This is a genomic window from Streptomyces spororaveus (genome assembly GCF_016755875.1).
GTDB classification, from domain to species: domain Bacteria; phylum Actinomycetota; class Actinomycetes; order Streptomycetales; family Streptomycetaceae; genus Streptomyces; species Streptomyces spororaveus.
On record NZ_BNED01000005.1, the window covers coordinates 2,273,512 to 2,331,182 of the forward strand.

Sequence of the window (57,671 nt, forward strand, 5' to 3'; positions counted from 1 at the left end):
TGACGGAGGTGTCCGGATCCATCGTGCCGAGCAGCGCCAGGCCCCCCGCGGAGAAGACGCTGCCGAGGATCGGGAAGGCCTTGTAGCGGCCGAACTTGGACACGATGATCCCGGAACCGATCGCCGAGATCATGAAACCGACGGTCATCGGCAGCATCCGGCTGCCCGCCTGGGTCGGGGTGTACCCGTAGACGACCTGGAGGTACATGGAGACGTGGACGATCGAGCCGATGAGCGCGAATCCGACCAGGAAGAGGATCGGGATCGAGAGGGCGACCGTGCGGTCCTTGAACAGGCGCAGCGGGATCAGCGGATCGGCGGCCCGGCGCTGGCGCCGGACGAAGGCCACCGACAGGAGGACGGCCGCGACGGACATCGTGATGATCGTCGGGGAGGACCAGGCGTACGTGTCCCCGCCCCACTCGGTGACCAGCAGGACGGAGCAGGCGGCGGCGACGATGAGGGCCGCGCCGATGAAGTCGATCTGCTGGTTCGTGCGGCGCACCGGGATGCGCAGCAGCAGGACGACGACACCGAGGGCGAGGGCGCCGAGCGGCAGGTTGACGTAGAACAGCCAGCGCCAGTTGGTGGTGATGCCGAGGATGTCGTGGCTCTCGGTGAAGTAGCCGCCGATCAGCGGGCCGACGACGGTGGACAGTCCGATCACCGCTCCACCGACACCCTGGAACTTCGCCCGCTGCTGAGGGGTCGTCATCAGGCCGATGACCACGAGGGCCACGCTGTAGAGGCCGCCGGCGCCGACGCCCTGGAGGGCGCGGAAGGCGATGAGCTCGCCCATGTTCTGTGCCGCGCCGCAGAGCGCGGAGCCGACGAGGAAGAGGACGACCGCGGTGACGTAGACCTTCTTGGCGCCCAGCAGGTCGGCGAGTTTGCCGTAGATCGGCTGGGTCGCCGTCGAGGCGAGCATGTAGGAGACGACGATCCAGGACATGCCGTCGAGGCCGCCGGCCGGGTCGAGGTCCCGCACGATCGGCCAGGCGGCGGTGGTCACCACGGTCTGGTCGAGGGCCCCCATGAGCATCGTCAGCAGTACACCGACGAAGACCACGACGATGCCGCCGCCGCTCATGGCCGTGCGCTCGTCCCGGGCCGTCACAGGAGCACCCCGTTCTTTCATGACAAACCCCTCCATAGGTATTGGTCACTGTTCAACTTGAACAGTGACCAAGTTAGCGGCCGGGCCGATCCGCCGCAAGCGGTTCCCGGCCCCTCACCCAGCATCGAAGGCGCCGCTCGACTGACGCTCGACCGTCGCTCGGCTGCGGGCAGCCCGAAGACCGCCGACGCCCTCGGGCCCCGGCGGTCTTGGGAACGTGCAGGTCAGGCGACCAGCGGCTGGAGGCCGCGGTGAGCCCGGGTCAGGCGCCGGCCACCGGCCTCGACCACCGGAGCCAGCTCCTCCATCAGGCGCTCGAAGTCCTGCGGCAGGATGGCCTGCGCCCCGTCGCAGCGCGCCGACGCGGGATCCGCGTGCACGTCCACGATGACTCCGTCGGCGCCCGCGGCGGCCGCGGCCACCGTCATCGGCGCCACCAGGAAAGGGGAACCGGTCGAGTGACTGGGGTCGACGATCACGGGCAGGTGGGTGAGCTTCTTGACCACCGGGATGATGCTGAGATCGAGCGTGAAGCGGGTCTCCTGGCCGTACGCCCTGATACCGCGCTCACAGAGCACCACGTCCGGGTTGCCCTCGCTGAGGACGTACTCGGCCGCGCACAGCCACTCCTCCACGGTGGCCGCCATACCGCGCTTGAGCAGGACCGGCCGGCCGCACCGCCCCACCTCCTTCAGGAGGGCGAAGTTCTGCATGTTGCGGGTGCCGATCTGCACCATGTCCGCGTACTCCGCGACGAGTTGGACCTCGGCCGGCTGGGTCGCCTCCGTGACCACGCCGAGTCCGCCACGCTCCCGCTGCCGCGCCAGCAGCCGCAGGCCCTCCTCGCCGAGGCCCTGGAAGGCGTACGGGGACGTCCGCGGCTTGTACGCGCCGCCGCGCAGCAGCGCCGCACCGGCGGACGCGACCGCCGAGGCCGAACGGGCGAGCTGTTCCTCGGTCTCCACCGCGCACGGCCCGGCCACCACGGTGAAGCCCGGGCCGCCGATGTCCACACCGGAGACGGACACCACCGAGCCCGCCGGACGCAGCGCCCGCTCGGCCAGGTGGAAGGGTCCCGCTGTCGGGACCACCCGGTCCACCCCGGGCAGACCCGCGACCTCGGCGGCCGCGGCGCCGCCCGCACCGGGCAGCACCAGCAGCCAGTTGGCGCCGAGAAGAACCGGATGGACCCTCCCGTACCTCGCCGTCAGGGAGGCGGCGAGGGTGTCGGCATCACGCGAGGTGGCCGTCGAAGAGAGTTCGATGATCACCTCGTCACGCTCCGAGCGGGACGATGTAGGTGGCGACGCTGGCCATCTTCTCGCAGGTCTCGGTGAGTTCACGCTCCGGCCGGGACTGCTCCACGATGCCCGCGCCCGCCCGCAGCCAGGTCCTGCCGTCCTGCTGGAAGACGGTCCGCAGCACCAGCGCCGCGTCGAGGCCGCCCCCCGAGTCGAAGGTGAGGACCGCGCCGCTGTAGAGCCCGCGCTCGCTGCTCTCCAGCTCGCGGATGACCCGGTACGCCGCGGGCTTGGGCACCCCGGAGGCCGTGACCGCCGGGAAGAGCGCCGCGAAGGCGTCCCAGGCTCCGTCCCCGCCGACCAGTTGGCCGCGTACCGACGAGGCCAGGTGCTGTACGGTGCCGCGCTCGCGGACCACCATGAACTCCGGTACCTCGACGGAGGCTTCGCCGCACAGCTCGACCAGCTCGTCGTAGGCGACCTTCACCGAGATGGCGTGCTCGAAGATCTCCTTGCTGTCGGCGAGGAGCTCCGCCTTCAGCGCGGTGTCGACGGCCCCGTCACCGGTGCGGGCCCGGGTACCGGCCAGCGGCTGGGTGGTGACCAGGCCGTCCGAGGTGACCTCGACCACCGTTTCCGGGCTGAAGCCGGTGGCCTTGACGCCACCGAGCGACAGCAGGAAGGAGCGGGCGGGCGTGTTGGCCCGCCGGCCCACGCCGTACGTGCCGATCAGATCGACCGGGTGCTCCACCGGCACCACGCGCGACAGGATGACCTTCTGGAGCCGGCCTTCCCTGATCGCCTCCACGGCGCGCCCGACGGACCGCTTGTACGGCTCGGCGTCGGTTTCGCTCACGTCGACGGGAACGGCCCGGAACTCGGCCTGCGTACCGGCTTCGAGCCGGGCCTCCAGGGTGTCCAGGTCGTCCGCGTCCAGGGCGCGCAGCAGCGTGCCCGTGCTGTGCAGCCGCACCTCGGTGGCGGGCACCATCAGGTGCAGGAAGGGGTCGTCTCCGACCAGGTCGAACATGCCTTCCTTGGCCGCGGCGATGTCGAAGCCGGCCCACCCGTAGACACGCCAGTCCTCCACCGGAACGGTGTCGAGCAGCGCGGGTATCTGCCGCAGCGGCCGCCCGGTCCAGCCGACCGACCGCTCGCCGGCCTCGCTGGTGAGCACCAGGCCGTCCCGGTCGGCGCGCAGTTCGGCGACGGGGCCGGCCGCGAAGGACCAGCCCTCGGGTCCTTCGTAGACGACGTGGTCGGGCTCACCCTGGGTCTGTGCGAGGCGGATCACCGCGCCCAGCGGGTCGAGGACGGGGGCGAGCAGGCGCTCGTGGTACTTACGACGTTCAACCATGGTTTGTCTCCTGTGTTCGGGCTGTGGCAGCAGACCGGTCGACGGAACGTGCCGTGAGTGTCCGAAGGACTCCTCAAGCCCTTCTGGACCGGTGATCGAAGGCGTGTCGGCCTGAGGAGGAGCAGCGGCGTGCGCGGGGCCGCGGGTCAGCGCACGGCGACGGCGGGGCGCAGGCCCAGCTCGCCCAGCGCGTCCAGGACCGGGCCGGGTCCGGTGGCGGCGACATAGCCGTCCGGCCTGATCAGCGACCAGACGCCCGTCTCCAGGCCCAGCCCGGCGCGCAGCCGTCCGCCCGGGTCCGCCAGCGGACCGGGCACCGCGGCCGCCGGGTCGTCCACCGCGGTGCGCACGGTGATCCACGGGTACGCGGCGGCCGTTTCCCGGCCGGGTCCCGGGTCGCGGCTCAGCAGGATCCAGCCGGGCTCCCGCAGCTGGGCCAGGAGTTCGCGCCAGCCTTCGGAGTGCTCGAAGCCGTGGTGCGACACCTGGGAGATCCGGGCACCGGGGCCGGGCGGACCGGCGGCGGCCGCCGCGGCGGGGGCGTGCAGCGCGCCCCGCTCGTAGACGAGCCCGAGGGCCGACATCCCGCCCATGATCTTGCGCTGCATCCGGCTCTTGACCGCCGGGAGGGAGCGGATGACCGTGAAGCCGGCGCGCAGCAGTGCGGCGACCGTCCTGCTCTTCAACTGCACGAGTGCGGTGGCGAACTTCGTGGAGCGCAGGAGTTCCTCGCCGACCGGCACCCGCTCGGTGCTGTAGCTGTCCAGGAGGGCCTCGTCCGATTCGCCCCGCAGGACGGACGCGAGCTTCCACGCGAGGTTGAAGGCGTCCTGCACCCCGGTGTTCATGCCCTGGCCGGACGCGGGGCTGTGTACGTGGGCCGCGTCCCCGGCGACGAAGCAGCGGCCCGACCGCATGCGCCGGATCATGCGCTGCTGGATGGTGAAGACGGAGATCCAGGTGGGCTCCTCGACCCGGACCGACCGCCCGATGCCCCGATGGATCTTGTCGGCGAACCGTCGTGCGATGCGGGCGCCGTCGCCGGGCACGTCCGCGTCGTAGTCGACGTCCGCCGTATCGAGCAACCGCCATTTGCCGGGCTCGGGGAACGGCACCATCATCACCGTCCCCGCGGGGGTGCGCATCCAGTGGATGCTGTCGCGCGGCAGGTCGCACTCGACCACGGCGTCCGCGATCAGCCAGGTCTCCGAGGATTCTCCGATCAGCTGGAGGCCGAGCTGCTTGCGGACCGTGCTGTGGCCGCCGTCGGTGCCGACCAGCCAGTCCGCCGCCACCTCCTCCCGCGTGCCGTCGGCGTGTTCGAGGGCGGCCAGCACACCGTCGCCCCGGTCCTCGAAGGAGGTCAGGCGCACCCCCCACTCGACGTCGACGCCGCGCTTGCCCGCGGCGGTGCGCAGCACCTCCTCGGTGATCACCTGATCGACCATGAGCGTGTAGGGGAAGCGGGTGGGCAGCCGGCTGTAGTCCGTGTCGAAGCGGATGAGGCGGCGCCCGTTCTGGTGCAGGGTGAAGTGCTCGACGCGCTGACCGCGGGGTATCAGCTCGTCCACCACGCCCATGTGCTCGTACGTCTCCAGGGTCCGGGCGTGGGTGGCCAGGGCGCGGCTGGTGACGGCGGGCCCGGCGGCCGCGTCGACGAGTCGTACGCGTACGCCGTGCCGCGCGAGTTCGTGCGCCGCGGTGAGGCCCACCGGGCCCGCCCCGACGACGAGGACCTCGGGGTTCCGGGGCGGCTGGATACCGTCCATCACGCTGCCTTTCCATTCGGGCCGGCGGCCGCGGCGGGTGCGGTCGGCCACCGGTCGGGGTGTCGGCGGTACCAGGCGACGGTCTGCGCGAGCCCTTCGTCGAAGCCGATGCGCGGGGCGTACCCGAGCTCGTCGGCGATCTTCGACTCGTCGAGGGAGTAGCGCAGGTCGTGGCCCTTGCGGTCGGGGACGCGGCGGACCAGGGAGCGGTCGGCGCCGGTCAGTGCGAGGAGCCGGTCCGTGATCTCCGCGTTGGTGCGCTCGTTGCCGCCGCCCACGTTGTAGATCTCGCCCGCCCGTCCCTTGTCCAGGACGAGTTGGACGGCCCGGCAGTGGTCGTCCACGTGGAGCCACTCGCGGATGTTGCGCCCGTCGCCGTAGAGGGGGACGGGCAGACCGCGCAGCAGGTTGGTGGTGAAGAGCGGAATGAGCTTCTCGGGGTGCTGGTAGGGGCCGTAGTTGTTGGAGCAGCGGGTGACCGACACGTCGAGGCCGTGGGTGCGCCAGTAGGACCGGGCCACCAGGTCGGAGCCCGCCTTGGAGGCCGCGTACGGGGAGTTGGGCAGCAGCGGCCACTCCTCGGTCCACGATCCCTCGGCGAGCGAGCCGTACACCTCGTCCGTGGAGACGTGGACGACCTTGTGGACGCCGGTGCGCAGGCACGCCTCCAGCAGGGTCTGGGTGCCGAGGACGTTCGTACGGAAGAAGTCGCCCGCGCTCCGCAGGGAGCGGTCGACGTGCGACTCGGCGGCGAAGTGCACCACCGCGTCGTGCCCGGGCAGCAGGTCCAGCAGGAGCGGGAGGTCGCAGATGTCGCCCTGGACGAACCGCAGCCGGGGGTGCGCGGCCGGCAGGTTGCCGGGGTTGCCGGCGTAGGTGAGCGCGTCCAGGACGGTGACCTGCGAGAACTCATGCCCCGCGTACCCGCCGTCGAGCAGCGTGCGGACGTAGTGCGAGCCGATGAACCCGGCACCGCCGGTGACCAGGATCTTCACCGGAAGTCACCGCTCCGGGCGGCGGCCGCGGCCAGGACGCGGTCCGGGCCCGCCGCTGCGGCGAAGTCCTCCGGCAGCACGCGGTCGGGTGCGATCTCCACGCGCGAGTGGTCCCCGATGACGATGCCGTGCAGGCCGGACGGGTGCTCCGACGTCGTCACGGTGGCCGAGCGGCCGATGACCGAGGCGTGCAGGCCCTTGACCCCGATGACGGACGCGCCGTCGAGGGCGATCGAATAGCCGAGGCGGGCCTCGCGGATCACGCACGAGCGGCCGATGGAGGTGTGCGCACCGATGTGGCTGTCCGCGACGACGCTGCCCGCGCCGATGACGACGGGCCCTTCGATGTACGAGCCGGTGATGCGGGCCCCGGCCTCCACGACCACCTCGCCGACGAGCCTGCTGGCGTCGTCGACCTGTCCGCGGACGTCGCGGGTGCGGGCGTCCAGGAGCTCGCGGTTGCATGCGAGTACGTCCGCGACGCGCCCGGCGTCGCACCAGTACCCGGTGTACGTGCCGGCGCGGACCGGGAGCCCCTGGGTGACCAGCCACTGGATGGCGTCGGTGATCTCCAGCTCGCCCCGGGCGCTCGGCTCGATGGCCCGCACCGCCTCGTGGATCGCGGGGGTGAAGAAGTAGACGCCGATCATGGCGAGGTCGGAGCGGGGGTGCTCGGGCTTCTCGACCAGGCGGGTCACCGTGCCGTCCGGCTCGGTCTCGGCGACGCCGAAAGCCCGCGGGTCGGCGACCTTGTGGACCACGATCTGCGCGGCCGGCCGGTGGGTGCGGAAGTCCTCGGCCACCTGGGCGACACCGCCCGGCAGCACGTTGTCGCCCAGGTACATCACGAAGTCCTCGTCACCGAGGAAGTCGCGGGCGATCTCGACGCAGTGGGCGAGGCCCAGCGGAGCCGTCTGGGGGATGTAGGTGATGCGCACCCCGAGCCGCGAGCCGTCACCGAGGGCCTCCTCGATGGCGGGTGCGCGCTCGCCGACGACCACACCGACCTCGGTCACGCCGAGGTCGCGGACATCGGCGAGGACGTGCTCCAGCACCGGGAGGTTCGCGATGGGCATGAGCTGCTTGGGCAGGGAGTGGCTGAACGGGCGCAGGCGCGTACCCGTCCCGCCCGACAGGATCAGGGCTTTCATGGGAACACCTCTTTGAACCGATGAGGGACCTGGCTGGAACGGCTGGAGCATGGCGGCGGCCGGTCGTGGACTCCTTGAACGGGAGTGCAGTCCCGCCCGGCGGTCCGCTCGCACACGCGGAAGGCCCGAGCCCCTCGAACGCGGGGGAATCGGGCCTTCCGTCGGATGTTCCGGGGGCTGCGCGGTCAGGCTGCCGTCACGTGCGCGGCCTCGTCGGCCTGTCCCGGCGCCGGCGCCGGCACGGCGGCGCGGGCCGTGCGGTACGCCTGGCCCTCCGTCCACCAGCTGGCGAAGGTGTACGCGCCGGGCCTGACCAGGGAGCGGCTCAGCTCCGCGTGCCGGAAGCCGTCCTGTGCGGCGAGCTCGTCGAGGTACCCGGACCAGGCCTTCTCGAAGGTCTCCGGCTCGTCGGAGGTCTCGACCGACTCCACGACCACGACCGGGGTGGACGCGGCCTTGTCGCCGGACCGCAGCACGTTCAGGGAAGGGGCCGCGACGACGTCCACCAGCTGGTGGAACTCCTTCGCGTGCTCCTGGAAGACCTGGCTGCCGAGCACCTGCTTGAAGTCCTGCGGGGAGCGCCAGCGCCCGATGTTGACGTAGACCTCGGGGCGCTCGGTGAGGCGTACCGCCTGGTGCGAGTCGAAGCCGTCCTGCGCGCGCATCCACTCGACGTGGGACAGGAAGCGGGCCTCGAACTCCTCGGCCCGCGCCGGGTCCTTGAGGGTGAAGGTGTTGATCACGGTGAAGAGCTCGGCCATCACTGCCGCCTTTCGCGTACGGGTTCGAAGGATGGGGCGAGCGTCCCCCGGCCCCCTCGTGACGCTCTGGAGGGCCGGTGGACACCCGGGAAACGGGGAACTAGTCGGTGAGCAGGTGCTCGGCGATCCGGATGGACCGGTTGCCGTACGCGATGGTGTCGAGGACCTTGCGGTAGAGCGGGGTGCGGCGCATCGCGCCGGCGAGCCTGGGACGCACCCGGGTGGCGAAGGTGCCCGTCGAGAGCATCGCGCCGCTCTGCACGGCCTGAAGCCGCGCCACGCGCCGGATGTCGGGCGCCCGCCGCCGCTCGAACTCCTCCAGAACGGCCGAGCTCGCGTCCTGCCCGCGCACCGCGCCGACGAGGATCGGGTGGGCGAGTACCGCGTCCTGCACCGCGAGGTTGATGCCCTGCGCGCCGATCGGGCTGTGCGTGTGGGCGGCGTCGCCGATCAGCAGCAGTCCGTCGGCGGCCCAGCGCTCGGCCCGGCCGGAGAACACGTCGAGCAGGCTCACGTCCTTCAGGGAGGTGATCTGCTCGTGGATCAGCTCGGCGTACGGGGGTACGGCGCGGGCGAGTTCGGACCGGACGTGGTCGAAGCCGCGCGCGACCACCTGCTGGTAGCCCTTGTGGGGCAGGGTCCAGCCGACCTGGATGCGGTCCGGGAACGAGTCGTAGGCGAGGACGGGGTTGCCGCCGGCCCGGAACACCCGCACGTCCCGCGGCTCACCCGGCTGCGGGGACCGGTCGCGGCGGAGCTTGAACCACAGGACGTCGAGGTCGAAGGCCTCGGTGCGGCCGGCGTCGATGCCGGCGAGCCGGCGCGTCTTCGAGAACCGGCCGTCGGCGCCGACCACGGCCCGCGCGCGGACCACGACGGGGCCGCCCGCGCCCTCCGCGCACACCCCGCGCACCACCCCGTCCTCGCGCACCAGGTCGCAGACGCGGCGCCGGTCGAGGTAGGTGAAGTCCTCGTACTTCCCCAGGTGCAGCAGCAGTTCGTCGAGCACATGGGCCTGCGGAATGCTCAGCAGGTGGTCGTAGGGGGCCGGCAGCACCCGGTAGTCGATGTCGAGCAGCACGCGCTCGTGTTCCACCAGCCGGAACCGGGCGTGCTCGTGGGCTCCGCGGGCGCGGGCCCCCGAGAGGACTCCGAGCCGGTCGAGGAGCTCCATGGCGCCCGGCTGGAGGATCTCCCCGCGGAACTCCCGCTGGCCCGCGCCGTTCTTCTCGACCACGGCCACCCGTACGCCGGACCGTACGAGCAGCAGCGCGAGCACCAGGCCCGCCGGACCCGCGCCCACGACACAGACGTCGGTGGTGACTTCGTCCTCGGCTGTCATCGTCCTCTCTCTCCTTGCTTCTCCCCGGAGCGGTCCGCCCCGGGTCCGGCGGGGCGCTCAGAGCAGCCCGAGGCCGCCGTCCGCGGTGATGACCTGGCCGTGGATCCAGCGGGCCTCGTCGGTGCACAGCAGTGCGACGACGTCCGCGATGTCCTGCGGGGTGGTCAGCCGGCCCGCCGGTGTGCGGGCCGCGAGGGCGGCGGCCGCCTGGGGGTTGGGCGTGGCCGCCCCTTTGTCGATCTTGGCGGTGGCGACCGCGTTCACCGTGATGCCCCGGCCCGCGAGCTCCACGGCCAGGTACCGCACCAGGTTTTCCAGCGCGGCCTTGGCCAGGCCCTGGCCGACGTACTGCGGGACCACCGAACGGGCCCCGCTGCTGGAGACGGCCACGATGCGGCCCCCGCGGGCCTCCATCGCGCGGGCGAGGACGGGCGCGGCGATCAGCAGCGGGTCGATGCCCGCGGCGATGTCCGCGCGGACCAGGGCGGGGTCCGCGCCGACGGCCGGCGAGGGGTGCCAGGAGGCCGCGTTGTGCACGAACAGGTCGATCCCGCCGTACTCGGCCCCGACCCGGTCCAGGAGCCCGGTCAGTTCCTGCGCCCGGGTGACGTCGGCCCGTACCGCGACGGCCTCGCCCTTGAGACCGGACAGCTCCCGGAGCGCGCGCTCGGCGTCGGCCTCGCTGTGCGCCCAGTTGACGATCACCCGGGCGCCGGCGGCGCAGAGCGTCCGGGCGACCGCGAGGCCGACGCCACGGGTCGCCCCGGTGACGACGGCGGCCTTGCCGGCGAAGGCCCCTTCCAGTGTGGTCATGACGCGACCGCCTCCTCGGGCGTGCGGGCGGCGGCGAGCCGGGCCAGGAGGGCGTCCCGGAGCAGCCGGCGCTGGATCTTGCCGTTCCCGGAGCGCTCGACGGCGTCGACCAGCTCCACGTGGTGCACGTGCTGGTAGTAGGGGACGCGTTCGGCCACGTACGAGACGAGCGCGCGGGCCGCCTCCCCGGCGTGCCGCCGGCCCTCTTCGGTGAGGACCACGAAGGCGGCGGCGACCGCGCCGTGGCGCTCGTCGGGCAGCCCGACGACGACCGTCTCGCGCACCCACGGATGCCGGGCGGCGACCTGCTCGATCTCCGAGGGCGCGACGAGGAAGTTGTCGCACTTGAAGGTGTCCCGCAGCCGGTCGACCACGAACAGGCGGCCGCTCTCGTCGAGCCGGCCGACGTCGCCGGTGGTGAGCCAGCCGTCGGCGTCGACCTCGGAGCCGTCGGCGCGTCCGATGTAGCCCTTCATCACCTGGGGGCCCCGCAACTGCACCTCGCCCGAGGCCCCTTGGGGCAGTACCTCACCGGTCCCGGTGTCGACGATCCGGCACTCGGTGTCCCGTACCGTGCGGCCCACCGAGCCGTGGGCGGGCTGCTCGGGGTCGTCGCTGTGGGTGAGCGGGGAGGTCTCGGCGAGCCCGTAGCCCTGGAAGACCGGGACCCCGAAGCGCTCGGTGAGGGCCCGCGCGGCCTGCGGCGCGAGCGCCGAACCGCCCGAGGCGACGTACCGCACGCTGGTCAGCGCCAGTCCGTCGGGGAGGGGCGCGGTGGCCAGCCGGGCCAGGCGTACGGGCAGGCTGTAGAGGTGGGTGGCACCAGCGCGGTTGGCCGCGTGGACGGCGTCGACGGGGTCGGGGGCCGTGCACAGGACCTGGGTCGCGCCCGCGCGGAGCGCGGAGTTGAGGTGCATCGGGTGGTAGGTCGGCAGGTGGTTGACCGTCACCGACCGGCTGTCGAGCAGGTGTGCCTCGGCCACCTGTGCCGCGTTGGCGGTGAGGTTGCGGTGGGTCAGCCGGACCCCTTTGGGCAACCCGGTGGTGCCGCTGGTGAACTGCACGCAGGCCACGTCGTCGGCGCCGGGCCCGGGGCCCGGGACGGTGCCGCCGTGGGCGCCCCCGGCCAGTTCGGCCAAGGTCGGTACGCCCACCGGGGCGTCCGCGGTCACGGGGCCGATCAGCACGATGTGGCGCAGGTGGGGCAGCTTCCCGCGCAGGGGCAGCAGGCGCTCGTAGAGGCCGGCGTCGACGAGTGCGACGCGCGCCTCGCACAGGGCGAGCACGTGCAGCAGCCCCTCCTCGCGCAGCAGCGGGTTCACCACGGCCGTGACCAGGCCCGCGCGGACGGCGGCGTAGTAGGCGACGGCGAAGTCGGGATCGAGGACGGAGGAGACGGCGACCGCCGCGCCCGGCTCGGGCAGCAGCCCGCGCAGGGCGCCCGCGGCAGCCTCGACCTGCTCCTCCAGGGTGGCGAAGTCCAGGCTCCGCTCCCCTGCCGTGATCGCGGTACGGTCCGGGTGGGCCCGGGCCGCCTCGGCGACGAGGCCGTCGAGGCGGGCGGCGGCGTCAGCCACGGCGGCCCTCCGCGAAGTCCTTGGCGTGGCCGAGCGTGGCACGGGAGTTGGTGCTCAGGGCGGTCCGTACGAAGTCCCGGGCCTGCTCGACACCGGCCTCGGGGCCGAGGATCTTCGTGATGTTCCCGGTGTTGAGGGTGCACGTGTGCTGGGAGGTGGCGAGCACGTCGTCACCGTCCTCGACGAGGGTCCACCGGCCGGTGTGCAGCAGCAGCAGGGCGGGAAGCGTGATCTGCTTGTACACGATGGCCTCGTGCGGGAAGCAGACCCGGACGGACTTGGTGGTGTGGGCGGAACCGTCCTTGGCGACGGTGTCCATCTCGAGGGTCTGCAGACCCGGGCTCTCCTCGGTCAGCTCGACGCGCCGGACGTGCGGGAGGCGGTCGGTCCACAGGTCGGCGGCGTTCAGGAACTCGTAGACGTCCTTGGCGGACCCGGCGATGCGGACGGTGTCCTCGAAGGAGAAGGTGAGCTCGGCCTCGTGGGTGGCCCGTTCGACGTTGGCCTTGAGGGCCTCCAGCTCGGAGCGGCTGTTGCGGTCGACGGCCTCGTCGATCCACCGCAGCGATCCGGGGTCGTCGCCGACGGCCCGGTAGTCGTGCAGCAGCCGCACCCTGGCGCTGTCCGCGCCGAGGGGCTCGATGATCCAGGTGCCGCCCATGGCGGCGACCGGGGGTGCGGAGACCTCCTGGCGGAAGGTGATGCGCAGGGCCTGCGGGTCCAGGGTGCGGCGCGAGGTCCAGTTCTTGGCGGTGCCGTTGGCGGTCGCCCAGATGCGTATGCGCTCCTCGCGCTCACCGCGCTCCACGTGGTCGACGTAGACGCTCGGCGGGAAGATCAGCGGCCAGTTGGTCACCTCGGCGATCAGGCGGTAGACCTCGGCGGCCGGGGCCTGCACCGTGATCTCGTGCTCGACCTCGCGAACGGTCATCGTGGGACTCTCCTTGTGAACGGGTGCGGGGGCAGGGGCGTGGGCGTGGACACGGGCGGGTGACGGGGAACGCATCAGAAGTTGCCGAGGCCGCCGCAGACGTTCAGTGCCTGTGCGGTGATGGAGGCGGCGGTGTCGGTGGCGAGGTAGCCGACCAGGCCGGCGACCTCCTCGGGCGTGGAGTAGCGACCGAGCGGGATCTTGGCCTGGAACTTCTGCAGGATGGCGTCCTCGGAGGTGTCGTAGGCGGCCGCGTAGCCCTCGCGGACCCGCTGCGCCATGGGCGTCTCCACGTAACCGGGGCAGACCGCGTTCACGGTGATGCCGGTGGGGGCCAGCTCGTTGCCCAGCGCCTTGGTGAAGCCGACCACGCCGTGCTTGGAGGCCGAGTAGGGGGCGCCGAGGACGACACCCTGCTTGCCCGCCGTCGAGGCGATGTTGATGACGCGGCCCCAGCCGCGCTCCCGTACGCCGCCCCGGCGCAGCACCGCGCGGGTCAGGAGGAAGACCGAGGTCAGGTTGGTGGCCAGGACGTCGTCCCACAGCTCGTCGTCGATGTCCGCGGTGACCCCGCCGCCGGACCGGCCCGCGTTGTTGACCAGGACGTCGACCCGTCCGAAGCGTGCGACGGCCGCGTCCACCAGGGCCTCGACGCTCTCGGCGCTGCGTACGTCGGCGCTCGTCCCGTCCGCCTCGAGGCCTTCCTCCCGCAGCTGCTTGACGGTCAGCTCCACGCTCTCGGCGCTGCGCGCGCAGATGAAGACGCTCAGCCCGGCGCCGCCCAGTGCGCGGGCGGACGCGAGACCGATGCCGCTGGTCGCCCCGGTGATCAGCGCGACCTTCTGCTCCTTGCCCGTCATGTCCGGCGCTCCTTTCGAAGTTCTTCTCGTTGACAACCCGTTGGGAGCATCCGCGTCCGGTCTCGAACGCCGATCGAGGGCCGCTGGACGGGGCGGGCGCACCCAGGGGTCGACCGGCGGTCGAGAGGAGCGCGAGGGGCGGGGGCCACGATCCGTGGGAGACAAGTGAGCCCGGCAACGGCGCCGGCTCCGCAGATCACCGGGCAGAAGGGACCACCATGACCGTGACGGACGAGGCGAGCGCCGCCGCCGGCCTCGGGGCGCTCCACCTTGAGGTCCAGCAGTTCTACGCGCGGCAGATGCAGCTGCTCGACGACGGCCGGGTGGAGGAGTGGGCACTGACCTTCACCGATGACGGGGTGTTCGCGGCCAACGCCCACCCCGAGCCGGCCGCGGGCCGGGCCGCCATCACCGCGGCGGCCGCCAGGGCCACCGAGGAGTTCGCGGCGAAGGGCGTCAAGCGCCGGCACTGGCTCGGCATGCTCGCCGTCGACCCCACGGGACCGGCGACCGCCGTGGCCCGCTGCTACGCCCTGGTCATCGAGACGCCGCGGGGCGGACAGTCCGCGATCCGCGTGAGCACGCTGTGCGAGGACCGGCTGGTGCGCGAAGGGGACCGGTGGCTCGTCGAGTACCGCTACGTGACCAGGGACGACCTGGTCTGACCGCCCCCTGACCGACTGCTCCCGTCCCGCATCCCCCGGCGGACGGGGGCAGTCGCACGTCCGGGCCCGGGTACGCGGATCCCACCGGAACGGCGAGCACAGGAACCGCGAACAGGACGGACGACGCCGGCCGTGACACCCAGGGGTGTCACGGCCGGCGTGGTCCGTGGCCCGTCCGGGCCCGCCCGGCCTCAGACCGCGGCCGCCGGCACGCCGGCCAGTGCCTCGTTGACGAAGGCCAGCAGCAGCCGCGGCGTCCCCGCCTCGGCGGCCGTGTCGTCGGACAGGTATATGCCGTACTCGCGCTCGATGCGGCCCGTGGTCTGCAGCACGGCGAGCGAGTCGTACCCGAGGTCGTCGAAGGGGATGTCCAGGACGTCTCCCGACAGGTCGACCGACTCGTCCTCGCCCGCGCACTCGCGCAGCAGCCCGGTCAGCTCTTCCAGGGTCATCTCAGCCATGGTCGTTCCTCTCTCCTGCTTCTTCCGGCACCCGGCCTGCGCTCTGCCGCCGGGGTTCCGCTGATGTGGGGGGTGGTGGTCTCCGGGTGGGGTCCGGGGGTGGGGGTCCGGGTGGGGGTCCGGAGGCGCGAATGCGCCTCGGCTACGGCGCCGCGACCACCGCCGCGGCGTTGAACCCGCCCGCCCCCCGCGCGAGCACGAGAGCCGTGCGCACCTCGCGCCGCTCCCGGGCCGCGCCGGTGACCAGGTCGAGTTCGATGCCGGCGGCCGGCCGGTGGACGTGGACGGTGGGCGGCAGGACGGAGTCCCTGATCGACAGCAGTGCCGCGGCCAGGTCCAGCGAGGCGCCGCCCGCGGCGAGCCGGCCCGTCATGGTCTTCGGCGCCGTGACCGGGACGCCCCGCGGCCCGAACACGGCCGTGATCGCGTCCGCCTCGGCACGGTCGAGGTCGGGCAGCCCGGCGGCGTCGGCGAAGACCACGTCGACGGCCTCGTGCGGCAGTCCGGCGTCGGCGAGGGCGAGTTCAGCGGCCCGGCGCAGGCCGGGCTCCCCGCCGGTGCCGGGCCGCGGGTCGAAGGTCGCGGCGTAGCCGGCGAGCCGCCCGTACACCCGGGCACCGCGCTCCCGGGCCCACTGCTCGTCCTCCAGGACCAGGATGGCGCCGCCCTCCCCCGGGACGTGGCCGCGCGCGCCCGCGTCGAAGGGGACATAGGCCCGCTCCGGGTCGCCCGAGGTGCTGAGGCGTCGCCCGGCCAGCTGGGCGGTCCAGCCCCACGGGCAGACCGCGCCGTCGACGCCGCCGGTGACGATGACGCTGCTGCCGCGGCGCAGCTGGCGCCGTGCCTGGGCCACGGCGTCGAGGCCGCCCGCGCCCTCGCTGACCAGCACCCCGCTCGGGCCCCGCAGCTTGTGCCGGATCGAGATCTGGCCCGAGTTGACGGCGTAGAACCAGGCGAAGGACTGGTACGCGCTGACGTACTGGCCCCCTTGGGACCACAGGGCCTCCAGCTCGCGCTGGCCGAACTCGAAGCCGCCCGCGGAGCTCGCCGTGACGACGCCGGCCGCGTACTCGGGCAGGGCGCCGGTGTCGATGCCGGAGTCGTCGAGGGCTTCCTGCGTGGCGACGAGCGCGAGCCGCGTCTGGTGATCGGTCTGCGGCAGCAGCCGGCTGGGGATGTGCGCGCTCGCGTCGAACCCGGGGACCTCGCCGGCGAGCGTGGCCGGGTAGCCGGAGGCGTCGAACCGCCGGACGGGCCGGATGCCGTGCTCGCCCCGCAGGGTTGCGGCCCACCAGGCCTCGGTCCCCAGGCCGTTGGGGGCGGTGACGCCGATCCCGGTGAACACGGCGTTCGTCGTGCGCGGTGCGGCCTGCTGCGGAGCGGCCGCCCGCTCCAGGACGTCGCTGCTCATGCGTTCCTCCGTTCGGGGCGGGTCAGCACCATCGCGCTCTGGAACCCGCCGAATCCGCTGCCGACGCTGAGGACCGTGTCGATCCTGCGCTCGCGGGCCTCGCGCGGGGTGTAGTCCAGGTCGCACTCCGGGTCCGGCTCCCACAGGTTCGCGGTGGGCGGCACCACTCCGTGCTCGATGGCGAGCGCGCTGGCGGCGATCTCCAGGGAGCCGATGGCGCCCAGGGAGTGCCCGATCATGGACTTGATGGAGCTGACGGGGGTCGCGTACGCGTGCTCGCCGAGGCTGCGCTTGAAGGCGGCGGTCTCGTGCCGGTCGTTCTGCTTGGTGCCGGAACCGTGCGCGTTGATGTAGTCGACGGCGGTGCGGTCCAGGCGCGAGTCGTCGAGGGCCACGCGGATCGCCTCGGCCATCTCCGCGCCGTCCTTGCGCAGTCCGGTCATGTGGTAGGCGTTGCAGCGGGAGGCGAATCCCGCGATCTCGGCGTAGATGTGGGCGCCGCGGGCCCGTGCCGCCGTCAGCTCCTCCAGGACGAAGACGGCCGAGCCCTCGCCGAGGACGAAGCCGTTGCGCGACGCGTCGAAGGGGCGCGAGGCGGTCCCCGGGTCGTCGTTGCGCGACGAGGTCGCCTTGATCGCGTCGAAGCACGCGACGGTGATGGGTGAGATCGGCGCATCGGTGGCCCCGGCGACCATCACGTCGGCCGAGCCCTCCCGGATGAGCTCCACCGCGTGCCCGACGGAGTCGAGCCCCGAGGTGCAGCCGGTGGAGACGACGGAGGCCGGGCCCTGCGCGCCGACGCTCCAGGCGACCTCGGCCGCGAAGGAGCTGGGCACGAGGTAGTCGAACAGATGCGGGACCGCGTAGTGGGGATCGACGAGCCACTTGGCACCGCCGTCGCTGACGACCGCGTACTCGGTGTCGAGGCTCGTGGTCGCGCCGACCGCGCTGCCGATGGTGACGCCGGTCCGGTACGGGTCGAGTTCGGCGAGGGAGAGGCCGCTGTCGGCGAGCGCCTCCCGCGCACTGACGACCGCGAACTGCGCGGCCCTGTCCATCCTGCGGATCTCCTGCGGGGTGAGTCCCTCGCGGACCGCGTCGAAGTCGGCTTCCGCGGCGATCCGGGAGCGGAACGCGGAAGCGTCGAAGTGGCTGATGGCACGGGTCGCCGTGCGCCCGCTGGTCAGCAGCGACCAGAACTCCTTGGTGCCGACCCCTCCGGGAGCCACCACGCCGATCCCGGTGATGACCACACGCCGGCTCACGCCTGACTCCTTCGTCGGTTTCCCGTGTCCGCCTCGGGACGGCGGAGCTTCGGACCTGTCACGTCCTCACTACCTTCCAATCGCTCCTGCTGATGCCGCGACCCTGCCCTGACGTGCTCAAACCGCACTCGACTCGGGGCGGAGACCCGTCAGGAACCCGCCCAGTTCCGTGCGCAGCAACCGGGGAAGGGCCCTGTCCCGTACGAAGAGGTGGCCGCCGGCGACCGTCCGCAGCCGGAAGTGCCCGGCCGCGTACCGCTCCCACTGCGCGACCCCGGCGGGCGGCGCGACGGGGTCGTCGGCGCCCGCCAGGGCCAGGACCGGGGCGCGCAGCGGGACGGCCGCGCGCCGGACGAGGTCCTGGGCCAGGCGCAGGTCGTCGCGCAGCGGCGGCAGCACCCGGCGGCGGAAGATGTCCGAGCCGCGCTCCGCGTCGGCCGCGTCGGGCGGCAGCACCCCTTTGCGTACGAGGAGGCGCAGCAGCGGGGTGTCGGGCAGCTCGGCGCTCCGGGCGAGCAGCGAGCGCAGGTGCGGCGGCAGCACCGCCCCGATCACCACGGCCTGCGGCGGGTCGCCCGCGGCCTCGCGCGCCGCGGCGAAACTGTAGGCGACCAGGCCGCCGAGGCTGTGCCCGTACAGCAGGTAGGGGCGGCCCCGGGTGAGCGCGGCCGCGACCTCCAGTTCGGCGAGCAGCGGGGCCAGTTCGGTGACCCTGGGCTCCCGGACGCGTGCGTCACGGCCCGGCAGCAGGACCGGTACGACCTCGGCCGCCGCCCCGAACTCCGCCTGCCAGCGGGAGAACGCCGAGACCCCGGCGCCCGCGTGGTGGAAGCAGAGCAGCAGCGGCGGCACGGCGGGCCCGCTCACTGCCCCACGAGGGCCACGGCCCGGGTCCAGCCCGCACCGGCGCCCGCGATCTTCACGGGGAGGCAGGAGACCTGGAAGCCGAACGGCTCGGGCAGGGCGTCGAGGTTGGCCAGGCGTTCCACCTGGCAGTACTCACGCCGGCGCCCGGCGAAGTGGGCGGGCCACAGGACCGAGCGGTCGCCGGTCTCCTGGAAGGTGCGCAGCATGTGCCCGAACGGGGCGTCCAGGCTCCAGGCGTCGGTGCCTATGACGCGTACGCCGAGGTCGAGGAGGTAGTCGGTGGCCGGACCGTCGAGTCCGGCGAAGTCGGTGAAGTAGCGCGGGGTGCCCACGTACCGCGACGCCCCTGTGTTGAGCAGCACGATGTCCAGGGGCCGCGGTCGGTAGCCGATGCGGGCCAACTCCTTCTCGATGCGCTCCACGCCGATGACACCGGTGCCCGCGTCCGTGAGGTCGAGGACCACGCCGGGCCGCAGGAACCAGTCGAGGGGCATCTGGTCGATGTGGCGCGGCACGCCGTAGGTGCCTGCGGAGCCGTAGTGGGAGGGGGCGTCGACGTGGGTACCGGTGTGGCTGGTGAGGGTCAGGGTGTCCAGGGAGAGGAGCTCCCCGCCCGGCAGGTCGGCCGGGTCGAAGTCGATGCCGAAGTGGGTCTTCATCTCCTCGGCCATGTGCCGCGCGCCTTCGGCCGGTGTGAGGATCTCGTGGATCACGGGATCGGGCTCCCAGAAGGAGGCGTCCACGGGAGAGGAGAGATCGATGATGTGCACGTCGGACAAAGCAACCCCCAGGGCCGGATGATGGTGCCCGCGGCCCGGGGCGGGCCGCCGCCGCACCATGGCCAGCCGCCCTCGACGCATCCTCGACGCGCCCTCGACAGCGGGTGGAACGGGCCGGTGCGGGCCCGCCGACGCCCGAGAGCCCCGCGCCCGGCAGGGGGAGGCCGGGGCGCGGGGCTCGGTGGGGTCCGGCAGAGGGGGGGGTGCCGGACGGTCGGGTGGACCGGGTCAGGCGGCGAACAGGTCCAGGACGCGGCGCCGGTGCGTCCCGTCGTACTCCAGGGCCGGATCGCCGCAGAGCACCGCCTGCTGGAGCCGCTTCACGCGCGGCGACGGCTCCAGGCCGAGCTCGTCGACGAGCCGCGCGCGCAGCCGCTGGAAGACCTCCAGCGCCTGCCAGGGCCGGCCGGAGCGGTAGAGCGCCACCATGCGCTGGGCGTGCAGGCCCTCGTGCAGCGGGTGGCGGGCGGTCAGCTCGCTGAGTTCCGCGAGCAGGATCGCGTCCTTGCCCAGGCGCAGTTCCGCCTCGATGCGGCGCTCCAGGGTGGACAGCCGGCTCTCCTCCAGTCGGGCCAGCTCGATCTCCAGGATCGGCCCGGTCCGTACGTCGACCAGCGCGGGGCCCTGCCACAGGTCGATGGCCTGGCTCAGGTACAGGGACGCGGACTCGTCGTCTCCGTGGTCGAACGCCTCACGTCCGGCGGCGGCGAGCCGGTCGTACTCGTGGACGTCCACGGCGCCCGGCTGGATCTGCAGCAGGTAGCCCCCGTGCCGGGTGACCAGGACGTCCCTGGAGATCTCCGCCGAGCTGAGGCCGTAGGCGGCGACCAGCTTGCGGCGCAGCTGCAGGATGTAGGTCTGGAGCGTGGTGAGGGCGCTCCGCGGCAGGGCGTGCCCCCAGATCTCCTCCATCAGGGTCGGCACCGGCAGCACCTGGTTGGCGTGCACCGCGAGCAGGGACAGGATCTGCCGCGGCTTGGCCGCGGTCGGGACGACGGACCGGCCGCACGCCTCGGCGGTCAGCGGACCCAGCACCTTGATTTCCATGATCGATTACCCCTCGTCGTTCTTCCCCGGGCGCAGCGACGGGTCCTGGGGGACCGGGGTCCGTCGGTGACCCCTCGGTGCGCTCCTAGACCTTCGCCCTCACGGCGCTCCCGGAGCCAGTGCCGCCGTACCGGATGTGCGATGGGTCCGTACCGGGGCCACCCGTGAAACTTTCATGCCGTCACTCGTGATCGCGGCACTGGGCAGTGGCGGCCGGCCGCGGAGAGACTTCCGACATCGCCCGGGGATCACGCCTCACCTTCGATCCCCACTCTCCACTCTTCACTCACGGGAGCATCTCGATGACCGGCATCACCGCGCTGCACGGCGATCGTCACGACGACCTCGTCATAGAGGAATTGGTCCAGGAGACCCGCGCCGTGGGCGAGAACAACCTGTGCATCTGCTGGGTCACCTCCCTGCTCGACGCGCAGGCCGACTCCGCCGTCTCCGCCCGCGCCCTGTGACGGCGCCCGTGCGGCGCGGCAGCGCAGCGCCGTTGCTCGGCTTCAAGTCCCACTTCCAGGTGGAGACGGTGCCGGGCGAGGCGGCCTACCTGATCGCCGACCGGCGGGTGACCGCGCTGCACGGCCCGGCCGTCTCGGTCCTCGCGCCGCTGCTCGACGGCACCCGGGACCTGGCGGCCCTGCGGGCCGCCTGCTCGGGGCTGCTCCCCGACGAGGAGGTCGAGCGGCTGGTGTCCCGGCTGGACCGGGCGGGCCTGCTGCACCGCACGGCGGAGTCCGGGCACTGCGCGCAGCGGGCGTACTGGGAGCTCGCGGGCCTGGACGGCGCGGCCGCCGGCCGGCTGGACGACGCGGTCGTACGCGTTCTCGCGGTCGGCGACGGCACGGACCCCGCCGAGCTGCGTTCCGCCCTGCGCGGCGCCGCACTGCGCCTCGCGGGCGAGGGGGAGCCGGCGGATCTGACGGTGGCGCTCTGCGACGACTACCTCGATCCCGCGCTCGCCCGGATCGACGAGGAGTCGCGGGCATCCGGTGTGCCGTGGCTTCCGGTGCGCGTGCACGGTACGGAGATCTGGGCGGGCCCGTTCCTCGGCGTCCCGGAGCGGACGGGGGCGCCCTGCTGGGTCTGCCTCGCCGACCGGCTGTGGCGCGGCCGGCAGGCCGAGGCCCACGTACAGCGGCTGCTGTCCCGTCCCGGTCCCGCCCCTCGCCCGGCGACCTCGCTGCCCGCGGCCCGGCTCGCCGGACTGCAGCTGGCGGCGCTGGAAGCGGCCACGTGGCTGGCCGGTCACCGCGACGCGCACCAAGCGGCTCTGTGGACCCTGGACACCCTGACGCTCACGGCCTCGCGCCACCCGGTCGACCGGCGTCCACAGTGCCCGGGTTGCGGCGATCCCGAGCTCGTGGCCCGGCAGGTACGGCGTCCCGTACGGCTCGTGCCACGCCCCAAGCGGGACACGACCGGCGGCGGTCACCGCTCCTCGTCGCCGGCCGAGGTGCTGGCCCGCTACGGCCGTCTCGTGGACCCGCTGACCGGTCCGGTCGCCGAGATCCGCCGGGACCCGCGCGGCCCCGAGGCCCTCAACTGCTTCCATGCCGGACACAATCCGGTGGTCGGTCCCTCCGGTCTCGGCGCCCTCCGCGCGGGGCTGCGCCACACCAGCTCCGGCAAGGGCGTCACCCCGCTGCACGCGAAGGTGAGCGCCCTGTGCGAGGCCCTGGAGCGTCACAGCGGCTTCCACCAGGGCGACGAGCCCGTGGAGCACGGCAGTTTCCGCAGCCTGGCGGCGGACGCCGTGCACCCCGACACCGTGCAGCTCTTCCACCCGCGCCAGTTCGAGGACCGCGCGCGCTGGAACGCCGGGCACGGTGCTTTCCAGCAGGTGTGCGACCCCTTCGACGAGAGCGCCGCGATCGACTGGACCCCCGTGTGGTCGCTCACCGAGGGCCGGACCCGGCTGCTTCCGACGGCGCTCCTCTACTTCAACGCGCCGCAGGCCGCGGGCCGCGCGTACTGCTCGGCGAACTCCAACGGTGCCGCGGCCGGCGCCACCCTGGAGGACGCGGTCCTGCAGGGCACGCTGGAGCTCGTCGAACGCGACGCCGTCGCCCTGTGGTGGTACAACCGCACCCGCCAGCCCGGTGTCGACCTCGATGCGACGGACGACCCCTGGATCGGCGAACTGCGGACGCTGCACCGGGATCTGGGCCGCGAGGTGTGGGCGCTCGACCTCACCTCGGACCTCGGCATACCCGTCGTGGCGGCCCTGTCCCGCCGCACGGACCGCGCGGCCGAGGACATCGTCCTCGGTTTCGGGGCGCACCTGGACCCGGCCGTCGCCCTGCGCCGCGCGCTGACCGAGCTGAACCAGCTGCTGCCGTCGGTGGTCGACTCGACCGCCGACGGCGCCGGGTACGGCTGCACGGACCCCGAGGCGCTGCGCTGGTTCCGCACGGCCACGGCCGCCGGACTGCCGTACCTGCGGCCCGATCCCGCGGCCCCGGTGGTGGCCGGGCGCCCGGCGCCGACCAGCGACGTCACCGAGGACATCGCGCTCGTCCAGGGGCTGCTCGCCGACCGCGGTCTCGACCTCCTCGCCCTCGACCAGACCCGGCCGGACGTGGGGCTCCCCGTGGCCAGGGTCGTCGTACCGGGCCTTCGCCCGCACTGGGCACGGCTGGCGCCCGGCCGGCTGTACGACGTGCCCGTACGGCTGGGCCGCCTCGCGGCCCCGCTTCCGTACGACCGGCTCAACCCCACCCCCCTGTTCCTGTGACGCTCACGGGCGCACTCCTCTCCGCACGGACGGTTCCCACATGCGCATCCACCAACTCGCCGGCACCGAGCTCGCCGAACTGTGGTCGTTGCGCCCGGACTCCTCGCTCAGGGAGGAGGACCCCGCGAACGCTCCGGCAGGTCCCGCGGGCGAGGGCGGCCGGCCCGGCCCGGTCGTCGTCCTGGAGTCCTGCTGGGGCAGTACCCGCATCGAGCGCCCCGGCCCGCACTTCGCGGAGCTGCTGCGCCGGATGACCCTCGGGCCCGTCTCCCCCGCGAATGTCCTGGCGCCCTTCCCTCCCGTGCTCTGCGAGGCCGACGCGGCCGCGCTGGCCCCCGAGGTGACCGCCTTGCGGGCGAACCTGGCCTCGGTGCAGAACTGCGTGGTGCGCACGCTCGCGCTGGGCGGCACCCCCCTGCTGTCGGTCGTACCGATCGCTGCGGACGCCCGGTTCGAACCGTGCCCACCGCCCGCGGACCGGCCGCTGCGTGCCGGGGACCGGCGCCTCTCCCGCTTCGCCCTCCTGCACAGCGGCGAGCACGGACTGCACCTGGAGTCGCCCCTGTCGCAGCACCGCGTCGAGGTGCACCACCCGGCGGTCGGCTGGGTGCTGGGCGAGCTCGGCGGCGGGCGGGACGCCTCGGCGGCGGCCACCGGCCGGCGGCCGCTGGAGGAGCGCGCGGTGACGCTCGTCCACGCCTATCTCGCGGCGGCCGGCATGACGACGCCGTTCGACGGCACGGCGTACGCGGAGGACTCCGACCCCGCCCTGACCGGCTGGACCCCGGCCGACCTCTTCCTCCACGCGCGCAGCCGGCCGGGACGCACCGACGCGGACCTCGGGATGACGTACCCGCTGGCGGGCCGCGCGCCCGCGCAACCGCCGGTGAAGACCCCGGACGGCAGGGCGCCGGTCCTGCTGGAGCGGCCGTGCCTGACCCGCCTGCGCACCGACGACCCCCCGTTCACGGAGGTACTGGAGGAACGCCGCTCCACCCGCAGCTTCGCGGCGCAGGACCCGAGCCTGGGACAGCTCGGCGAGCTCCTCTACCGGGCGGCGCGCGTGCGGGCCGTACTGCCGCCGCACGCGGGCGACCCCACCCGCTCCTGGCGCACGCGCCGCCCCTATCCGAGCGCGGGCAGCAGTTACGGCCTGGAGATCTACGTGGTGGCCGTACGCTGCTCCGGCCTGCCCCCGGGCGCGTACCACTACGACCCCCTCGAACACCGTCTCGAACCGGTGCACGGGGATCCACAGGCCCTGGCGGACATCCTCGCGGACGCCCGCTCCCTCGCCGGGATGGACGAACAGCCGCCGCTGCTCGTCGTGCTGACCTCGCGACTGCTGCGGGTGGCGACCCAGTTCAGCTCGGTCGCCTACGCCAGCGTCCTGAAGGAGGTGGGCGCGCTCCAGCAGACCTTCTACCTGGTCTGCGCGGCGATGGGCATGGGTGCCTGCGCGCTCACGGCCGGGGACGTGGGCGCCGTCGCGCGGGCGCTCGGTGTCGACTGGCTGGCCGAGCCGAGCGTCGGGGAAATCGTCTTCGGCCTTCCGCGCACGGTTGACGCTTCAAAGGAATCCAATATTCCGCCAATACCGGGCAGCAATTGACCATTCGTCAAGGAATATGCGCGACAGGAGTTCGACAATAGGTTCGGTTGCGCGAGCCGTACATCATCTATGCTCGCTTGCACCGGCGGAAGCCCCGCCGTCGAGGGGGCGAACAGAGAAGTGAACACCCGCGTCGAACATCCATCCCCGGATATCGGTCAGCACCAGGACCGTGACCTGGCCCCGCGCGTCGCCACCGGCATCACAGCCGTCGTATTGTGCGGATTCTTCGGAATTGCCGCCACGTATCTCATGGCAGCCCATTTAAGTCCGGCCGTACTCGTGAGTGCGATTCTGCTGCTGCTGGCCACTTTGTCCTTGCAGCTGCTGCATTCCTTCGGCCGGCAAATGGTCCTGTCCATTCGGCCGCCCAGGATGACGCTCGCGGTGCAGTGCCTGCTCACCTACGGGCCCTTCCTCGTCCTCGGACGGGCCTGGCTGGGAATGCCCGGCTTCCTCGCCGCGTCGACGCTGCTGCTGCTTCCGGCCTCGTTCGCCTGGCCCGCCTTCGTCGCGGAAGTCCTGGCGACCGACGTGATCGTCTCCCGCTTCGGGATCGGCCCCTCCGACATCGCGTACACGACCGTCGCCACCATCCTGACCGCGCTCGTGGTGTACGGACTCTCCCGGCTGACCGAGCTGGTCGCCGAGGTGCACGACTCGCGCGCCGAGCTGGCCCGCCTGGCCATCGCCCAGGAACGGCTGCGGTTCGCCCGCGACCTGCACGACCTGCTCGGCTACAGCCTCTCGGCGATCACCCTGAAGTGCGAACTCGCGTACCGGCTCGTACCCGGACAGCCGGACCGCGCCCAGGAGGAGCTCACCGAGATCCTGCAGACGGCCCGGCAGGCCCTCACCGACGTGCGCACGGTGGCCCGCGGCTACCGGGACATGTCGCTGAGCGTCGAGGCGTCGACCGCGGAGTCGATGCTCTCCATGCTCGGTGTGCACACCACCGTGTCCCTGGACTGCGGTGAACTGCCCACCGCGGCCGACACCGTGCTCGCGACGGTCCTGAGGGAGGGCCTGACCAACATGCTGCGGCACAGCAAGGCCGAGAACGTCGAAATCACCGGGGGCCGCGGCGGCCGCGTGGTGCACGTGGCCATCGCCAACGACGGGGTGGGCCGCACCGGCCGCATTCCGTCCGCGGACGCCACCGGAAGCAGCGGCATCGCCAATCTCACCGCCCGGGTACGGGAACACGGGGGCCACCTGAGCGCCGACATCCGCGAGGACGGCTGGTTCGTCCTGCGGGCCGACATCCTGCTGCCCCCCGACGGGGCCGACGCGCCGCCGGCACAGGAGGCCAAGGCCTGACCGGCCCGGAGCGGGGGGCCGCGCGAGGCACCCCGACCGGGCCGGCCGGGCCGGTCAGAGCCAGCCGGCCTCGCGCGCGATCCGCACCGCGTCCACCCGGTTGCGCGCACCGAGCTTCGTCACGGCGTTCGTCAGGTAGTTGCGCACCGTTCCCGCCGACAGGAAGAGGCGGACCGCGATCTGCGCCGCCTCCTCGCCCTCGGCCGCCAGACGCAGCACCTCCAGCTCGCGCGGGGTCAGCGGCTGCGGGCCGTCCTGGAGGGCGGCGAGGGCCAGTTCCGGGTCGACGACCTGCCGGCCCTCGGCGACCGCGCGGATCGAGGCGACGAGCCGGTCCGGGTCCGTGTCCTTGTGCAGGAAGCCCGACGCCCCCGCCGCCAGGGCCCGGCGCAGATTGCCGGTGCGGTGCAGGTTGGTGAGCATGAGGATGCCGCATCCGGGCAGTTCCCTGCTCACTCCGTACGCCGCGGTGATGCCGTCCATGCCCGGCAGGTCGATGTCGAGGACGACGACGTCCGGACGGTGCTTCTGCGCCTGGGGAAGGATCTCCAGACCGTTGGCCACCTCGGCGACCACCTCGATGTCCGGCTCCAGTTCCAGGAGCGACACCAGCGCCCTCCGCAGCATGAGCATGTCTTCCGCAATCAGAACACTGACCACTTTTCCCCGTTCCCCCGTTGCTTCTGCGTGGCGGCGCGCGGTGTGGTCCGCGCGCGCTCCCCCCGGCTGCTGCACGGTCCTGCGATGGATGCGTTATGCATCCACAACTCCCCTGCTCAGAAGGGCCGTTCCTCGAACATGGCGGGAAGTCGACCACCGAGCGAGTCTACTCGATCACTGCTTGGAGAGCCCTGGTCACTTCGTCCAGGAATCCGGAATCGAGCATGCTCTCCGCCGCCGTGTCGGGCGAGGTCTCCCAGCCCACGGTGTGCCGCGCCACGCTCAGCAGATGGCTGCCCTGGATCTCGTAGGCGTCGAAGGACCACTCGCCGGGCGACAGGGGCGTGCCGTCCTGCGACACCAGATCCCCGCTGTGCTGGTCGAATCCGAATCCGGTGAACCCCATCCGCATCCCCTGCCCCATGGCCTTGGTGTACGCCTCCTTGAGCGTCCACAGGCGCAGCAGCGCGGGCGAGCGGTCCGCTTCGGGGAGGGCCCCGATCGTGTCCCGCTCCGCGGGGGTGCACAGCAGACGGCGTAGTCCCTCGTACGACATCTGGCGGGCCAGCGGCTCCACGTCCACGCCGATCCGACCGCACCGGCTGAGCGCCACGGCGGCCACGTCGCCGCTGTGGGTGAGGGCCACCTCGACCTGGTCGCAGCCGCGCAGGTACGGGCGGCCGCCCGGCCGATAGGCGAGGTCCACCTCGTCGGGGGTGACCCGCAGTACCGCCGCGGCCGCGTACCGGATCAGCAGGCGGGTCGCGACGAACCGGGCGCGCGCGGCCGGATTGGTCATCGCCCCGTGCCGTCGCCAGTCGTGGGAGCCGAGGTGCGCACGCAGCCGGGGCGCGTCGAAGTCGGGCGGCAGCCAGTCGGCCCAGCGGGCGTGCGCGACCGTGGTTCCGCACCGCGCCATGTGGAACACCGCCCGGTCCCACGGGGCGTCCGGCCCCGGCACCTCGACCGGGGTCCCGGGGTGCTCGTCGGTCACGGCCGCTCCCCGCACAGGGGGGCGGCCCGCAGATCGTAGGAGCGTCCTGTGCGCCACCGCGCGAGAGCCTCGCCGCCCACGCGCTCCACGACCGCCGGGGAGGGCTCCGGCAGCCCGGTCAGCCCCAGCCTGCGGGCGAGCCGCAGCAGCGCGAGCACCAGCCACGAGGGGTGCGAGGCGAAGCAGTCGGTCCCGCCCCGCCGTTCCCAGGTGGCCAGTGCGGCGCCCGCGGCCGCCACGAGCACGTAGCGGTCGGTCAGCGAGTAGACCGCGGGCCCCGGCGCTACCGGGCGGCCGTCGGGGGCGAGGAGGCGCAGCCGGTCGCGCAGCAGCCCGAGCTCCGTGACGAAGGCGGTGACCAGGCGGCTCAGCACCGGACCGTACGGTCCGGTCGCACCGCGGTCCCGTACCCGCCGGGCAGCGTGCACCAGGGCGGCGGCCAGGGTGTCGTCGCCGCCCGCGACGGCGAGCCCGCCCAGGTCGAGGGGCGGCAGCGCGGCGCCGGCCGTCCAGAGCGCGTGCGGCGGCTCGGGCGCGGTGAACCAGGAGCGGGCCGCGAGCCTCGGCAGTTGCGGCACCAGGACGGCCTGGCAGGCCGCCGTGCCGGCGTGACCGAGCCCGGCGGCCGGCGCGTCGCGGAGCAGCTTGCGCAGCTGGGCCGCGCCGAGCTCGCCGTCCGGCCCCGCGGTGCCCAGGATCTGGGCCAGTTCCTCCAGGCCGTCGCGGAGCAGGTCCGGTACCAGGTACTTGACGGTCGCCGAGGTCAGGTGGGCGCTGTGCGGGGTCAGATGGAGAGCGCGCAGGGCGCTCTGCGCCAGGCTGTCGCAGAGCAGCAGGTCGGCGAAGACCCCCGCGAGGAGACCGCCGAAGCGGTCTCCGATGCCGTTCGGGGCCTGCCGGGCGGCCGCGGCGACGGCCGTGCGCAGCACGGTGTCGGAGCCGGCCACCAGGGCGGCCGGGATGAGGGCGCGGCTGAGCTGAAAGGTCTGCAGGGCCAGCCGCATCCCCTGCCCCTCGTGACCCACGAGGGACTCCTCGGGCACCGTGCGGCCCTGGAGTTCGAGCCCGCCCGTGTACCCGCCGCGCAGTCCGTCGGTGGGCCGAAGGCCCGTGAACCGGGCCGAGCCGTCCCGGTCGAAGCCGTCCCGGTCGAAGGTGTCCCGGTCCAGCAGGAGCACGGAGAGGCCGCCGGGGCCCTGCGCGGCCGCGGCGGCCCGGGCGTACACGGTGAACATCCCGGCCCGGTCGGCGTTCATGACGGCCTCCTTGCGGCCGTCGAGCACGAACCCGCGCCCCGCGGCCCGCCGGGTCGCGGTCACCTCGCCCCGCAGCAGGGAGTTGCCGTGCGCCAGGGCGTGGTGCACGATCGCCGCCCGCCCGCCCCCGAGCAGCAGCCCGGCCACCGCCTCGCGCTGCCGCTCGCTCCCGGCCGCCCACACCGGGGACGCCGCGAACAGCGATGTCATCCCGTGGCCGAACCCCAGCGCCAGATCGCGCCGGAACACGGCGGCCAGGACCGCCGCGAGCCCGTCGGCCCGCTCCAGCCGCCCGCCCCGGTCCCTCGGTACGAACTCGGCACCGAGCCCGAAGTCGTCGAGCACAGCCTCGCCCGCCGCGCAGCGGACACCGTCCCGGCCGGCCTCCAGCAGCGCCCGGAGCCCCACCGGACCGGCGGGGTCGCAGGGATCGCCGAGCATCCGCTCCAGCCGGTCGGCGCGGGCGTGGGCGTCCGGCTCCGCGGCGGAGGCGGCGCCCGCGGACGCGGCGGTGCCGCGCGCCTCCGTCGGCTGCCTCATCCGCCCGCCCGCCCGGACACGTACAGGGGCCGGAGCTCCCCGCGCAGGTACATCGTCCGCACCGCCGAGCGGCGGATCTTTCCGCTGGTGGTGCGGCGGACGGTGCCGGGGCGCACGAGGAGAACCTCGTGGGGAGTCACGCCGAACTCGTCGGCCAGGCTGCGGCGCACGGTGTCCGTCAGGTGGTCCGGTGTCGTGCGCACGGTGGGCCTGACCTCCTGGACGACGACGACACGGTCGGGGGCCGACGGCTCGCTCACGGCGAAGACGGCGGCGGAGACGAAGGAGCGGCCGTTGTCGAGGAGTACGCGTTCCAGGTCGTGCGGGTGGACGGCGGCTCCCTCCACGAGCATGACGTCCTTGAGGCGTCCCGTGACGGCGAGTTCGCCGTCGGCCAGCATTCCGAGGTCACCGGTGCGCAGGAAGCCGCCCTCTCCCGCGGCGGTGCGCCGACCGTACGTCTCGGCCGTCTGCACGGGCCGGTTCCAGTACCCGGCCGTCACGGCGGGGCCGCGCAGCCAGATCTCCCCCACGCTCCCGTCGGGCAGCGGCTCGAACGTCTCGGGATCGACCACGCGGACCTCGGCGCCGCGCACCGGTCCGCAGCTCACCGGGGCCCGGCCGGCCCCGCGTACCGCCTCACCCGGCGCGGACACCGCCACCAGCAGGGTCGCCTCCGCGAGCCCGTACCCCACGGCGAGCGCCGCCGGGTCGAACCCGGCCGTGGCGAAGCGTTCGGCGAAGGCCAGCAGGGTGGCCCCCGACACCGGTTCGGCCGCGTCGACGGCGGTGCGCCAGCGGGAGAGGTCGAGCCCGGCGAGCCGGTCGTCGGTGACCTGCGCCGCGCACCGGGCGTACATCGAGTCCGGCGCGGCCGCCGCGGTGATCCCGTGCCGGCTGATCTCCTCCAGCCAGCGCACCGGATCACGGACGAGCAGGGCGGGCGGCATGAGCACCGCGGTGGCGCCCAGCCACAGAGGGTGGAGCAACTGCCCGATCAGGCCCAGGTCGTGGTGGAGCGGCAGGCAGCCACCGATCCGCGAGTCCGCGTCGGTGCCGATCGCCTCCTGGACGGCGGCCATGGTGACGGCGAGGTTCCCGTGGGTCACCATCACCCCGCGCGGCTGGGACGTGGAGCCCGAGGTGTACTGGAGCAGCGCCGGGTCACCGGCCCTCGGCCGGGCCGGGCCGCGGGCCGCGTCCAGGGCCCCGCCGGCATCGGCGTCCCTGCCCTCGTCGGCGTCGGTGGCGGGCAGCGGCAGCCACGCGTCCACGGCCCGGCACTCCATCGCGCCGAGACCGGCCAGGGAGAGGCTCTGCGTGAGCTCCGCCGCGTAGGCCCGCTCGGTGAGGGCCAGCAGCCCCTCGGCGTCCTTGACGATCGCCGCGGTGCGCAGGGCGGCGGCGCGCGAGACGGACGGCGGCGGCACGGGGACGGCGACCGCCCCCGCGAGCAGGCAGCCGAGCATGGCCACGGCCGCCGTCGGCCCGTCCTCCACGGCGACGACCACCCGCCGCCCGGCCGCGCCGCGGGCGGCCAGCCAGGACGCCAGCCGCCGGGCGCGCAGGGCGAGCTCCCCGTAGGTGATGCGGCTCTCGTGCTCGCCCCGCACCTGGATCACGGCGTCCCGGTCCGGCCACCGCACCGCGTACGACGCCACCCTGCCCGCCAGGTCCTGCGGTCCCGGTCCCCCGTCCATCGCGTACTCCTCCCTGCTCCACCACGCCGACCTTCTGCCTGCGAGTGTTCGCCTCGCGGCTCGACGGGGACTCGAACACGGGTGGGCGGTACCCGCCGGCGCCGGCTCAGGCCACGGTCCTGCCCTCCTCCCCGCGGTGGTACCCGGCCATCAGCTGGCGTCCCAGGTCGAGTTCCCACTCGCTGAGCGGAATGTCGGGGCGCAGCCGCTCGGGGTGGCCCGGCGGCGGTTCATGCAGGAACCGGAGGGCCGACCGCTCGGGAGCCGGCCCGGTCAGAAGCCGTACGGCGGCCTCCCGCTCCTCTCCGTGGATGAAGGTCGCCCCGTAGGCCAACAGGGCCTCGGCGAACCAGCGCCGGACCTTGACCAGTACGGTCCGGCTCTTCCACCGCTTCGCATGTAGCATCCGCGCCTCCTGACTGTCAGTCACCCCGCCGTTGCAAGGTGGTGATCCTCGCTCGCGTCCTCCTGGAGTCCGGCTGCAGCGAGGAATCACGTCGGCCCGCTCGGCCGGGCGAACCGCGGTTCCCGACGCACACCCGAGGCCGGAAACCGCTGTGCGATCCGACCACGGCGGTCGCCTCCCAGGGACGTCCCACGCCGCGTCCCTCCCTGTCCGGAGGAGGCCCGATGCCGGTGCCCGCCAGGGATTCCGGCATCCACAGCCGATTCCGGGACTGTCGGCGGCGCCGCATATCCTGTCCCACGCGCCACACCGTCCCGGGGAAGCCGTATGGCGCATAAGCGAGTTGGGGGACCCTTTGATGTCTGACCAGACGAAGGCGGCAGGTGGTACGGCGTCGGCGCGTACCCAATTGAGCACGGAGATGCGCAGGATCAAGGAAGCCTCGCAACTCAGCTTCGGCCGGCTGGCCGACCGGACGCACTACAGCCGCTCGTCGTGGGAGCGATTCCTCAACGGGAAGCAGCTGCCGACCGCCGTCGCCGTCGAGCAGCTCGCGGCCGTGGCGGGAGCGGACCCGGAGCCGCTGCTCGACCTGTTGGCGCGGGCCGTCTCCGCCCCGGCGGGCGACGCGCCGGCCGCGGCCGCACCGGCCGCGGCCCGGCAGGTGCAGGCCACGCCGGCGCAGACCACGCCGGTGCAGACCACGCCGGTGCAGACCGCCGCGGTGCGGACCGCGTCGGAGGCCGCGGCCGAGGAGCCGACGGCGCCCGCGGTGGCGGATGCCCCGCAGGCAGCGGTCCGGCCGGCGCACGAGAGACCCAGGCCGGAGTGGAGACGAAGATTCGGCGTGATCGGATACATCACCGCGGGAGCCCTGATGGGCTCGATCGCGACCGGCCTCGCCTTCTCCTCCACCACGGACGGGGGCCGCTCCCCGGGAGCGACGGGGGAACCGGCCGACACCAGGAAGGGCGGGGGCGGCGACCAGGCCGCGAACCTCGTCCCGGGAGCCGGTGACATCCAGGTCAAGTGCACGTCCGACACCTGCCTGCGCCACGATCCCCAGGCCATGGAATGCCATTGGGACGCGACGACGGCCAAGAGCACCTTCCTGCGGGGCATGCACATCCAGCTCCGCTACAGCGCGGCCTGCCAGTCGGTATGGGGGCGCATCGAAGGCGGGGCCGTCGGCGACAAGGTGATCATCAAGGACGCCAGGGGGACGGAGCTGGAAGCCCTGATCCGCTTCGAGCACGACTCGTACACCAAGATGCTCGCGGTCTCCGGCGAGACCCCCCTCGCGTCGATGAGCGTGTGCGGGGCCATTCCGGCGGAGAAGCAGATGCAGTGCGCGCCCGAAGGGGCCGTCCAGCAGCCCTGACGGCCGCCGCGGCGGGGCCGTCGGGGGGCCCGCGGCCCAGGGACGTCCCGGGCTCGTCCCAGAGACGCTGGGGTACTGGAGGGGACGCGGCGCGGGCCTCGAAGCTGCTGGTGACCAACCGTCACCACGCAGCCGAAAGGCCCACTCTGCGCATGCCCTCCCTCTCCTCTCCCTCCCTCGTCTCTCCCTCCCCCGCCACCCGGCCACCGGACCGGGCGGCGGCCTCGGCCCGCAGGCTGATGGCCGTGTTCCTGACCCTCGCCGCCGCCCTGACGGCCCTGCTGACCGGACCGGTGCCGACCGCGCACGCCGTCGACACCGGCCTGCTCCAGCGGGGCCTGTCGGGCCTCAGTTACCTCCCGCGCAGCGGCGTCGACGGCGCGTACGGGCCGCAGACGCGTGACTCCGTACGGCACTTCCAGCGCGACAACGGCCTCGACGCGGACGGCGACGCCGGACCGAAGACGACGGCCGCCCTGCTGGCCAAGGTGAAGCTGGTGCAGTCCGCGGCCGGTACGTCCGCCGACGGCGACTACGGCACGAACACCCTCGACGCCGTGAAGTCCTACCAGTCCCGCCACGGCCTGGAGGTCGACGGCATCGCCGGCCCCCAGACCATGGGCGAGATGAACATCGACCGGATCGTCTCCAGTGGGCAGGGCACCGGCACCGGCACCGAGACCCGGCTCCTCCAGCGGAACCTGGCCGGTCTGGGCTATCTGCCGCTGAGCGGTGTGGACGGCGCCTACGGACCCCGTACCAAGAACGCCGTGCTGTCCTTCCAGAGCGACAACGACCTGGAGGTGGACGGCATCGCCGGCCCGCAGACCAAGGGCGCCCTGTCGGCGAAGGTGCAGCGGGTGCAGAGCGCGGCCGGCACGTCCGCCGACGGCGACTACGGCCCCGACACCCTGAGCGCAGTGAAGTCCTACCAGGCCGGGCACAGCCTGGAGGCGGACGGCATAGCGGGCCCGCGGACCATGGCGGCCATGGGCATCGCCCGCGAGATCGGCAGCACCGGCCCCGGCGGCGGCCCCAGCGGTGGCAGCCCGACCGTGCCCCCGCTGTCGGGCAGCGTCCGCGACAAGATCATCCAGGCGGCGCGCTCCCAGCTCGGCCAGGAGGAGTGGGGCAACAACTGCAATCCGTACGGCCGGTGCGAGGCCTGGTGCGCGCACTTCGCCAGCTGGGCCTGGCAGCAGGCCGGGATCAATTACCACACGGCGTTCAGCGGGGACTTCTACTCCTACGGGCGCGATCACGGCACGCTCCGCACGGATCTGCGCAACGCCTCGCCCAAGCCGGGCGATGTGATGCTCTTCGGTACCGGCCCTTCGAGCACCTCCACGAGCGTCCACGTCGGTGTGATCGAGAAGGACAACGGTGACGGCACCGTCACCACGATCGAGGGCAACCACAACGACCGGGTGGAGCGCGTCACCCGCCGGCTCGTCGGCGGCTGGCCCGCGTACGCGATCGTCTCCCCCTCGGGCGGCTGAGCGACCTCCCCGCCCCACGTCAGGGGCCCGTGCCAGGCGGCACGGGCCCCTGGCTCGCATGTCCCAGAGGTACTTGGGACGCGGTGGACCGTCCCTGGGACGGTCGGCGGGCGGGTTTGCCCGCCGCCTCGCCTAGATTCGAGTCCTCGCCCCGTGACGTCCTCACCGGGGTGCCCCCGACCCCGACCCATCGCACGCGGCGCCGCCGCGGCGATGCAGTCATGCCCAGCGGCGCGCCCGCGCGGCAACAAGCAACGCAGCAACGCAGCGACAAGGAGACACATGTCGGACGACACTCGGACGGCCGCGCCGGCCGCCACCGCCGGTGGCCGGGACTTCCAGGACCTGGTGACCGCCCGGCTGATGAGCCGCCGGAACCTGCTCGTGGGCGGCGCCCTCGTCGCCGCCCAGTTCGCGCTCTCGCCGGCCCCGGCGGCTTCCGCGCAGCCCAAGACCCAGCCGACCGGCCAGGGCTTCGACGCCGTCCCGGTCGACTCGGCGGACCGGATCACCGTTCCCGCGGGCTACACCGTCCAGACCCTCGCCCCCTGGGGCGCGCCGCTCTCCGCCGTCGGTCCCGCCTGGCGGCAGGACGGCGGCAACACCGCCTCCGAACAGGCGCGTCAGATCGGGTCGCACCACAGCGGGACACACTTCTTCCCGATGGGCCGGGGCGCCGAGGGCAGCCGGCGCGGCATGCTGCTGATCAACCACGAGTCGGTGGACCCCACCCTGCTGTACGCCGGCCAGGGCGCCGGGGCGCAGGCGGTGACCGCCGAGAAGGTGGCGAAGGGCCTGGCCGCACAGGGGATCACCGCCGTCGAGGTGCAGATGCGGGCCGACGGCACCTGGCGGCCGACCGGTTCGGCGCGCGGTGCCCGGATCACCGGCACCACACCCGTGACCTTCTCCGGCCCGCTCACCACCGGGCACCCCGCCCTGCAGACGGGTGACGCCCCGGTCGGCACCCTGAGCAACAGCGGACACGGCGTCACGCCCTGGGGCTCGTACCTCGCGTGCGAGGAGAACACCAACGGCTGGTTCGGTACGGACGACCCGGCCTGGCGGCCCACGGCCACGCAGCGCCGCTACGGCCTGAGCGCGCTCGGCCACGGGCAGCGCTGGCACGCCGCCGTGCCCCGCTTCGACCTCGCCCGCACCGCCAACGAGCCGAACCGGTTCGGCTGGATCGTCGAGGTCGATCCGCTGGATCCGTCCGGGAGCGCCCCGGTGAAGCGGACCGCCCTCGGCCGTTTCAACCACTCCTCGGCCGCGGCCGGCGAGACCCGCGACGGACACGTCGTCGTGTACAGCGGTGACGACGAGGACGGCGGCTACCTCTACAAGTTCGTCGGCGACGCCCCCTGGAAGTCCGAGCACGCCAGGGGCCGCAGCCCGCTGGACCACGGCGTCCTGCACGTCGCGCGCTTCCGCGAGGACGGCGGCGGCGAGTGGCTGCCGCTCGCGCACGGCCGGTCCGTGCTCACCGCCGCCCATGGCTGGAAGGACCAGGCCGACGTCCTGCTGCGGGCGCGCGAGGCGGCGGACGCGCTCGGCGCCACCCGTCTGGACCGTCCCCAGCAGATCGCCGTCAGCCCCCGGAACGGCGACGTCTACTGCGCGCTCGCCAACGGCGCGGGAGGCCACACACGCGCGGCGGGGCCCCGGGACGCGAACCCCTACGGCCACGTCATCCGCTGGCAGGAGGGACCGGACACCGCGGCCGGGTTCCGCTGGGACGTCTTCGTGCTGGCCGGCGACCCGGCGCACGACGCGGCGGTCGGGCTGGACGAGGCGGGCACGTTCGCCTCCCCCAAGGGGCTGGCCTTCGACTCCGCCGGACAGCTGTGGATCGGTACCGGTGTCTCGGCCCACTCGCTCCACCAGGAGGAGCGGCGACACGAGAACCTCGGCAACAACGCGCTCCTCCTCGCCGACCCCCGCACCGGCACGGTCCGCCGCTTCCTCACCGCACCGCGGGGCGCCGAGGTCACCGGAGTGACCGGCACTCCCGACGGACGCACCCTCTTCGTCAACATCCAGCACCCGGGCTCGTCGACGGCGGCATGGGGTGCTCCCACGGCCGGGAACCCGCGGGCGGTCAGCGACTGGCCCGACCGCGAACGGGCCGGCCGGCCCCGTTCGGCCACGATCGCCGTCCGCCGCCTCGACGGGGGCGTGATCGGCGCCGCCTGAGCGCCGCGGCCCCTCCCCCACCTGCTCAGCCCATCCTGCCGAACCCGTACGGAGAACCGACCCGATGCTCACCATCGTCACCCGCGAGGAATGGGGCGCCCGCCCCCGCAAGAAGCCCGAGACGCTCTCCTTCTCGCCCTGGAGGGGCGGCGTCGTCGTCCACCACCTCGGCCCCGGCAAGGAGGCGCAGAGCCGTCACGACGACTGCGCCGCGCACGTGCGCGACATCCAGCGCATGCAGATGGACCCGCCGTTCTGGTCGTCGAAGGACACGTACGACGACATCGCCTACAACTACCTCGTCTGCAACCACGGCATCGTGTTCGAGGGCCGGGGATCCGACGTGCGCTCGGCCGCCAACGGGGCGGAGCCCCCCAGCAAAGTCAAGATCCCCGGTGCCAACCAGGACTACTTCGCCGTCTGCGGGATGATGGCCCTGGAGGACGAGGTCCACGGGGAGATGGTGGCCACCATCCGCGAGCTGGTCGGCTGGCTGCGGTCGAACGCCCAGGCCGGTCCCCTGGTCCGGGGTCACCTGGACGTCTTCGACACCGAATGCCCCGGAAAGCTCTACCCGTACCTTACGAGCGGCGCGTTCCTTCCCCCCGGCGGCGGCGATGACGGCCCGACGCCGCCGAAGCCGAGCCAGCCGCTGTTCTACTACTCGCGCAGCCAGTGGGGCGCCCGCCCGCCGAAGGAGGTCACGCGGGTCCCCCTGTCGGAACGGACCGGATTCACCGTGCACTACTCGGACGGTCCCACGTCCCAGACGGTCCGGGCGATCCAGAACTACCACATGGACGGCCAGGGCTGGTCGGACATCGGCTACAACTTCCTCGTCGACCGGGACGGCCGCATCTACGAGGGCCGGGGCTGGGACGTCGTCGGCGCGCACGCCACGGGTCACAACACCACCCACATCGGCGCCTGTTTCATCGGATACGACGGGGACGCGACCCCGCGGGCCCTCTCGGCGCTCCGCGCCCTGTACAACGCGGCCAACGCCAACACCGGCCGGACGCTGACCCCGACCTGGCACGGCGGCCTCTCGGGGCAGTCCACCCAGTGTCCGGGACCCGGTCTGCGGGCCTGGGTGCAGGGCGGGATGCAGGCGACCAGCATCCCGGTCCGGGAGGGCACGGGCGGAATCGGCGGCTCGGGCGGCGGTACGGGCGCTGGCGGCGGCGGGATGACGTCGGTGCGCTCCGTCGCCTCCCAGCAGCAGGCGGTCAACGGACGCGGCTACAGCCCCGCACTCACCGTGGACGGCATATGGGGCCCCCACACCGACGCGGGCGTCCGCTGGCTCCAGACGAAACTCGGCGTCGGCGCCGACGGCCTGTGGGGACCCGCCACCGAAGCCGCGTACGCCTCGGGCTCCGGCGGTACGGGCGGTGGTGGCGGCGGGATGACGTCGGTGCGCTCGGTCTCCTCCCAGCAGCAGGCGGTCAACGGATACGGCTACAGCCCCGCACTCACCGTGGACGGCATATGGGGCCCCCACACCGACGCGGGCGTCCGCTGGCTCCAGACGAAACTCGGCGTCGGCGCCGACGGCCTGTGGGGACCCGCCACCGAAGCCGCGTACAACGGCGGCCTCGACAACGGCGCCGCCCTGACCGTCGACGGATCCTTCGGCCCGGCGACCGTCAAGGCCACCCAGCGGGCGATCGGCGTCACGGTCGACGGCCAGTGGGGGCCGGACTCCGTCCGGGGGCTCCAGCGTCACCTCAACACGTGGAGCGGGGCCGGCCTGGTCGTGGACGGCGCCGCGGGCCCGGCGACGTACAAGGCCCTGCAGACGCACCTCAACAAGATGACCGGTGCGGGCCTGGCGGTGGACGGCGCCTGGGGCCCCGCGACGGTGAAGGCACTCCAGACGGCGCTGAACCGGGGCCAGTTCTAGGGGGTGTCCTGCCCTCGGCCCGCGAGGTCCGCCAGCAGCGCGTCCAGCACCGCTTCCTCCTCCATGCGCACGCCGTGTTCCGTGAGGGCCCGTGCCAGATCCGGGTCCCACGGTGAGGGTGCCGCCGCCCCCGTCAGGGGCTGGGGAGCGGGACCGGCCGCGGCTACCGCCGCCCGGTAGTCGGCGGCCGTATAGCGCCACGGCTCCCACGGCACGTGTGCGCGCAGCGTCATGGCGATGCGCAGGCCGCCCCAGTCGAAGTCGCCGTGGTAGCGGAAGGCGGCACCGAGCGCGTGGAGGTGTGCCAGGAGGGCGAGGGCGGCGGCCGACGGCTGGCCCTGCAGGCACACGAGCGGCAGCCCGTCGGGGCCGTGGGTGTCGGCCGCGGCCGAGAGGACGGCCGGGTTCTCGCAGATGTGGACCACCGGCGGCGTGGTCGGCGGCGGACGGTGGGCGAGCTGGCGAAGGGTGAGGACGCAGGGGTCGCCCACGTCGGCCATCCAGTCCAGCGCCGGTGTCCCACGGAGGTTGAGGACGAGGACGGTGGAGGAGACGTCGTCCCGGAGCAGGCCGGCGGAGGCCCAGGCGGCCCGCCGCCATGCCGCGCCCGCCCCGTCCGGATGCCCGGTGAGGGCGCGGATCCCGGAGAGGCACAGGGTGGCCGCGGGTGTCCCGTCGTCCAGTGAGTGGGCGCTCCCCAGCAGGTCGGCGGCGAACACGGACAGGGAGCGCGGCGGTTCGGCCGGCAGCGCGCGCAGGACGCGGGCCACCTGGTCGAGGAGCGGCCGTGCGGCCTCCGGCGTACGGGCGAGGCGCCGTACGAGTCCGTCGTCGCGCACCCGGCCGGCCCAGCGCGCGAGACGCGGATCCTCCCCGGCGAGCGCGGTGAGCGGAGCGTACGCCTGCGCCCAGGCCCGGTCCTCGCTCCGGCGGACCTCTTCGAGGGGGACGACCGGCCCGGTGAGCGCGGTCACGGCCGCCGTCAGGCCCCCGGGGCTGATACCCGATCTGACCAGTACGGCGTCCACGGCGTCGAGCCGGACGGTCAGCGCCCTGCCGCCGCTCGGGGCCCGGCCCAGCAGTCGCTCGGCCGCCGCCCGCTGGGCCGCGGTGGCCGTGGCGAGGGAGACGGGCCCGGTGAGCTGCTGCCCGCGCTCCAGCCGACGGCGTACGCGCTCCAGCAGCCAGGCCAGGTCGGGCCCGCCGAGGAGGCGGCGCAGGCGCTCCTCGTCGACCGGAGTGCCGTCGGTGGCGTCGGTGCCGTTCACGCCCACAGGGTCTCCGGATCCGCCGCACGCACCGGGTCCTCGTGCCGCGTACGGGCCGTTCCGTCCCACTCCCAGCGTGTGACCAGGACGGCGGCCACCTCGTCGACGCGGGACAGCTGGGCGATGGCGATGCCCGGCACCTGCGGGTAGCAGGCCCATTCCCGTTCGCTGGTCATGACGACATCCAGGTCGAAGGCGTGCAGGAGCCCGAGGCACTTGGCCCGCGAGTCGTCGTCGACACCGGCGAACGCCTCGTCGAGGGTGACGAGCCGTGGTGCGTACGGGCTGGCCGCACTCGCGTAGTGCGAGGAGGCGGCCGCGAACAGGGGGACGGAGACCGCGAGGACCCGTTCGCCTCCGGAGGCGGGACCGGTGGCGGGCACCCAGCGTCCGTGCTGCTGCCGCTCGACGGCGAACTCGTGCCAGGAGCGGTAGTCGAGGGCCGCCGTGAGGTGTTCCAGCCAGCTGCCGGCCGCGTCCTCGGTCTGCTGCCGGGCGATCTGCGTCTGCAGGAACTCCCCGACCGCGGCACGGTCCTCGGGGGTCCAGGCGTCGGCGGTCTGGAGCAGGCGGCCACGGGCCTGGGCGAGACCGGCCGGCGCTTTGCGGGAGGCTCGCCACACCAGCCGCAACGTCATGCCGGTGGAGGTCGGACGGTCCTCCAGCTCGGCGTTCATGGCGAGCACCTGCCGTTCCGCTGTGGCGATCAGCTCCTGGAGGGTGCCCGCGACCTCGGTGATGAGGTGGGCTTCGAGGATTTCGCGTTCGTGTGCGGAGAGGATGCGGGTGAGTTCGCCGACCTCGACCGCGAGCGCCTCCGCGAGTTCGGGTACGGCCCGCTCGCGGCCCTGGTAGACGATGTCGACGACCACGCCGTCCTCGACCATCCGGGCCGAGGCGCTGTGGCCGTGCCGGGACAGCGCGTCCTGGAGGGTCTTGTGCTCTTCGCTCAGCCGCCGCTGCACGCGCTCCCAGGCCGCTTCCGAGTCGTCGGTCGCCGACAGCTCCGATTCGAGGGAGCGGGCGAGGGCGATGGCCGGAGTGGCTGCCCACGGACCGTCGCCGACGGCCGGGACGGCGAGTTCCGGAAGCGCGACGGCGATCAGCCCGGTGGTGGTGAAGCGCTGGAGCGCCGCGATGGCCTCCGAGCGGGCGGCGGCCGCCTCGGTGACCGCCTTCTCCAGTTGCTCGATGCGGCCTTCGGCCCGGCTGGCCCGCCGGTCCGCCGCGGTGCGGTGCTCCTGGGAGGACCGCTGATCGGCCATGCAGCCGCGCAGGGCCTCCGCCGTCCCCACGAGCCGCCGTTGCAGCTCGGCCACCGCCTCGCCCACGGTCGAGCGCAGCGTGGCGAGCCGCTCGTCCGCGGCCGCCGCCTCCAGGGCCGTCTCCTCCGCGCGCAGGGCGAGTTCGGCGGCGCGCTCCCCCGCCCGGCCGGTTTCCGCACGCTCCTCGTCCGCCTGGTCGGCGGCTTCGCTCCGCTCGCGCAGTGCGGGCCACAGCGCGGCCAGCACCGCCGCGAGTTCGACGAGGGCCTGCCGGACGGCCGCCAGCTCGGCCCGGTCCGGGGGCAGCCCCAGGTCGGCGGCGCCTTCCTGGAGCTCGGTGCTCGCCAGCTGCGACCGCTCGGCCGCGGCCCGCGCTTCGGCGGCCCGCGCCTCGCGGCGGGACCTGGCCTGGCGCACGGTGTCGGCGGCGGCTGCCGCGCGGGCGTGCGCCCGGGTCAGCGGCCCGTCGTCGGGCACCTCGGCCAGCTCGGCGTCAAGAGTGCGGCGGCGGGCCGCCAGGTCCTGGGCGTGCGCGGTCTCGGACTCCGACTCCTGCTGGAGGAGGGAGAGTTCGGCGCGCAGGCTGGTGATGCGGGTGCGCCGCGCGGCTTCCCGGGCGCCCTCGCCGATGTACTCCGCGGCAGGTTTGGCCCACCGGCCCATGAGGACCCCCACGCGGTACCGCCCGTCGGGTGCGGCCCACGTGTCACCCGCCGGCCCGGTGGCCGCGGACGGGGCACCGGCCTCCGCCGACCCGGCACCGGTGTCCCCGGCGGCCGCGCCGAGCCCGACCGCCCGGATGATCCGGCCCACGGTCTCCTCACCCACCTGGGCCGCCCGGGCATCGCCGTGGTCGACGGCCGGGCGCAGCACCTCGGCCAGCGACGGCCCCTCGACGGGACCCCGCCGCGCGTCGAGGAGTACGTCATGGCCGTCCGCCGTCAGGGCCGCGCCGTCCGGCCGCACCCACGCGTCCAGCAGCCCGGCCGCTTCCAGGGCGGCCTCCAGACCCGCTCGCTCGTGGTCCGCGACCTCGTCCCGGAAGTCGACCAGCCTCCACAGCGGGGCTCCGGCCGCCTGGTCGCGCGAGCCGGGCGTCCGGGTGTACGGGGCCTGCGGACCGCGGCGCCCGCCGGCCTCCAGCTCCGTCAGCTCCTGCTCCGCGGTTCGGACGCGGGCCGACAGAGCCGCCCCGCGCTGCGCCGACCGCGCTGCCTGGTCGGCGAGTACCGCTGCCGCGGCGCTGTGCGCCCGCGATCCGTGCCGACGTGCCGGGTACGGCCCGTCCTGGTGCCGGATCCACTCCTGGAGTTCGTCCAGGAGTCCGGCCGGATCGGCGTACGCCAGCTCCGCGCACCGGCCCGCATGCTCGCGTACGGCGTCCACCAGGGCCCGGCCCACGGCCGTCACCGCCTCGGCCGCCGCGCCGTGCGCCTCGGCGGCGTGCGCCAGGTCGCCCTCCGTCTCGTCGAGCCGCACTGCGGCCGCCCGGCGCTCGGCCGCCGCCGCCTCCGCCCGGTCCGCGAGCTCCTCCACGTGCGCGAGGGTACGGCCGCGGCGGTCGGTCGCCCCGGCGGCCGCGGCGCGCAGTTCGGCCGCTGTCAGCCCCTCGTCGCCCGGCAGTTCCAGCCGGGCCGCCGTGGCGGCCTCCTGCGCGAGGCGCAGCGTGTCCTCGGCCCGGTCCCGGGCGGCCCGGAGCCGGTTCTCCGCGGCCCCGAGGCGGCCGAGTGCCTTCGTGTGCTGCAGCGCGGCCTCCTCCCGGTCGGATCGGGCCCGCCTGTCGTCCTGCGCCGAGCGCTCCAACTCCTTTGCCGCCCGCTCCAGTTCATGGGCACTGCGCATCTCCGGCCCCTCACGCAGGGCCGCGTCGACCGCCTCCAGCCTCGCGCGGGTCTCCGCGAGCGCGGCGATCCGCTCATCGGCCGCCGCCCGCTCCTCCTCGGCCGCGGCCTTCTCGGCCTGCCCCTCGGCGAGGTCGCGCAGCAGGTGCTCGTACTTCGAGTGCTCGGTGCGCGGAAGGCGGGCACGGCGGCGGGAGGCGACGCGTGCGTAGCGCCGGTAGTGGTCGAGGAACCCGGAGGCGGCCTGCTCGGCCGCGCGGGCGGCCCTCAGCTCCTCCTTCTCCTCGTCGAGGGAGCGGAAGGCCTCGGCCACGTCGGCGATGACCGCCTGGTCCATGGGCGGGAGTGCCTCGGTGAGGGCCCGGGAGAGGGCGGCCTCGTTGGGGCGCTTGGACAGCTGGGGCTGGCGCAGCTGGATCAGCAGGTCCACCAGGGCGGCGTAGCGCTGCTCGCCGAGTCCGAAGAGCGCCTCGTCGACGGCCCGGCGGTAGGCCTTGGCCTGGTCGTAGACCATCCCGTGTCCGGCGACCGCCTCGATGAGCCGGTCCCGGGACAGCACGGTGCCGGTGGCGTCGAGGAGGCTGAGCGCCCCCGGCGACCGCACCTCGGCCGACGCGTGGTCGATCCGCTGACCGGTCACGGCCCACCAGTGCCGGGCGATACCGCGCCCGCTGACGGCCTTGAGCCCGCAGACAAGCGTACGGAACTGCTCCTCGCCGCTCACCTCGTCGCGGCGGCCGAATTCCACCCAGGTGTAGCCGAGCCGTTCGGAGTGCGGGTGCTCGCCTCCGAGCAGCAGGTTCCACTCCATCCGCTTCCCGGCGTCGCCGTCGGGTTCCACCCGGCGCGCGCCGAGGTCCCCGTCGAGGAGGAAGGGCAGGGTCAGGGCGAGCACTTTGGACTTTCCGGTGCCGTTGTTCCCCCGGAGCAGCAGCCGGCCGTCGCGGAAGTGGAATTCCTCCACGTCGTAGTGGAAGAGATCGACCAGACCGATCCGCAGGGGCTGCCAGCGGGTACGGGCGGGGGCCGGGAGTGCGGCACGGGGAGTCAACGCTGTGGGGCCTTTCGCTGTGCGGGTACCTGGGACGTGCCGCCGGTGCGGGGTTCGAGGACGACGGTCTCGCCGACCGCGTACCGGGCGAGTGCCGGGCGCGGCACCACCCCCTCGGCGGTACGGGAGACCAGGCCCAGGGCGGCCAGCCTGGTGACGGCCCGCTCCACGAGCTCGCCCTCGGCGCCCGGCTCACGGGCGGACCTGGACCAGAACCCGCCGTGCTCGGCGGCGAGTCCGGCGACATGACGTTCGAGATCGGCCGTGGGGACGACCGCCGCGGTGGCCCTCGTGAGGTGCTCGGCGAGGAGCAGGGTGACGTGGCCGTGGGTTCCCGATTCCGGCATGCGGACGTCGGTGAGGTCGTCCTCGGGGTCGACCATGGCGATGCCTTCGGCCCTGACCTCCGCGACCAGGCCCGTGAGTTCGGTGATGCGCGCGGTGAGGAATCCGCGCTGGCGGGTGAGGTAGCCCAGCTCCGCGTCGGTCAGTTCGTCGTAGTAGAGCACCGGGTCGTCCAGCAGTCGGCGGGTGAGCGAGCGGCGCATCGCGCGGAAGCGCAGGTCGTCACTGTCGAGGGCCGATTCGGTGGTGAGCTCGACGAGCCGCTCGTCCAAGGTCGCCGCCCGGACGGTGGAGGGGCCGCGCCTGGTCGCGAGCAGCCCGGCGAGCACCCGCCGTTCGACGTCGTAGAGGACGTCTCCGGCCCCGCTGACGTACGCCTCCTCGTCGCCGGCGACGCGCCGCAGCACTCCGAGGCCGAGCAGGAGGCGTACGACGGCCGCCAGGTCGAGGCGCTCGTCGCGGCGGTCCAGGGTGAACCGGATGCCGGTCGCGGCCAGCTGGGGGTCGGAGGCGTCGAGGACGACCTGGTCGGCGAGACGGCCGAGGGCGATCTGCGCCTCGCCGCGTTCGAGGGCGGCGAGCGCGAGGCAGAGCAGGACGTACCGGCGGCGGGTGAAGGGAGCGGCGCTGCGCGTGGCCTCGCGCGCCGGATGGGTGGCATCGGCGAGACGGGCCGGGGTCTTGCCCAGCCGGGCGGTCTCGGCGTCGACCTGGAGGGACCAGCCGGTGTTGCGGTCGAACCACTCGCGCAGGTCGGAGGCGTGCCGGCGGACGAGCCGGAACTCGTCGGCGTACGCGCCGCCGGCGAGCAGCAGGGGCTGCTTCAGCAGCGCGCGGGCGGCCTTGCGCAGTTCGGCGGCGTGCTGCCCGTCGAGGACTTCGGCGAGCGGGGTGCTCATCGTCCGTCGCCTCCTGCCGTCAGTTCGGTGATCTCGATGGTGTGGTCGGGGCCGCGGAAGACTCCGCCCGGTGTGCGGACCTCGGCTGCGGATCCGTCGGCCAGGGCGGTGAGCCGGATCTCCATGGATCCGTCGTTGCTGGTGGCCACGGTGTGCGTCATACCGGGCCGCCAGGTGGCCAGGGCGTCTCCGAGGAGCTGGAGGAAGAGCCGGAAGCTGACCGGGTCGAGCTCTCCGATCCCCGACAGCCGCGTGACTCCGTCGGTGACGAGCCGGGCCCGCGCGGCCGCGATCTCCGCGGCCTGTTTGACGGCCACCTCGGCGAGCGTGCGGCGTGCTTCCCGGCGGTCCTCCACCTTGCGGGGTTTGCCGCGCCGCTCGTAGCTGCCGGTACGCCGCAGCTGCGGGCTGATGCGCAGCGGTTCGGCGTCGGCCCACGGGGTGGACGCGGGAGCGGGCCGGGCGTGCCGGGCGGCCAGCGTCTCGGCGTCGACCGTGAGGTGCCGGGCCGGGTACAGCCCGAAGGCGGTGCGCCACAGCCGGTGCCGGGCGTCGTCGTCGGGGGCTTCGGCGAACCAGCGGGCGAGCGTACGGAAGTCGGCGGAGCGGTCGGAACGCCCGGCCCGCCGCTCGTTGAGCGACCGTACGACGGCCAGTAGTTGGGGCACCGCCCCGAGGGCCCGGCCGCGCAGCAGCCGGGCCTGCGATTCCCGGCCGTCACGGCTGAGGAACCAGGCCGCCAGCCCGGACCACCGGCCGGCCCACCGCTCGTACGCGGCCTGCTCGGCGTACGCGGCCTCCTGCGGGGTGGCGTCCGCGGCCTCACGCGCGGCGGCGGCCCTCAGCAGCGGCCGGATCCGGCCCTCGTCCTCCAGCTCCAGGATCAGGCGGGCGATGCGGCCGCCGAGGGTGATCAGGTCCTGAATGAAGCGCTCCAGGTACTGGATGAGCTGGTCCTTGTAGGCGAGGAAGACGTCCTCCCCCACGTCGTGGAGGTCGATGGTGCGCTGGAGGGACCCCATGAAGGCCCGCGCGTTGTCGGCGAGCGCCGCGAAGCGGCTGGCGAGCCCGTCCAGCGCGAGATGGGTCTTGGCCGGATCCGGTTCGTCCTCGGCCGCCAGCACGAGGAGGACGCGCAGCTGGGTGACGATGTCGTGCAGCGCCACGGCCTGGAGCGCACCCCGCCGCCCCAGCGCCTCGTCGTAGGCGGACAGGGCCTCCTCGGCCGCCTCGCCCTCCCGGGTGAGCTGGTAGATGAACCGCTTGCGGTAGAAGTCCTCGACGGCCGTGACCCGCCCGGTGTCGGGGTCGGCCCGCAGGTTCCCCCACGCGACCAGCTTGTCCAGCGCGCCGACGGCGCCTTCGAGTTCACCGGGGCGTACGGCGGCGGGCAGGGCCGCGTACACGTCCTCGGGCCGCAGATGCACGGCGAAGCGTTCCTTGGCCACGAGGAAGGCCCGCATCACCGAGCGGTAGAGCAGCACGTTCGGGGCGGTGAGGTGCGCGAAGGGCCCGTACGCGTGCGCGGGGCCCTCCGGCCGGGGAGAGTTCGTGTCCATCGCCCGCCATTCTCCCGATCGTCCGACCATGATCGTCGGCGATGAGAATACTTGACCGGTTTCGTCTCTCTTCCCACCGCGCGAACCGGCCGGCCGTCGCGGGAGGAGCCCGGACGGTCCGGGTCAGGACACGGCCCACGCGTGGGCGCGTGGGCGCGTGGGCGCGTGGGCGCGTGGGCGCGTGGGCGCGTGGGCGCGTGGGCGCGGTCGCTGGGCGCGGCGCGTGCCCCCTACCCGTGCGCCGGGTCGCGCGCGTCGAGCCCGTTCAGCAGGGCCCGTTCGGCCGGGGTGAACGAGGGGCCGTCGCTCGGCGGCCGCAGGGGGCCGATGAGCGCGGTCAGCAGCACGCCGGGCCTGACCAGGGAGGTGGGCGGCGCCTGGAGGGACAGCACGTCGGTCAGGGCCGTGGCGGCGCGGAACGAGCCGGTCGCGGTACGGGACAGGCGGCCGACGTAGCGGTGGAGGAGACGGTCGGCGGGGTTCGGGCGCTTGCCCTGGGTGGTCGGGAAGTGGATGTCCTGCCCCACCGCAAGGGTCCACGCGGCGTCGACCGGCCGGGCGATGGCGCGCTGGGCACGGCGGGCCAGACCGGGACCCGGGTCGGTCGCGAGCAGATCGCGCAGGGCGAGGGCGCCCAGCGCGGCCACCGACATGCCTTGCGCGTACACGGGGTTGAAAGCCGCCACGGAGTCTCCCAGCACCACGAGGCCCTCGGGCCAGGAGCGGAGCCGTTCGTAGTAGTGGCGCCGGTTCGCGGTGCTGCGGGTGACGCTGACGCCGGTGAGTGGTTCGGCGTGCCGCAGGAGATCGGCTATGACGGGGTGGCGCAGGGTGCGGGCGAAGGGTTCAAAGGCTTCCGCGTCGTCCGTGGGGCGTCCGCCGGGGGCTCCCATCAAGCTGACGTGCCAGCGGTCGCCCTCGATCGGCAGGATGCCGCCGGACTTGCCCGGCCCGGGCAGGCGCGGGTCGGCCTGCACCCCGATCACGGGCCAGCCGCGGGTGGGGACGGGGGCCCGGTAGACGCGGCTGGCGTAGGTGAAGCCGGAGTCGACGTGTGCTTCGGCGAGGCCGCTGACGCCCAGCCCGTCGAGCCACTGCGGCGTGCGTGCGCCCCGACCGGCCGCGTCGACGACCAGGTCGGCGCGCACCTCGGCCTCCGTGCCGTCCGCGCGCCGGATCCGCACGCCGGTGACGGTGTGCCGGTCGCCGAGCAGACCGACGACCCTGGTCCGCGTACGCACGCTGACCCGGGGGTCCTTCATGACGTGTTCCCGGACGACGAAGTCCGTCAGGTCCCGGCTCGCGGTGATCACATGGTGGGTGGCGCGCTCCCAGCGGCGGTACCAGCCCTCGGGCGAGCAGATGACCATGCCGGTGGTCACCGGGATGCGGTGGGCGCCCGCCGCCAGCAGCAGGTCGACACTGCCCGGCAGCAGAGCGTCCATCGCCTCCGCCCCGGCGGTCTGCAACCAGTGGATGTGGACGGCCTGGGGGACGCCGGTACGCGGATCGGGCCCGGCCGGCAGTTCATGGGCCTCGACGATCTCCACGGAGTCGACGTGGCCCTTGACGGCGGCGGCCGCGAGCATGCCCGCCATGCTGCCCCCGATGACGACAACCCGCCGGGGACTACGGTTCGAGGGCTCAGGCATGATGGGCTGCTTTCTCCGAGGGCGCGAATTGCCGGTGGATGTCACGGACGACGGGCGACGCCAGTGCGAGAGACAAGGGAACCAAGTCCCGTGCGTGCCACGGCGATCGGGGCGTGCCGTCCGGTGGCTGTTCCGCGTCGGCGGCCTGCCGCTCGCGGGCGACGAGGATCATGGCCGCGTCCGCGGTGACCTCCGCGGAGGAAGCGTCGTCGCCCCTGCGGAGGGCCGCGCGGTGGGCCGACTCCCGGACAGCGGGGTCGCAGTGGGGCGTCAGCGCGAGGATGGCGTCGTACAGGGCGGTCTTCCGCCCCGTCAGGAGCATGGCCGGCGGGGTTCGCCACCAGGGCAGCGTGGCCCGCACCGCACCCGGGGTGGACACGTCCTGGAGAGCTCGCCACAGCGGGGCGAGCTGCCACAGCTGCCGTACGGACCGGGCCGCCGTCGCCACGGGCGGACCGGCGAGCGGAAGCAGGAACCCGACGGCACCGAGCGCGGCGGAGGGGGCGGCCAGCCGGGGAGAGACCTGGTCGACGAGGAAGTCCAGGTTGTGTCCGGACCACCGTGCGGCCACCGCCACCAGCCTCATGGCGACGTAGCACACGATGATCAGATAGGCGGGGGCCAGGGTGCGCAGACCTGCCCGGAGCGACCCGTGCACCTCCCTGGACCACCGCCAGCACAGCGAGCACGCGACCATCATGGCCACACCCTGTGCCACCAGGTAGGTGACGATCATCTCCCGGATGTACGGGGTGTTGGCGTAGTAGACGTCGAACAGGGCGACCTGTTCCACGGGGGTGCTCCCGGCCCCGTACAGGAGGAAGACGGCGAGCACGACCAGCCCGTAGGCGCTCACGCACAGCCGTGAGGCGCGCCGGGTCTGCCGCGGTGGCGCCGGGCGCCAGTTGATGATCAGCAGGAGACTCGCCCCGGAGAACGCGGTCGTCGTCGCGTAGACCACGGGCGCGGCCAGATTGGCCGTCCCGGACAGCCGGTTGAGCTGGACGATGGACTCCGGAGCCGCGAGGAGCATGTTGCATCCCCCGGTGAACAGCAGCAGGCAGGCCGCGCGCAGCAGCATGTCGTGCGGCCTGCGGATCAACGCGGGTAACTTCGAGGCGCCGATCAGCAGAAGGACGCTCCCGCTGAGGTAGAAGCCGAGATTGCCGGGTGCGGATGTCACGCTGTCGCTCTCCCATCGGTACGGGCGTGGCAGGAGATGTGCCGAGAACGTGTCAGGTCCGGCGGAAGCGGTGGGCCATCGAGGCCTGGATGCGCCCGGCGAGTCCCCGCGGGTCGGCCGAGAGGCGTGCTTGGTCGAGGGCCGCCCGTACGTCCGTGGCGAACCGGAAGCCGAAGCGCTCCGCGTCGACCTCCTCTTCCGCCTGGCGGGCACCGGCACGGGTGGCGACGTGGAGGGCCGCGTCCATGCGCCCGGTGGACGGGAGATCGGCGTCGACGGCCTCGGAGATCACGGTCATGAGGTGCGCGAGCGCGGCGTCCTCCTCGTACCCTCCCGCACGCGACGCGGTGGGACCGTGCTGGGTGACGCTGCCGCAGTGGCCCTGGAACATGTGCCACACCTCGTGGCCGATGATCACGAGTTGGTGCTCGCGATCCGTGTTCTCCTCGTAGACGATCAGGTCGTGGCCGGTGCGGTCGATCCACAGCCCACTGGCCGTCGCGGGCGGGAAGACCGCGCCGCGCAGCCGTACGGGCCGCCCCCGCACCCGGCTCAGGGCCTGCCCGATCGCGGGGATGGCGTCCCCGCCGCCGACGGGCGGCTGCAGGTTCCCGACCAGCCGGGCACTGAGCCGCCGCATCCCCCTCGGTCCCGCGCTCATCACCCGCCCTCGCCCCGGACGCCGTCACACTCCGGCCACACACTGGCCGTGGCCCTCCGCAGCTCGCCGGGCAGACCCTCGGAAGCGAAGGCGGTGAATAACGCACGCGCCGCCGGCCGCAGGAGCGTCACGTGCAGGGACGGGGCTGGGCCCACCGGGGTACTCCGAATTGTCCGCAGGAAGAAAAGCTGGCGTGCACATGGCACGCTACTCGGCCTCCCCCGCATCTCAACGATCGTTTACAGCCAAGAACCGATCACCGACCCACCCCACCCCGACACCGAACCGCCGGTCAGGCGCCCTTCGCGATGGGCTCCAGGATCGCGACGCACTCCACGTGGTGCGTCATCGGAAACATGGAGAGCCCAAAGCAGGTCAAAGAAAATCGCAGGTCAGTGACGCACGATGGGCAAAACGGACTCTAGATCAATCGGAAGCTCATCGAGGCTCCGCAGCCCGTGCTGACGAACGAGCAGATGCCCGCGTACTGCCAGTCCTCGAAGTGGCTGTCCTTGAACGTGCTGATCCTCTCCCCGACGAAGGTCGTCTGCGAGGAGCGGGAGAAGCCCCTCCAGGATTTGCTATCGAGCCTCGGCTTCGAGGTGCTGACCGTGCCCTTCCGCAATGTCTTCGAGTACGGCGGCTCCCTGCACTGCGCCACCTGGGACATCCGCTGGGACGGCACCCGGGAGGACTACTTCCCGTCCCTCGGTTCGCACCCATGCTGAACCGGCCTTCCAGGGCACCGTCCACGCCCTGGTCGCACGGCACGGCCGAGGAGCCCGCGCGGACTCCACCGCGCTGGTCCACCGCTCCCGTCGGATCAGCTACTGCGACCTCGACGCGATGGCCGTGCGCGTGGCCGCAGGACTCCGCCGATACGGAGTCCGAGAGGGCGACTTCGTGGGAGTGCGGCTGCCGCGCTCTCCCGAGGCCGTCGCGGCGATGCTGGGGATCATGAGCACGGGCGCCGCGTACGTGCCGATCGACCCGGCCGATCCACCGGAGCGGACCGGGCACGTGATCGCCACGGCGGGCATCGAGGTGATCGTCACGACGGATGCCCCGTCGCCGGCCTCACCCCCGATGCCTTCGGTATCCGCGCTCACGCTCCCAGAGGGGTGCCATCCGGTGACCAGTCCCAGGTACGGCCCCGACACGTCCTACCTCACCGCCCCCGACCTCACCCTGGCCGGCCTGATCCCGGCCGAGTCCGCCATCGTGATCCCCGACCTTCTCGCGCCCGACCTCTACGAGCCCGACTTCCACGATCCCGACGGGGAGCTGGCGGCCGAGGACGACCTTGCTGCCTACACGGTCTTCACCTCCGGGTCGACAGGGGCGCCCAAGGGTGCCGTCATGACGCACGCGGCGCTGGTCAACCTGCTGCACTGGCACGAGCGGGTCCGGCCGGGCGGCGGGCGGCTGCGTACCGCCCAACTGTGCGCACTCAGCTTCGACTTCGCCTTCCACGAGATCTTCTCGACGCTCTGTGGCGGCGGTACCCTCGTCATCGCCGACGACGAGACGCGGCACAGCCCCTTCGCCCTGGCCGGATTTCTCAGGGACGAGCGGATCGAGCGGGTCTTCGCCCCAGTGACCCTGCTGGAGCACCTCGCCCGCGCGGTGACCGAAGTCCCCGACGACTTCTCCGGGCTGCGACTGCGCGAGGTCGTCACCACGGGCGAGCAGCTACGGATCACCCGCCCGCTGCGCGACCTCTTCCGCCGGCTGCCGGGGGCCCGGCTCCACAACCACTACGGGGCCACCGAGTTCCAAGACGCCACGACCTCCGCGGTCACTCCGATCGGGCGGCCCATCGACGGCGTCCAGGTCCACGTGGTCGACGAGCACCTCGCCGAAGTGGCGCCGGGCGCCGTCGGAGAGCTGTGCGTAGCGGGCGCGGGTCTGGCGCGCGGATACCTGCGCCAACCGGATCTGACCGCAGGCAAGTTCGTACCGAATCCGTTCGGTCCTGGTCGGCTCTACGCACCGGTGATCTGGCCCGGCGCCGCCCCGACGGTGTCCTTGAGCACCTGGGCCGGACGGACACCCAGCTCAAGGCGCACGGCGTACGGGTCGAGGCGGGCGAGATCGAGGCCCGGCTCCTCGGGCATCCCCTGATCAGGGAAGCGGTCGTGCTCGATGCCGAGATCGACGGGCAGCGGAGCCTGGTCGCTCATGTCGTCCCTGGCACCGGCCTCGACCCCGGTACGGCAGCCGGGCAGCTGGACGCCTTCCTCGCCCGCGGGCTGCCGCGCCCCATGCTGCCGGCGGCCTACGCCTTCCGGTCCGCGTTCCCGCTGACGTCCAGCGGCAAGACGGACCGGCGTCGACTGGGCATCGAGCAGGCGGTGTTGCGGATGCCGTTCAGTGGCCCGGACCCGGATCCAGAACCGGAATCGGATGTCGACCCGGATCGGCACGGCCTCGTCGCCGCTCAGGTGCGCCGGGGTGTGCGGCGCGTGCTGGGGCAGACGCCGGCTCCGGACATCGACCTCTTCTCGCTCGGCCTCGACTCACTCTCCGCGATCCTGCTGAGACGGGCCCTCCAGGACGCGCTGCGCTGCGAACTCGACCAGGAGGACATTTTCAAGTACCCGACGGAGAACGCGTTGACACGCCGGGTCGTGAGCATACTGGAGAGAGAGGGCGAGGGGCTGTGAAGGATTCGCGGACCAAGCTGATCTGCCTGCACCACGCCGGCGGCGGACCCACGGTATTCGATCACTGGGTCCGCACCGCTCCGGACGGCCTGGACGTCATCGCCCTGGAGCTGCCGAAACACCCGGACATTGCCGGTCGTCGCCTTTATCGGAGTGCCGATGACCTGGTCCCTGCACTGGCGGAACATGTCGCGGAACGGTGACGGAAAGCGGGGTCGATAAACAGGGCGGCGGTAATTATGTGCTCTTCGGGCAGAGCATGGGAGGTCTCCTTGCCTATCTCGTGGCGCGGTATTTTCACGAGCGCGGCGGCCCGCTGCCGAAAGCCCTCGCTCTGGCGTCTTATGCGGATCCCCGTATCCCCTGGACCGACCCCACGGGGCCCGACGCCCCGGACGACGTGCTGGCGCGGCGACTTCACGCCATTGGTGGCGTCCCGACGTGGCTGGTCCATGTGTTCGGTGGGAATCGGGATCCCCTCGTTCCGGAAGAGTCCTTGTACTGCTGGTCCGAAATTGCGGACGAAGTCACGGTGAAGGTTCTCGACGGCGTCCATTTCCCGGTGTCGAAGATTTCGGACAGCTTCGCCGGTCGGTTTTCGGCCTCGCCATCGGTGGGCGTGTTCGTGTCGACTAGGATGCGATGCGAGAGCCCACAGAAGCGTAAAGAGTGCGTGAATCAGCGAGGTGGAAATGAACTTCAAGAAATTCCTCGGAATTGCATTCATCGTGGCCGGTGCGATTCTCGCTGCGTTCTTCTGGGACATCGAGGTCAAGTGGTTCCAGGGAGGCCCTGTCGGGCTTCTCCTCATTCTGCTGGGAGTAATGGACCTGTGGGAGGACTATCGGTCTTCCAAGGGCAAGAAGAGCGAAAGCATCATGGACGAACTGCGGGAGGAGATCGGCGGTCTCGACCGATCCCGGAAGCGGAGCGACGATGACTGATCCGACCGAACCCGGGAAGTGGCATGGCTGACACAGTGGTCGAGTTCGACCAGAGCGCGGCGGGCAAGGAACGCGGAGCCTGCCTCCTCGTCCTCGCGACGGGCACGCTGTCCACCGCCCATCTGCCGTTCTGCCTCAACTGGCTGTCGGCCAATCGCCCACACTAGAAGGTGACCGCGGGCCTGACGGACTCGGCCCGCGACTTCGTCAGCCCTACGGCGCTGGCCGCGCTCACCAAAAGCCCGGTGACTGCCAACTCCTGGACCACACCAGCCAGTTCTCTGGAGCCCGGTGCACACCAGAATCGCCACCGCCTACGGCGGGATCCTCGTGTACCCCGCCTCGGTGGCGTTCCTGTCCGGGCTCGCGGCGGGCTCGGGGGCGTCCCCCTTCCACCTGGCCGTCCTCGGCACCCGGGTGCCCGTCGTGATCGCCCCGTCCTTCCCGCTGGGCGTCCTCGGCAACCCGATCACCGGTGACGTCCCCGCCCGGGTCGGTGCCGTGCCCAACTACCACCTCGTCGATCCGCGCAAGGGCAAGAGCCGCAGCGTGGACGGCGAGACCGACGTGACGGCCCCGATGTGGGACGCGATCGGAATCTACGAGGCGACGGTCGACGCGGATGCGGACGTCGACGTCGACGTCGACGACAGCGTGAGTGTCTGAGGAGGACGGCGATGGAACACTTTCTGTACACCTTTGCCGACCCGCGCGCGTACGACGACATCGCCCGCTGGCAGGCCCACCCCGACGACCCGCGCTTTCACCGCACGCGCAAGGGCCCGGTGTGCCTCGCCGACGGCGATGACGGCGGCACGGGAACCGAACTCGCCGACGGCTGGCAGCAGGCCCGGCACGGCATCTGGACCGTCTGCCGGCCTGGCCCCGAACCCCTGCGCGGCCAGGGCTGGAAGATCCATGTGGCCGTCACCCCGGACACGTTCCCCGGCGTGCTCGACACCGTCGCGCGGTACTGCTTCGGGAACGGCACCCCGTTCAAGTTCCTCGCCCGGCACGAGTACGCGTGGCTGGTCAACGCCAAGTACGCGCCCCGGCAGATCAGCGGCAAGGGGATCGTCCTCTACCCGGCGGACGAGCGCCGTTCGCGCGAGGGCGCCGAGGAACTGGCTGCCCTGCTGGACGGCGTACCCGGCCCACGCATCCTCTCGGACCTCCGGATCGGCGACAGCGTGGTGCATGTCCGCTACGGCGCCTACGCCAGACGCTTCTGTCGCACCCCCAAGGGCGGGATCAGTCTCGCCCTGGCGGACCCCGAGGGCCGGCTGGTCCCGGACGTACGGTCAGTGCCGTTCCGTGCCCCGGCGTTCGTCACCGTCCCCGAGGCGTTCACCGCCCCCGCGCCGGGACCGTCCGGTGACGCCGGCCCCGTGCCCCCGTACCGCGTCGACAAGACGCTGCACTTCTCCGACGCCGGCGGCGTCTACCTCACCACCCACCTGCCCACCGGACGCGAGGTCGTCCTCAAGGAGGCTCGACCGTACGCCGGTTACGACCTGGTGGGCGCCGACGCGGTCACCCGGGCCGGGGCGGAGTACGCGGCGATGCTCCGGTTCGCCGACCTGCCGGAGATCCCCGCGGGCTACGAGCAGTTCACCTCATGCACGACAGCTCGGCCTGCACGAAGTCCGCCTGCGCGAAGACGAGCTGCACTATCCGGGCGCGGGCAACTTCAAGCTCTCCGGCGACCTGCGGACCGGTAGCGCGGGCGTCCTCACCGGCGTGGCCCACGCCACCGGACGCCGGGACACCTGGCTGCCCGGGGTCGGGTGACTCCCGCTTCCCTCCCCTCTCCCCTGTTCTCCTGCGAAAGGCCCCCGTGGACGTTCTCGGCCAGATCCTGCCCCTCGCCCTGCTCGACACGGTGAGTGTGTCGACCCTGGCGATCCCGGTCTGGTTCCTGCTGACCCCGCGCGGCCTGCGCATCGGCAACGTCTACGGGTATCTGTTGATCGTCGGCGCCGGATACCTGGCCCTGGGACTCCTGCTGCTGGGCGGCCTCTCGGCGGTCAGGGAGCCGTTGGGCGACGCCGTCGCCTCGCACGCCGGCGACACTGTGGTCGCGGTGGCCGGCGGGGCGCTCCTGCTCCTCGGGCTCTACTACGGCTTCGTCAAACGCGACAGGGACCACAAGGGAGAGGAGGGCAACCAGGGCCGGCTGACCCGGTGGCGGGAGGCGGCGGTCGGCTCGCAGGCCACCGCACGCGGCGTCGTGACCGTGGCGCTCGTCGCCGTGGCCCTCGAAATCACCACGATGTTCCCCTACTTGGCCGCCATCGACATCCTCGACCGCAGCCGGCAGCCATGGGCGGAACAGGCCGCTCTGCTGGCCCTGTACTGCCTGGTGATGATCGGCCCGGCGGTACTGGCCGCCCTCGCCCAGCAGATCGCGGGCCGCGCCCTGCACCCCGCCCTGAACCGGATCGACCGTTGGATCCGGCGCAACGCGCGGGAGAACACGGCCTGGCTCTTCGGCGTCGTCGGCTTCCTCATGCTCTCCACGACGAAGCTGTACGAGCACGGCATGAACCGCCTGACAGGGGAGTGAGCGCGGTGGACGGTGCCGGGCCGGCCGCCGAGTCCGTGGCCGAGTCCGTCGGCGAACCCGCGGCCGGGCGGCGCGCCCTACGGCCGCTCGGCGGAGTGCTGACGGCTATGGCCGTCTCCCTGTCCGGTACGGCGGTCTCGGCCGTTGCCCTGCCCTGGTTCGTGCTCGCCACCACGGGCAGCGCCGCCCGGACCGGACTGGTCGCCTTCTGCGAGATGACCCCCTACGTCGTGGTCAAACTGTTCAGCGGACCTCTGATCGACCGGACCGGCCCGCGCACCGTCTCCTGGACCACCGACCTGGTCAGCGCGCTCGCCGCAGCCGCCGTACCGCTGCTGCACGCCCTGGATCTGCTCTCCTTCCCGGCCCTGCTCGTCCTGGTCGCGCTGATCGGGGCGGCCCGGGGCCCCGGCGACCTGGCCAAGGAGGTGATGGTCCCGGAGGCCGCCGAGCGCGGCCAGGTCCGGCTGGAACGGGCGGCCGGGCTGTCCGGCGTGATCGAGCGGCTCGCTGCCACTGTGGGCCCGGCCGCCGGGGGTTGTCTGGTGGCGCTGTTGGGCCCGCTGACGAGTCTGGCCGTCAACGCGGCCTGCTTCGTTCTCGGCTCGCTGATCATCGCCTTAACACTGCCCCGCGGTATGGGGTACGCGGCCGAGCCCGCCCAATCACCGGACGAGGAAGGCCGGCCGGAGCCAGGAGCGGAGGGTGCGCCGGAAGAGCTGGAGGAGAGGGGCGAGGCGGGCTACTGGCGGCGGTTCGGGGAGAGTCTCGCCTTCCTGCGCGGCGAGCCGCTGCTGCTCACCATCGTGGTCATGGTCGGGGTCACCAACCTGTTGGACGCCGGATTCTCCACCGTGCTCATCCCCGTCTGGGCCAGACAGTCCGGCAACGGGCCCGCGGCGATCGGGCTGCTGGGCGGGGTGACGGGAGCGGCGGCACTCGGCGGGAGCGTGGTCGCCGCCGTGTACGCGCACCGGCTGCGCCGCCGGGCGGTGTTCTTTGCCGGGTTCCTGCTTGCCGGGGCGCCGCGCTTCATGGTCCTGGCGGCTGACGCGCCGATGGGCGTGGCGCTCGCCGTGTTCGCGGTGAGTGGGTTCGGCGCGGGATTACTCAACCCAGTCCTGGGCGCAGTCCTCTACGAACGGATTC

General features: G+C 73.1%; 49 protein-coding genes (2 of these 49 only partly in view). 19 read left to right on the forward strand and 30 right to left on the reverse strand.

The window, feature by feature from the left end; genetic code table 11:
• The 12 genes from Sspor_RS12815 to Sspor_RS12870 all read right to left on the reverse strand — a co-directional run.
• A protein-coding gene (locus Sspor_RS12815; RefSeq protein ID WP_202199250.1) for an MDR family MFS transporter crosses the window boundary here: on the reverse strand, positions 1–1,138 show its 5' portion. It extends 521 nt beyond the left edge of the window; 1,138 of the gene's 1,659 nt are visible here — the first part of the coding sequence; it begins with the start codon at positions 1,136–1,138; its stop codon lies off the left edge, out of view.
• 203 nt (positions 1,139–1,341) lie between these two features.
• Positions 1,342–2,388, reverse strand: coding sequence for a 3-deoxy-7-phosphoheptulonate synthase (aroF, locus tag Sspor_RS12820; RefSeq protein WP_202199251.1), 1,047 nt, complete (start codon positions 2,386–2,388; stop codon positions 1,342–1,344).
• Between the two features lie 4 nt (positions 2,389–2,392).
• Positions 2,393–3,715 (reverse strand): salicylate synthase, encoded by a 1,323-nt coding sequence (locus tag Sspor_RS12825; RefSeq protein WP_202199252.1) that lies wholly within the window; start codon positions 3,713–3,715, stop codon positions 2,393–2,395.
• 146 nt (positions 3,716–3,861) lie between these two features.
• A complete protein-coding gene (locus Sspor_RS12830) occupies positions 3,862–5,484 on the reverse strand; it encodes an FAD-dependent oxidoreductase (RefSeq protein ID WP_202199253.1) in 1,623 nt (540 codons plus the stop codon).
• Positions 5,484–6,479 (reverse strand): dTDP-glucose 4,6-dehydratase, encoded by a 996-nt coding sequence (gene rfbB / locus Sspor_RS12835; protein ID WP_202199254.1) that lies wholly within the window; start codon positions 6,477–6,479, stop codon positions 5,484–5,486. The genes Sspor_RS12830 and rfbB overlap by 1 nt, the downstream gene beginning before the upstream one ends.
• Positions 6,476–7,630: a glucose-1-phosphate thymidylyltransferase gene (locus Sspor_RS12840; RefSeq protein ID WP_202199255.1), complete on the reverse strand. Its 1,155-nt coding sequence runs from the start codon at positions 7,628–7,630 to the stop codon at positions 6,476–6,478. Before Sspor_RS12840 ends, rfbB begins: the two co-directional genes overlap by 4 nt.
• A gap of 185 nt (positions 7,631–7,815) precedes the next feature.
• The gene (locus tag Sspor_RS12845; RefSeq protein WP_202199256.1) at positions 7,816–8,391 is read right to left on the reverse strand and encodes an antibiotic biosynthesis monooxygenase; all 576 of its coding nucleotides are present in this window, start codon (positions 8,389–8,391) and stop codon (positions 7,816–7,818) included.
• A gap of 100 nt (positions 8,392–8,491) precedes the next feature.
• Positions 8,492–9,733, reverse strand: a complete 1,242-nt coding sequence (locus tag Sspor_RS12850) for an FAD-dependent monooxygenase (RefSeq protein WP_202199257.1) — start codon at positions 9,731–9,733, stop codon at positions 8,492–8,494.
• Positions 9,734–9,790: 57 nt separating this feature from the next.
• Entirely contained in the window at positions 9,791–10,546 is a 756-nt protein-coding gene (locus tag Sspor_RS12855; protein WP_202199258.1) for an SDR family oxidoreductase, read from the reverse strand.
• Positions 10,543–12,123: a class I adenylate-forming enzyme family protein gene (locus tag Sspor_RS12860; RefSeq protein WP_202199259.1), complete on the reverse strand. Its 1,581-nt coding sequence runs from the start codon at positions 12,121–12,123 to the stop codon at positions 10,543–10,545. The genes Sspor_RS12855 and Sspor_RS12860 overlap by 4 nt, the downstream gene beginning before the upstream one ends.
• Positions 12,116–13,054 carry an aromatase/cyclase gene (locus tag Sspor_RS12865; RefSeq protein ID WP_202199260.1) on the reverse strand — a complete coding sequence of 313 codons (939 nt, stop codon included), beginning with the start codon at positions 13,052–13,054 and terminating at the stop codon, positions 12,116–12,118. The genes Sspor_RS12860 and Sspor_RS12865 overlap by 8 nt, the downstream gene beginning before the upstream one ends.
• A gap of 74 nt (positions 13,055–13,128) precedes the next feature.
• Positions 13,129–13,914 (reverse strand): SDR family NAD(P)-dependent oxidoreductase, encoded by a 786-nt coding sequence (locus Sspor_RS12870; protein ID WP_202199261.1) that lies wholly within the window; start codon positions 13,912–13,914, stop codon positions 13,129–13,131.
• Positions 13,915–14,132: 218 nt separating this feature from the next.
• Between Sspor_RS12870 and Sspor_RS12875 the strand changes: the two genes are divergently transcribed.
• Entirely contained in the window at positions 14,133–14,579 is a 447-nt protein-coding gene (locus Sspor_RS12875; protein ID WP_202199262.1) for a nuclear transport factor 2 family protein, read from the forward strand.
• Between the two features lie 191 nt (positions 14,580–14,770).
• Here Sspor_RS12875 and Sspor_RS12880 read toward each other — a convergent pair whose 3' ends face one another.
• The 6 genes from Sspor_RS12880 to Sspor_RS12905 form a co-directional block, all read right to left on the reverse strand.
• Positions 14,771–15,040 carry an acyl carrier protein gene (locus Sspor_RS12880; protein ID WP_202199263.1) on the reverse strand — a complete coding sequence of 90 codons (270 nt, stop codon included), beginning with the start codon at positions 15,038–15,040 and terminating at the stop codon, positions 14,771–14,773.
• A 142-nt stretch (positions 15,041–15,182) separates the two neighbouring features.
• Positions 15,183–16,451 (reverse strand): ketosynthase chain-length factor, encoded by a 1,269-nt coding sequence (locus tag Sspor_RS12885; RefSeq protein WP_202199264.1) that lies wholly within the window; start codon positions 16,449–16,451, stop codon positions 15,183–15,185.
• Positions 16,448–17,716 carry a beta-ketoacyl-[acyl-carrier-protein] synthase family protein gene (locus tag Sspor_RS12890; protein WP_202199265.1) on the reverse strand — a complete coding sequence of 423 codons (1,269 nt, stop codon included), beginning with the start codon at positions 17,714–17,716 and terminating at the stop codon, positions 16,448–16,450. Before Sspor_RS12890 ends, Sspor_RS12885 begins: the two co-directional genes overlap by 4 nt.
• A 117-nt stretch (positions 17,717–17,833) precedes the next feature.
• Positions 17,834–18,583: a thioesterase II family protein gene (locus Sspor_RS12895; protein WP_237403834.1), complete on the reverse strand. Its 750-nt coding sequence runs from the start codon at positions 18,581–18,583 to the stop codon at positions 17,834–17,836.
• On the reverse strand, positions 18,580–19,353 hold the full coding sequence (locus Sspor_RS12900) for a cyclase family protein (protein ID WP_202199266.1): 774 nt from the start codon (positions 19,351–19,353) through the stop codon (positions 18,580–18,582). Before Sspor_RS12900 ends, Sspor_RS12895 begins: the two co-directional genes overlap by 4 nt.
• A gap of 237 nt (positions 19,354–19,590) precedes the next feature.
• The gene (locus Sspor_RS12905; protein ID WP_202199267.1) at positions 19,591–20,409 is read right to left on the reverse strand and encodes an AfsR/SARP family transcriptional regulator; all 819 of its coding nucleotides are present in this window, start codon (positions 20,407–20,409) and stop codon (positions 19,591–19,593) included.
• Between the two features lie 302 nt (positions 20,410–20,711).
• Here Sspor_RS12905 and Sspor_RS40560 point away from each other — a divergent pair, with 302 nt between their 5' ends.
• The 4 genes from Sspor_RS40560 (at position 20,712) to Sspor_RS12920 (ending at position 26,084) form a co-directional block, all read left to right on the forward strand.
• Positions 20,712–20,876: a hypothetical protein gene (locus Sspor_RS40560; protein ID WP_237403835.1), complete on the forward strand. Its 165-nt coding sequence runs from the start codon at positions 20,712–20,714 to the stop codon at positions 20,874–20,876.
• Between the two features lie 8 nt (positions 20,877–20,884).
• Entirely contained in the window at positions 20,885–23,152 is a 2,268-nt protein-coding gene (locus tag Sspor_RS12910; protein ID WP_237403836.1) for a TOMM precursor leader peptide-binding protein, read from the forward strand.
• Positions 23,153–23,192: 40 nt separating this feature from the next.
• Complete coding sequence (locus tag Sspor_RS12915) at positions 23,193–24,764, forward strand: SagB/ThcOx family dehydrogenase (RefSeq protein ID WP_202199269.1); 1,572 nt, start codon at positions 23,193–23,195, stop codon at positions 24,762–24,764.
• Between the two features lie 282 nt (positions 24,765–25,046).
• The gene (locus Sspor_RS12920) at positions 25,047–26,084 is read left to right on the forward strand and encodes a sensor histidine kinase (RefSeq protein ID WP_237403837.1); all 1,038 of its coding nucleotides are present in this window, start codon (positions 25,047–25,049) and stop codon (positions 26,082–26,084) included.
• A gap of 54 nt (positions 26,085–26,138) precedes the next feature.
• Here Sspor_RS12920 and Sspor_RS12925 read toward each other — a convergent pair whose 3' ends face one another.
• The 5 genes from Sspor_RS12925 to Sspor_RS12945 all read right to left on the reverse strand — a co-directional run bounded on the left by Sspor_RS12925 (position 26,139) and on the right by Sspor_RS12945 (position 31,640).
• Entirely contained in the window at positions 26,139–26,744 is a 606-nt protein-coding gene (locus Sspor_RS12925; RefSeq protein WP_202199271.1) for a response regulator transcription factor, read from the reverse strand.
• Positions 26,745–26,910: 166 nt separating this feature from the next.
• Entirely contained in the window at positions 26,911–27,738 is an 828-nt protein-coding gene (locus Sspor_RS12930; protein WP_237403838.1) for a 4'-phosphopantetheinyl transferase family protein, read from the reverse strand.
• Positions 27,735–29,534 (reverse strand): acyl-CoA dehydrogenase family protein, encoded by a 1,800-nt coding sequence (locus Sspor_RS12935; protein ID WP_202199272.1) that lies wholly within the window; start codon positions 29,532–29,534, stop codon positions 27,735–27,737. The genes Sspor_RS12930 and Sspor_RS12935 overlap by 4 nt, the downstream gene beginning before the upstream one ends.
• Complete coding sequence (locus tag Sspor_RS12940) at positions 29,531–31,234, reverse strand: AMP-binding protein (RefSeq protein ID WP_202199273.1); 1,704 nt, start codon at positions 31,232–31,234, stop codon at positions 29,531–29,533. Before Sspor_RS12940 ends, Sspor_RS12935 begins: the two co-directional genes overlap by 4 nt.
• A gap of 106 nt (positions 31,235–31,340) precedes the next feature.
• Entirely contained in the window at positions 31,341–31,640 is a 300-nt protein-coding gene (locus Sspor_RS12945; RefSeq protein WP_202204143.1) for a DUF6059 family protein, read from the reverse strand.
• A gap of 358 nt (positions 31,641–31,998) precedes the next feature.
• On the opposite strand from Sspor_RS12945, the gene Sspor_RS12950 reads away from it, so the two are divergent.
• The 4 genes from Sspor_RS12950 (at position 31,999) to Sspor_RS12965 (ending at position 38,622) form a co-directional block, all read left to right on the forward strand.
• Positions 31,999–33,021 carry a helix-turn-helix domain-containing protein gene (locus tag Sspor_RS12950; RefSeq protein ID WP_202199274.1) on the forward strand — a complete coding sequence of 341 codons (1,023 nt, stop codon included), beginning with the start codon at positions 31,999–32,001 and terminating at the stop codon, positions 33,019–33,021.
• A gap of 152 nt (positions 33,022–33,173) precedes the next feature.
• Positions 33,174–34,520, forward strand: coding sequence for a peptidoglycan-binding protein (locus tag Sspor_RS12955; RefSeq protein WP_202199275.1), 1,347 nt, complete (start codon positions 33,174–33,176; stop codon positions 34,518–34,520).
• A gap of 282 nt (positions 34,521–34,802) precedes the next feature.
• Complete coding sequence (locus Sspor_RS12960) at positions 34,803–36,716, forward strand: PhoX family protein (protein WP_202199276.1); 1,914 nt, start codon at positions 34,803–34,805, stop codon at positions 36,714–36,716.
• Between the two features lie 64 nt (positions 36,717–36,780).
• On the forward strand, positions 36,781–38,622 hold the full coding sequence (locus tag Sspor_RS12965) for a peptidoglycan recognition protein family protein (protein WP_202199277.1): 1,842 nt from the start codon (positions 36,781–36,783) through the stop codon (positions 38,620–38,622).
• Here Sspor_RS12965 and Sspor_RS12970 read toward each other — a convergent pair.
• From Sspor_RS12970 to Sspor_RS13000, 7 genes are all read right to left on the reverse strand, one after another.
• Positions 38,619–39,890, reverse strand: coding sequence for a TIGR02679 family protein (locus Sspor_RS12970; protein ID WP_237403839.1), 1,272 nt, complete (start codon positions 39,888–39,890; stop codon positions 38,619–38,621). The genes Sspor_RS12965 and Sspor_RS12970 overlap by 4 nt on opposite strands.
• Complete coding sequence (locus Sspor_RS12975) at positions 39,887–44,047, reverse strand: TIGR02680 family protein (RefSeq protein WP_237403840.1); 4,161 nt, start codon at positions 44,045–44,047, stop codon at positions 39,887–39,889. The genes Sspor_RS12970 and Sspor_RS12975 overlap by 4 nt, the downstream gene beginning before the upstream one ends.
• Complete coding sequence (locus Sspor_RS12980; protein ID WP_202199279.1) at positions 44,044–45,291, reverse strand: TIGR02678 family protein; 1,248 nt, start codon at positions 45,289–45,291, stop codon at positions 44,044–44,046. Before Sspor_RS12980 ends, Sspor_RS12975 begins: the two co-directional genes overlap by 4 nt.
• Positions 45,288–46,850: a TIGR02677 family protein gene (locus Sspor_RS12985; protein WP_202199280.1), complete on the reverse strand. Its 1,563-nt coding sequence runs from the start codon at positions 46,848–46,850 to the stop codon at positions 45,288–45,290. Before Sspor_RS12985 ends, Sspor_RS12980 begins: the two co-directional genes overlap by 4 nt.
• Before the next feature lie 230 nt (positions 46,851–47,080).
• On the reverse strand, positions 47,081–48,502 hold the full coding sequence (locus Sspor_RS12990; protein WP_202199281.1) for an FAD-dependent oxidoreductase: 1,422 nt from the start codon (positions 48,500–48,502) through the stop codon (positions 47,081–47,083).
• Entirely contained in the window at positions 48,495–49,685 is a 1,191-nt protein-coding gene (locus Sspor_RS12995; protein ID WP_202199282.1) for a DUF6545 domain-containing protein, read from the reverse strand. Before Sspor_RS12995 ends, Sspor_RS12990 begins: the two co-directional genes overlap by 8 nt.
• Positions 49,686–49,737: 52 nt before the next feature.
• Positions 49,738–50,325: a toxin-antitoxin system, toxin component gene (locus Sspor_RS13000; protein WP_202199283.1), complete on the reverse strand. Its 588-nt coding sequence runs from the start codon at positions 50,323–50,325 to the stop codon at positions 49,738–49,740.
• Between the two features lie 479 nt (positions 50,326–50,804).
• Between Sspor_RS13000 and Sspor_RS13005 the strand changes: the two genes are divergently transcribed.
• The 10 genes from Sspor_RS13005 to Sspor_RS13045 all read left to right on the forward strand — a co-directional run.
• Complete coding sequence (locus tag Sspor_RS13005; protein ID WP_237403841.1) at positions 50,805–51,074, forward strand: arginine deiminase family protein; 270 nt, start codon at positions 50,805–50,807, stop codon at positions 51,072–51,074.
• Positions 50,971–52,470: an AMP-binding protein gene (locus Sspor_RS40565; RefSeq protein ID WP_237403842.1), complete on the forward strand. Its 1,500-nt coding sequence runs from the start codon at positions 50,971–50,973 to the stop codon at positions 52,468–52,470. The genes Sspor_RS13005 and Sspor_RS40565 overlap by 104 nt, the downstream gene beginning before the upstream one ends.
• 14 nt (positions 52,471–52,484) lie before the next feature.
• Positions 52,485–53,012 (forward strand): phosphopantetheine-binding protein, encoded by a 528-nt coding sequence (locus Sspor_RS13010; protein WP_237403843.1) that lies wholly within the window; start codon positions 52,485–52,487, stop codon positions 53,010–53,012.
• Positions 53,009–53,215 carry a thioesterase domain-containing protein gene (locus tag Sspor_RS13015; RefSeq protein ID WP_202199285.1) on the forward strand — a complete coding sequence of 69 codons (207 nt, stop codon included), beginning with the start codon at positions 53,009–53,011 and terminating at the stop codon, positions 53,213–53,215. The genes Sspor_RS13010 and Sspor_RS13015 overlap by 4 nt, the downstream gene beginning before the upstream one ends.
• Positions 53,216–53,704: 489 nt before the next feature.
• A complete protein-coding gene (locus Sspor_RS13020) occupies positions 53,705–53,956 on the forward strand; it encodes a hypothetical protein (protein ID WP_202199286.1) in 252 nt (83 codons plus the stop codon).
• A gap of 23 nt (positions 53,957–53,979) precedes the next feature.
• Entirely contained in the window at positions 53,980–54,123 is a 144-nt protein-coding gene (locus tag Sspor_RS13025) for a hypothetical protein (protein ID WP_202199287.1), read from the forward strand.
• Positions 54,124–54,247: 124 nt separating this feature from the next.
• Complete coding sequence (locus Sspor_RS13030) at positions 54,248–54,622, forward strand: hypothetical protein (RefSeq protein ID WP_202199288.1); 375 nt, start codon at positions 54,248–54,250, stop codon at positions 54,620–54,622.
• A gap of 11 nt (positions 54,623–54,633) precedes the next feature.
• Positions 54,634–55,677 (forward strand): class III lanthionine synthetase LanKC N-terminal domain-containing protein, encoded by a 1,044-nt coding sequence (locus tag Sspor_RS13035; protein WP_202199289.1) that lies wholly within the window; start codon positions 54,634–54,636, stop codon positions 55,675–55,677.
• 116 nt (positions 55,678–55,793) lie between these two features.
• On the forward strand, positions 55,794–56,522 hold the full coding sequence (locus Sspor_RS13040) for a GAP family protein (protein WP_202199290.1): 729 nt from the start codon (positions 55,794–55,796) through the stop codon (positions 56,520–56,522).
• Positions 56,523–56,527: 5 nt separating this feature from the next.
• Positions 56,528–57,671, forward strand: the 5' portion of a protein-coding gene (locus Sspor_RS13045) for an MFS transporter (RefSeq protein ID WP_237403844.1). 350 nt of this gene lie beyond the right edge of the window; only the first 1,144 of its 1,494 coding nucleotides appear in the window; the start codon lies at positions 56,528–56,530; its stop codon lies beyond the right edge, outside the window.

Excerpts from the sequence above, each read along its gene's own strand:
- Sspor_RS12855 (WP_202199258.1), bottom strand. The coding sequence starts at position 10,546 with ATGACCACACTGGAAGGGGCCTTCGCCGGCAAGGCCGCCGTCGTCACC.
- Sspor_RS12875 (WP_202199262.1), top strand. The coding sequence starts at position 14,133 with ATGACCGTGACGGACGAGGCGAGCGCCGCCGCCGGCCTCGGGGCGCTC.
- Sspor_RS12915 (WP_202199269.1), top strand. The coding sequence starts at position 23,193 with ATGCGCATCCACCAACTCGCCGGCACCGAGCTCGCCGAACTGTGGTCG.
- Sspor_RS12840 (WP_202199255.1), bottom strand. The coding sequence starts at position 7,630 with ATGAAAGCCCTGATCCTGTCGGGCGGGACGGGTACGCGCCTGCGCCCG.
- Sspor_RS12980 (WP_202199279.1), bottom strand. The coding sequence starts at position 45,291 with ATGAGCACCCCGCTCGCCGAAGTCCTCGACGGGCAGCACGCCGCCGAA.
- Sspor_RS12965 (WP_202199277.1), top strand. The coding sequence starts at position 36,781 with ATGCTCACCATCGTCACCCGCGAGGAATGGGGCGCCCGCCCCCGCAAG.
- Sspor_RS12870 (WP_202199261.1), bottom strand. The coding sequence starts at position 13,914 with ATGACGGGCAAGGAGCAGAAGGTCGCGCTGATCACCGGGGCGACCAGC.
- Sspor_RS13020 (WP_202199286.1), top strand. The coding sequence starts at position 53,705 with ATGAACTTCAAGAAATTCCTCGGAATTGCATTCATCGTGGCCGGTGCG.
- Sspor_RS12845 (WP_202199256.1), bottom strand. The coding sequence starts at position 8,391 with ATGGCCGAGCTCTTCACCGTGATCAACACCTTCACCCTCAAGGACCCG.
- Sspor_RS12990 (WP_202199281.1), bottom strand. The coding sequence starts at position 48,502 with ATGCCTGAGCCCTCGAACCGTAGTCCCCGGCGGGTTGTCGTCATCGGG.
- Sspor_RS12935 (WP_202199272.1), bottom strand. The coding sequence starts at position 29,534 with ATGAGGCAGCCGACGGAGGCGCGCGGCACCGCCGCGTCCGCGGGCGCC.
- Sspor_RS12880 (WP_202199263.1), bottom strand. The coding sequence starts at position 15,040 with ATGGCTGAGATGACCCTGGAAGAGCTGACCGGGCTGCTGCGCGAGTGC.
- Sspor_RS12985 (WP_202199280.1), bottom strand. The coding sequence starts at position 46,850 with ATGGACACGAACTCTCCCCGGCCGGAGGGCCCCGCGCACGCGTACGGG.
- Sspor_RS12825 (WP_202199252.1), bottom strand. The coding sequence starts at position 3,715 with ATGGTTGAACGTCGTAAGTACCACGAGCGCCTGCTCGCCCCCGTCCTC.
- Sspor_RS12830 (WP_202199253.1), bottom strand. The coding sequence starts at position 5,484 with ATGGACGGTATCCAGCCGCCCCGGAACCCCGAGGTCCTCGTCGTCGGG.
- Sspor_RS40560 (WP_237403835.1), top strand. The coding sequence starts at position 20,712 with ATGACCGGCATCACCGCGCTGCACGGCGATCGTCACGACGACCTCGTC.
- Sspor_RS12885 (WP_202199264.1), bottom strand. The coding sequence starts at position 16,451 with ATGAGCAGCGACGTCCTGGAGCGGGCGGCCGCTCCGCAGCAGGCCGCA.
- Sspor_RS40565 (WP_237403842.1), top strand. The coding sequence starts at position 50,971 with ATGTCTTCGAGTACGGCGGCTCCCTGCACTGCGCCACCTGGGACATCC.
- Sspor_RS13000 (WP_202199283.1), bottom strand. The coding sequence starts at position 50,325 with ATGCGGCGGCTCAGTGCCCGGCTGGTCGGGAACCTGCAGCCGCCCGTC.
- Sspor_RS13025 (WP_202199287.1), top strand. The coding sequence starts at position 53,980 with ATGGCTGACACAGTGGTCGAGTTCGACCAGAGCGCGGCGGGCAAGGAA.
- Sspor_RS12850 (WP_202199257.1), bottom strand. The coding sequence starts at position 9,733 with ATGACAGCCGAGGACGAAGTCACCACCGACGTCTGTGTCGTGGGCGCG.
- Sspor_RS12945 (WP_202204143.1), bottom strand. The coding sequence starts at position 31,640 with ATGCTACATGCGAAGCGGTGGAAGAGCCGGACCGTACTGGTCAAGGTC.
- Sspor_RS12940 (WP_202199273.1), bottom strand. The coding sequence starts at position 31,234 with ATGGACGGGGGACCGGGACCGCAGGACCTGGCGGGCAGGGTGGCGTCG.
- Sspor_RS12905 (WP_202199267.1), bottom strand. The coding sequence starts at position 20,409 with ATGGAAATCAAGGTGCTGGGTCCGCTGACCGCCGAGGCGTGCGGCCGG.
- Sspor_RS12865 (WP_202199260.1), bottom strand. The coding sequence starts at position 13,054 with ATGACCGTTCGCGAGGTCGAGCACGAGATCACGGTGCAGGCCCCGGCC.
- Sspor_RS13035 (WP_202199289.1), top strand. The coding sequence starts at position 54,634 with ATGGAACACTTTCTGTACACCTTTGCCGACCCGCGCGCGTACGACGAC.
- Sspor_RS12955 (WP_202199275.1), top strand. The coding sequence starts at position 33,174 with ATGCCCTCCCTCTCCTCTCCCTCCCTCGTCTCTCCCTCCCCCGCCACC.
- Sspor_RS12950 (WP_202199274.1), top strand. The coding sequence starts at position 31,999 with ATGTCTGACCAGACGAAGGCGGCAGGTGGTACGGCGTCGGCGCGTACC.
- Sspor_RS12960 (WP_202199276.1), top strand. The coding sequence starts at position 34,803 with ATGTCGGACGACACTCGGACGGCCGCGCCGGCCGCCACCGCCGGTGGC.